Annotated in this window: 60 protein-coding genes (2 of these 60 cut by a window edge); 50 read left to right on the top strand and 10 right to left on the bottom strand. The window is 65.4% G+C overall.

What is annotated here, in order from left to right:
* The 4 genes from nadD to VMV82_09040 form a co-directional block, all read right to left on the bottom strand.
* Positions 1-413: the 5' portion of a nicotinate (nicotinamide) nucleotide adenylyltransferase gene (gene nadD / locus VMV82_09055; GenBank protein HUY41698.1), read on the bottom strand. Its footprint begins 205 nt before the window's first position; only the first 413 of its 618 coding nucleotides appear in the window; its start codon is at positions 411-413; its stop codon lies off the left edge, out of view.
* On the bottom strand, positions 410-1,672 hold the full coding sequence (obgE, locus tag VMV82_09050; protein HUY41697.1) for a GTPase ObgE: 1,263 nt from the start codon (positions 1,670-1,672) through the stop codon (positions 410-412). Before obgE ends, nadD begins: the two co-directional genes overlap by 4 nt.
* A gap of 105 nt (positions 1,673-1,777) precedes the next feature.
* Positions 1,778-2,053: a 50S ribosomal protein L27 gene (gene rpmA, locus VMV82_09045; protein HUY41696.1), complete on the bottom strand. Its 276-nt coding sequence runs from the start codon at positions 2,051-2,053 to the stop codon at positions 1,778-1,780.
* Between the two features lie 43 nt (positions 2,054-2,096).
* The gene (locus VMV82_09040) at positions 2,097-3,038 is read right to left on the bottom strand and encodes an LD-carboxypeptidase (protein HUY41695.1); all 942 of its coding nucleotides are present in this window, start codon (positions 3,036-3,038) and stop codon (positions 2,097-2,099) included.
* A gap of 51 nt (positions 3,039-3,089) precedes the next feature.
* Between VMV82_09040 and fabF the strand changes: the two genes are divergently transcribed.
* The 5 genes from fabF to VMV82_09015 are packed head-to-tail and all read left to right on the top strand — an operon-like array spanning position 3,090 to position 10,512.
* The gene (fabF, locus tag VMV82_09035) at positions 3,090-4,391 is read left to right on the top strand and encodes a beta-ketoacyl-ACP synthase II (protein HUY41694.1); all 1,302 of its coding nucleotides are present in this window, start codon (positions 3,090-3,092) and stop codon (positions 4,389-4,391) included.
* Complete coding sequence (rnc, locus tag VMV82_09030) at positions 4,381-5,079, top strand: ribonuclease III (protein HUY41693.1); 699 nt, start codon at positions 4,381-4,383, stop codon at positions 5,077-5,079. Before fabF ends, rnc begins: the two co-directional genes overlap by 11 nt.
* Positions 5,076-8,636 (top strand): chromosome segregation protein SMC, encoded by a 3,561-nt coding sequence (gene smc, locus VMV82_09025; protein HUY41692.1) that lies wholly within the window; start codon positions 5,076-5,078, stop codon positions 8,634-8,636. Before rnc ends, smc begins: the two co-directional genes overlap by 4 nt.
* Entirely contained in the window at positions 8,629-10,092 is a 1,464-nt protein-coding gene (purH, locus tag VMV82_09020; GenBank protein HUY41691.1) for a bifunctional phosphoribosylaminoimidazolecarboxamide formyltransferase/IMP cyclohydrolase, read from the top strand. The genes smc and purH overlap by 8 nt, the downstream gene beginning before the upstream one ends.
* An 18-nt stretch (positions 10,093-10,110) precedes the next feature.
* Complete coding sequence (locus VMV82_09015) at positions 10,111-10,512, top strand: VOC family protein (GenBank protein HUY41690.1); 402 nt, start codon at positions 10,111-10,113, stop codon at positions 10,510-10,512.
* Between the two features lie 13 nt (positions 10,513-10,525).
* On the opposite strand, the gene VMV82_09010 is transcribed toward VMV82_09015, so the two are convergent.
* On the bottom strand, positions 10,526-11,671 hold the full coding sequence (locus VMV82_09010; protein ID HUY41689.1) for a hypothetical protein: 1,146 nt from the start codon (positions 11,669-11,671) through the stop codon (positions 10,526-10,528).
* On the opposite strand from VMV82_09010, the gene hisS reads away from it, so the two are divergent.
* The 14 genes from hisS to aspS are packed head-to-tail and all read left to right on the top strand — an operon-like array spanning position 11,670 to position 25,354.
* Positions 11,670-12,941: a histidine--tRNA ligase gene (gene hisS, locus VMV82_09005; GenBank protein HUY41688.1), complete on the top strand. Its 1,272-nt coding sequence runs from the start codon at positions 11,670-11,672 to the stop codon at positions 12,939-12,941. The genes VMV82_09010 and hisS overlap by 2 nt on opposite strands.
* Position 12,942: 1 nt before the next feature.
* Positions 12,943-13,377 (top strand): biotin/lipoyl-containing protein, encoded by a 435-nt coding sequence (locus VMV82_09000; GenBank protein HUY41687.1) that lies wholly within the window; start codon positions 12,943-12,945, stop codon positions 13,375-13,377.
* Positions 13,374-13,961: an SIS domain-containing protein gene (locus tag VMV82_08995; GenBank protein ID HUY41686.1), complete on the top strand. Its 588-nt coding sequence runs from the start codon at positions 13,374-13,376 to the stop codon at positions 13,959-13,961. Before VMV82_09000 ends, VMV82_08995 begins: the two co-directional genes overlap by 4 nt.
* 27 nt (positions 13,962-13,988) lie before the next feature.
* Positions 13,989-14,981, top strand: a complete 993-nt coding sequence (locus tag VMV82_08990) for a PfkB family carbohydrate kinase (protein ID HUY41685.1) — start codon at positions 13,989-13,991, stop codon at positions 14,979-14,981.
* Positions 14,971-15,474, top strand: a complete 504-nt coding sequence (locus VMV82_08985) for an adenylyltransferase/cytidyltransferase family protein (GenBank protein HUY41684.1) — start codon at positions 14,971-14,973, stop codon at positions 15,472-15,474. The genes VMV82_08990 and VMV82_08985 overlap by 11 nt, the downstream gene beginning before the upstream one ends.
* A gap of 2 nt (positions 15,475-15,476) precedes the next feature.
* Positions 15,477-16,694, top strand: a complete 1,218-nt coding sequence (locus tag VMV82_08980) for a hypothetical protein (protein HUY41683.1) — start codon at positions 15,477-15,479, stop codon at positions 16,692-16,694.
* Positions 16,695-16,696: 2 nt separating this feature from the next.
* Entirely contained in the window at positions 16,697-17,569 is an 873-nt protein-coding gene (locus VMV82_08975; protein HUY41682.1) for a glycosyltransferase, read from the top strand.
* Positions 17,553-18,578 carry a glycosyltransferase family 9 protein gene (locus VMV82_08970; protein ID HUY41681.1) on the top strand — a complete coding sequence of 342 codons (1,026 nt, stop codon included), beginning with the start codon at positions 17,553-17,555 and terminating at the stop codon, positions 18,576-18,578. Before VMV82_08975 ends, VMV82_08970 begins: the two co-directional genes overlap by 17 nt.
* Positions 18,575-19,318, top strand: a complete 744-nt coding sequence (locus VMV82_08965) for an ATP-binding cassette domain-containing protein (GenBank protein ID HUY41680.1) — start codon at positions 18,575-18,577, stop codon at positions 19,316-19,318. Before VMV82_08970 ends, VMV82_08965 begins: the two co-directional genes overlap by 4 nt.
* A complete protein-coding gene (locus tag VMV82_08960) occupies positions 19,318-20,817 on the top strand; it encodes a glycine betaine ABC transporter substrate-binding protein (GenBank protein ID HUY41679.1) in 1,500 nt (499 codons plus the stop codon). Before VMV82_08965 ends, VMV82_08960 begins: the two co-directional genes overlap by 1 nt.
* 2 nt (positions 20,818-20,819) lie before the next feature.
* Entirely contained in the window at positions 20,820-21,728 is a 909-nt protein-coding gene (locus VMV82_08955; protein HUY41678.1) for a glycosyltransferase family A protein, read from the top strand.
* A 2-nt stretch (positions 21,729-21,730) separates the two neighbouring features.
* Positions 21,731-22,711, top strand: coding sequence for a glycosyltransferase family 9 protein (locus tag VMV82_08950; GenBank protein ID HUY41677.1), 981 nt, complete (start codon positions 21,731-21,733; stop codon positions 22,709-22,711).
* Entirely contained in the window at positions 22,704-23,606 is a 903-nt protein-coding gene (locus VMV82_08945) for a glycosyltransferase (GenBank protein HUY41676.1), read from the top strand. Before VMV82_08950 ends, VMV82_08945 begins: the two co-directional genes overlap by 8 nt.
* A complete protein-coding gene (gene aspS, locus VMV82_08940) occupies positions 23,603-25,354 on the top strand; it encodes an aspartate--tRNA ligase (protein ID HUY41675.1) in 1,752 nt (583 codons plus the stop codon). The genes VMV82_08945 and aspS overlap by 4 nt, the downstream gene beginning before the upstream one ends.
* On the opposite strand, the gene VMV82_08935 is transcribed toward aspS, so the two are convergent.
* The 5 genes from VMV82_08935 to VMV82_08915 form a co-directional block, all read right to left on the bottom strand.
* On the bottom strand, positions 25,278-26,030 hold the full coding sequence (locus tag VMV82_08935) for a uracil-DNA glycosylase (protein HUY41674.1): 753 nt from the start codon (positions 26,028-26,030) through the stop codon (positions 25,278-25,280). The two genes, aspS and VMV82_08935, sit on opposite strands and share 77 nt — an antisense overlap.
* Positions 26,012-27,625, bottom strand: coding sequence for a peptide ABC transporter substrate-binding protein (locus tag VMV82_08930; GenBank protein ID HUY41673.1), 1,614 nt, complete (start codon positions 27,623-27,625; stop codon positions 26,012-26,014). Before VMV82_08930 ends, VMV82_08935 begins: the two co-directional genes overlap by 19 nt.
* Positions 27,626-27,645: 20 nt before the next feature.
* Entirely contained in the window at positions 27,646-28,644 is a 999-nt protein-coding gene (locus VMV82_08925; protein HUY41672.1) for an SIS domain-containing protein, read from the bottom strand.
* 40 nt (positions 28,645-28,684) lie between these two features.
* Positions 28,685-29,164: a hypothetical protein gene (locus tag VMV82_08920; GenBank protein ID HUY41671.1), complete on the bottom strand. Its 480-nt coding sequence runs from the start codon at positions 29,162-29,164 to the stop codon at positions 28,685-28,687.
* Between the two features lie 291 nt (positions 29,165-29,455).
* Positions 29,456-30,163 (bottom strand): TIM barrel protein, encoded by a 708-nt coding sequence (locus VMV82_08915; protein HUY41670.1) that lies wholly within the window; start codon positions 30,161-30,163, stop codon positions 29,456-29,458.
* A 41-nt stretch (positions 30,164-30,204) separates the two neighbouring features.
* On the opposite strand from VMV82_08915, the gene rpiB reads away from it, so the two are divergent.
* From rpiB to alaS, 31 genes are all read left to right on the top strand, one after another.
* Entirely contained in the window at positions 30,205-30,717 is a 513-nt protein-coding gene (rpiB, locus tag VMV82_08910; GenBank protein HUY41669.1) for a ribose 5-phosphate isomerase B, read from the top strand.
* On the top strand, positions 30,717-31,964 hold the full coding sequence (gene glyA, locus VMV82_08905) for a serine hydroxymethyltransferase (protein ID HUY41668.1): 1,248 nt from the start codon (positions 30,717-30,719) through the stop codon (positions 31,962-31,964). Before rpiB ends, glyA begins: the two co-directional genes overlap by 1 nt.
* A gap of 95 nt (positions 31,965-32,059) precedes the next feature.
* Entirely contained in the window at positions 32,060-33,934 is a 1,875-nt protein-coding gene (locus tag VMV82_08900) for a Dam family site-specific DNA-(adenine-N6)-methyltransferase (protein ID HUY41667.1), read from the top strand.
* Between the two features lie 214 nt (positions 33,935-34,148).
* Complete coding sequence (locus VMV82_08895) at positions 34,149-35,678, top strand: AlwI family type II restriction endonuclease (protein ID HUY41666.1); 1,530 nt, start codon at positions 34,149-34,151, stop codon at positions 35,676-35,678.
* 296 nt (positions 35,679-35,974) lie between these two features.
* The gene (gene upp, locus VMV82_08890; GenBank protein HUY41665.1) at positions 35,975-36,643 is read left to right on the top strand and encodes a uracil phosphoribosyltransferase; all 669 of its coding nucleotides are present in this window, start codon (positions 35,975-35,977) and stop codon (positions 36,641-36,643) included.
* Between the two features lie 47 nt (positions 36,644-36,690).
* A complete protein-coding gene (locus tag VMV82_08885) occupies positions 36,691-37,137 on the top strand; it encodes a cytidine/deoxycytidylate deaminase family protein (GenBank protein ID HUY41664.1) in 447 nt (148 codons plus the stop codon).
* Positions 37,131-38,204 (top strand): MraY family glycosyltransferase, encoded by a 1,074-nt coding sequence (locus tag VMV82_08880; protein ID HUY41663.1) that lies wholly within the window; start codon positions 37,131-37,133, stop codon positions 38,202-38,204. Before VMV82_08885 ends, VMV82_08880 begins: the two co-directional genes overlap by 7 nt.
* 26 nt (positions 38,205-38,230) lie before the next feature.
* Positions 38,231-39,382, top strand: coding sequence for a UDP-N-acetylglucosamine 2-epimerase (non-hydrolyzing) (wecB, locus tag VMV82_08875; GenBank protein ID HUY41662.1), 1,152 nt, complete (start codon positions 38,231-38,233; stop codon positions 39,380-39,382).
* Complete coding sequence (locus tag VMV82_08870; protein HUY41661.1) at positions 39,379-39,564, top strand: hypothetical protein; 186 nt, start codon at positions 39,379-39,381, stop codon at positions 39,562-39,564. The genes wecB and VMV82_08870 overlap by 4 nt, the downstream gene beginning before the upstream one ends.
* Positions 39,565-39,605: 41 nt before the next feature.
* Positions 39,606-39,902 carry a hypothetical protein gene (locus VMV82_08865; protein HUY41660.1) on the top strand — a complete coding sequence of 99 codons (297 nt, stop codon included), beginning with the start codon at positions 39,606-39,608 and terminating at the stop codon, positions 39,900-39,902.
* Positions 39,903-39,947: 45 nt separating this feature from the next.
* Positions 39,948-40,679 (top strand): F0F1 ATP synthase subunit A, encoded by a 732-nt coding sequence (gene atpB / locus VMV82_08860; protein HUY41659.1) that lies wholly within the window; start codon positions 39,948-39,950, stop codon positions 40,677-40,679.
* 10 nt (positions 40,680-40,689) lie between these two features.
* Positions 40,690-40,965, top strand: a complete 276-nt coding sequence (atpE, locus tag VMV82_08855) for an ATP synthase F0 subunit C (GenBank protein HUY41658.1) — start codon at positions 40,690-40,692, stop codon at positions 40,963-40,965.
* A gap of 12 nt (positions 40,966-40,977) precedes the next feature.
* Positions 40,978-41,409: an ATP synthase F0 subunit B gene (locus tag VMV82_08850; GenBank protein ID HUY41657.1), complete on the top strand. Its 432-nt coding sequence runs from the start codon at positions 40,978-40,980 to the stop codon at positions 41,407-41,409.
* Positions 41,409-41,915: a hypothetical protein gene (locus tag VMV82_08845; GenBank protein ID HUY41656.1), complete on the top strand. Its 507-nt coding sequence runs from the start codon at positions 41,409-41,411 to the stop codon at positions 41,913-41,915. The genes VMV82_08850 and VMV82_08845 overlap by 1 nt, the downstream gene beginning before the upstream one ends.
* The gene (gene atpH, locus VMV82_08840; protein HUY41655.1) at positions 41,912-42,454 is read left to right on the top strand and encodes an ATP synthase F1 subunit delta; all 543 of its coding nucleotides are present in this window, start codon (positions 41,912-41,914) and stop codon (positions 42,452-42,454) included. Before VMV82_08845 ends, atpH begins: the two co-directional genes overlap by 4 nt.
* Before the next feature lie 28 nt (positions 42,455-42,482).
* Entirely contained in the window at positions 42,483-43,982 is a 1,500-nt protein-coding gene (gene atpA, locus VMV82_08835; GenBank protein ID HUY41654.1) for a F0F1 ATP synthase subunit alpha, read from the top strand.
* Between the two features lies 1 nt (position 43,983).
* Positions 43,984-44,847, top strand: a complete 864-nt coding sequence (atpG, locus tag VMV82_08830; protein HUY41653.1) for an ATP synthase F1 subunit gamma — start codon at positions 43,984-43,986, stop codon at positions 44,845-44,847.
* 94 nt (positions 44,848-44,941) lie between these two features.
* Positions 44,942-46,432, top strand: coding sequence for a F0F1 ATP synthase subunit beta (gene atpD, locus VMV82_08825; protein HUY41652.1), 1,491 nt, complete (start codon positions 44,942-44,944; stop codon positions 46,430-46,432).
* An 8-nt stretch (positions 46,433-46,440) separates the two neighbouring features.
* A complete protein-coding gene (gene atpC / locus VMV82_08820) occupies positions 46,441-46,824 on the top strand; it encodes an ATP synthase F1 subunit epsilon (GenBank protein HUY41651.1) in 384 nt (127 codons plus the stop codon).
* Positions 46,825-46,892: 68 nt separating this feature from the next.
* The gene (murA, locus tag VMV82_08815; GenBank protein HUY41650.1) at positions 46,893-48,257 is read left to right on the top strand and encodes a UDP-N-acetylglucosamine 1-carboxyvinyltransferase; all 1,365 of its coding nucleotides are present in this window, start codon (positions 46,893-46,895) and stop codon (positions 48,255-48,257) included.
* 18 nt (positions 48,258-48,275) lie between these two features.
* On the top strand, positions 48,276-49,256 hold the full coding sequence (locus tag VMV82_08810; GenBank protein HUY41649.1) for a rod shape-determining protein: 981 nt from the start codon (positions 48,276-48,278) through the stop codon (positions 49,254-49,256).
* Positions 49,257-49,275: 19 nt separating this feature from the next.
* Positions 49,276-49,824, top strand: a complete 549-nt coding sequence (locus VMV82_08805; protein ID HUY41648.1) for a Sua5/YciO/YrdC/YwlC family protein — start codon at positions 49,276-49,278, stop codon at positions 49,822-49,824.
* Positions 49,821-50,486, top strand: coding sequence for an LptA/OstA family protein (locus VMV82_08800; protein HUY41647.1), 666 nt, complete (start codon positions 49,821-49,823; stop codon positions 50,484-50,486). Before VMV82_08805 ends, VMV82_08800 begins: the two co-directional genes overlap by 4 nt.
* A 44-nt stretch (positions 50,487-50,530) precedes the next feature.
* A complete protein-coding gene (locus tag VMV82_08795) occupies positions 50,531-51,739 on the top strand; it encodes a replication-associated recombination protein A (GenBank protein ID HUY41646.1) in 1,209 nt (402 codons plus the stop codon).
* Between the two features lie 112 nt (positions 51,740-51,851).
* The gene (locus tag VMV82_08790; GenBank protein ID HUY41645.1) at positions 51,852-52,958 is read left to right on the top strand and encodes a cysteine desulfurase family protein; all 1,107 of its coding nucleotides are present in this window, start codon (positions 51,852-51,854) and stop codon (positions 52,956-52,958) included.
* 1 nt (position 52,959) lies between these two features.
* On the top strand, positions 52,960-53,379 hold the full coding sequence (locus VMV82_08785) for a DUF948 domain-containing protein (GenBank protein ID HUY41644.1): 420 nt from the start codon (positions 52,960-52,962) through the stop codon (positions 53,377-53,379).
* Positions 53,369-53,728 carry a YtxH domain-containing protein gene (locus tag VMV82_08780; protein HUY41643.1) on the top strand — a complete coding sequence of 120 codons (360 nt, stop codon included), beginning with the start codon at positions 53,369-53,371 and terminating at the stop codon, positions 53,726-53,728. Before VMV82_08785 ends, VMV82_08780 begins: the two co-directional genes overlap by 11 nt.
* 10 nt (positions 53,729-53,738) lie before the next feature.
* On the top strand, positions 53,739-54,083 hold the full coding sequence (locus VMV82_08775; GenBank protein HUY41642.1) for an STAS domain-containing protein: 345 nt from the start codon (positions 53,739-53,741) through the stop codon (positions 54,081-54,083).
* Positions 54,080-54,502: an ATP-binding protein gene (locus VMV82_08770; protein HUY41641.1), complete on the top strand. Its 423-nt coding sequence runs from the start codon at positions 54,080-54,082 to the stop codon at positions 54,500-54,502. Before VMV82_08775 ends, VMV82_08770 begins: the two co-directional genes overlap by 4 nt.
* Before the next feature lies 1 nt (position 54,503).
* Entirely contained in the window at positions 54,504-55,307 is an 804-nt protein-coding gene (locus tag VMV82_08765) for a SigB/SigF/SigG family RNA polymerase sigma factor (protein ID HUY41640.1), read from the top strand.
* Positions 55,308-55,361: 54 nt separating this feature from the next.
* Positions 55,362-57,671: the 5' portion of an alanine--tRNA ligase gene (gene alaS, locus VMV82_08760; GenBank protein ID HUY41639.1), read on the top strand. The gene runs 288 nt beyond the window's last position; the window shows 2,310 of its 2,598 coding nt (coding positions 1-2,310); it begins with the start codon at positions 55,362-55,364; the stop codon falls past the right edge of the window.

Raw genomic sequence — 57,671 nt, 5'->3', positions numbered from 1 at the left:
GCCTCCGGACGGACGCCCGCTCGTGGCGCGATGACGAACCGTTCCACCGACTCGAGCACTTCGTCGAAGCGCACCCATTGCGCGTTGACGAGCGAGTCCGCCCCGATGATGAACGTGAACGCATCCCGGGGATACTTCTCGCGCAACGCCGGAATCAGATCGGCGGTGTATCCGCTCGCATCGTCGCGCAGATCGGCGTCCTCGAAGACGAAGAGGGGATTCCCGGCGATTGCAGCGCGAACCATCGCACATCGATCCTCGATCGGCGCCTCCGGCTGCGCCCGATAGTGATGCCCATTCGTTGGAACGAAGAGCACGCGCTCGAGCCCTTCCATCAACCGGGCCGACTCGGCAAGAAAGAGATGCGCGTTGTGAACCGGGTCAAAGGTGCCGCCGAAGATGCCAGTTCTCACGAGTAAGTGAACTCATACGCGCCTATGCGTACCGTGTCCCCTTGTGCCGCGCCCATTGCACGCAGGCGGCGATCGACACCAATGCGCTCGAGAGCGCGCTCGAAGCGCGCGAGCGATTCATCGGAGTCGAAGTTCGTCATCGCCGCAATGCGCTCGACGCGCTCGCCGCTGACCACGAAGGCTCCGTCCCGCTCGCGTTCTATGGTGAAATCGTCCTTCGGCACGAGGTCGATGCGCACCATCGGCTCGACGCGCGGCGGAGCGGGCGCCTGCGCGAGCGCTCGAGCGATTGCGTAGACGAGCTCGGTCACGCCTTCGCCGGTCACGGCGCTGATACCGGCGGTGTCCGGGTGTCGCTCGCGCATCTCTTCGAGGCGCGCGCGCGCGTCGGGCAAGTCCAGCTTTGAGATGCACAGCAGCGTAGGTTTTTCGATCAGCGCGCTGCTCCAGGCGCGCAGCTCGTTCTCGATGGTCTCCTTGTCGCGCAGAATGTCGTCGAGCGGCTTCGCGCCGTCGAGAAGATGGAGCAGCACGCGCGTCCGTTCGACGTGTCGCAGGAAGCGGTCGCCGAGGCCCGCGCCTTCGTGCGCGCCTTCGATCAAGCCGGGGACGTCGACCATGACGAACGACGCTTCGTCGGATACGCGCACGACGCCGAGCTGAGGTTCGGTCGTCGTGAAGGGATAATCGGCAATCTTCGGTCGCGCCGCGGAGACCGCGGAGAGCAGCGTCGATTTACCCGCGTTCGGAACGCCGATGACGCCGCAATCGGCCAGAAGCTTCAACTCCAGACGCAGTGCGAACCGTTCGCCGGGCTCGCCCTTTTCGGCGAACCGCGGTGCTTGGCGAACGCTGGTAGCAAAATGCTGGTTGCCGAGTCCACCGCGGCCTCCGCGCGCGGCGAGGACGCGCTCCGCCGGTGCGGCGAGGTCCGCGACGAGGGCTTCGGGCTTGCCTTCCTGAGAGCGATACACGAGCGTTCCGACCGGGACGCGAATTGTCAGGTCCGTGCCGCTGCGCCCCGATTTGTTCGATGTTCCGCCGTGCTTGCCGGAATCGGCTTCAAAGCTGCGCCGGAACCGAAACTCGACCAGCGTCGATATCTCCGGGGTCGCTTCGAGGTAGACGCTCCCGCCGTGACCGCCGTCCCCGCCGGCCGGGCCGCCTTTGGGGATGAACTTCTCCCTGCGCCAGGCCACGATGCCGTCGCCGCCGTTACCCGCCGCGACGGAGATCGTCGCTTCATCGATGAATTGCACGAGAAAACCGCAGATGCAGTCGCCTCGGAGCGCGCGTACGGCTCGTACGCGTAACCGGCTTGGCGGCTTGGCCGGAGCTACGGGTGAGACTTCTCAGAAGTATGGTTAGGCTGCTCGGACGACCACGTGCTTGCGGTTGCGGCGATTGACGAACTCGACCGTGCCGCCGACGAGCGCAAAGAGCGTGTGGTCCTTCCCGATCCCGACGTTCTCGCCTGGATGGAACCGCGTTCCACGCTGGCGCACGATGATGTTTCCCGGGATCACGCGCTCGCCGCCGAACTTCTTGACGCCCAGGCGCTGCGCGTTCGAGTCCCGGCCGTTGCGGGTCGAGCCGGCGCCCTTTTTCGAGGCGAAGAGCTGGAGATCGAAGCGGAACATAGCCGCGTGAGTATAGCAAGGGCTTCGGAGCCTTGGCAAGCGCTCACGCGCGCACCGCCGGCTCCGAAAAGGTGAGCGTACGGGCGTCGGCGTCGAGGGTTGCCTCCAAGCCGATCGGCAGCACCCACTGATGTGGCACGTGGCCTGAGGGGATGCCGCAGAGCACGGGGCGATCCCAACCGGAGAGCCGCTCGGCGACCACGTCCTCGGCCGTGCCCTGCGAGTCAGCCTTCGGCTCGCAGCGCGTCAAGCCGCCGACGATCACCCCGCGCGCCGCCTCGATGGCTCCAGCGAGCCGCAGCTGGGTCAGCATGCGATCGATGCGGTACGGCTCCTCGTCAACGTCCTCGAGCAGGAGCAGCGCCTCGCGAAGTGCCGGCGCCCAGGGCGACCCGAGGAGGCTTGCGACGATGCTCAGGTTCCCCCCGGCGATGCGGCCCCGCGCACTTCCGCCGCGTACGGTCGTCGCGGCGAGCGCGGCGAGGGTACCGATCGGTTCGAGCGACATGCATGCGCGCTCGACGTACGACCGCGCGACCTCGTCGAAGTACTCTTCGCGCGCGACCGGCCCGTGAAACGTGATCACTGCGCTACGTTGCGCGACGGCGTCGAGCAGCGCGGTGACATCCGAGAACCCGAGCACGATCTTGGGGTCGGCCGCGATGGCGCCGTAATCGACGTGCTCGAGAATACGCATGGTCCCATAGCCGCCGCGCAAGGCGACGATCGCGCGGATGCTCGGGTCGCGCGCCATACAATTGAAATCGTCGGCACGTTCCTCGTCGCTGCCGGCGAGGTAGCCGCGGCGAGCGGCGGCGTGACGCCCCACCACCGGCTCGACGCCGAGCGAGCGCACACGCGCGGCGCTTTGCACGATCTCATCATCGGTCACGGGTGCGGCCGGCGCGATCAAGCCGACGCGCTCGCCTCGGCGCAACGCGAGCGGCTTGCGCATCCTCGCGGGAAACGCAGGCAGCGCAGACATCGCGTGCGTCGTTCACCGCAGCGGGAGGTGCCCCTTGGGGGGCTCCGTAAGTTGAATCTAGTTTTGGAGTCGATACATCGTCAGCCGGGCCAGGCCGGGAACGCGGTCCGGCGACGCGTCGTTGTCACGGGTCTCGGTGCCGTTACTCCGCTGGGGAATAATCGCGACGAGTTCTGGCGCCGCCTCTGCGCCGGCGAGTCCGGCGTCGGACCCATCACGAGTTTCGACGCGTCCGATTTCTCGACGCGCTTCGCCGCCGAGGTAAAGGACTTCAACGGCGAGCAGCTGATCGGGAAGAAGGAAGCGCGCCGTATGGACGCGTTCGCGCAGTACGCGTTCGTCGCGGCGCGCGAAGCCATCGGGGACGCGAAGCTTCCCGAGGATGCCGAGCTGCGCAAGCGCGTCGGGGTCGTCCTCGGAACGGGCATCGGCGGCATCCAGACATTCCGTACGATGTCCGACCGGGCGCACGAGCTGGGGACGTGGGCGAGGACATCGCCCTTCTTCATTCCGATGCTGATGAGCAATGCCGCGCCCGCGCATATCTCGATGGCGAATAACCTGCGCGGTCCGATCTTCGCGACCGCCAGCGCCTGTGCGAGCGCGAACGACGCCATCGCGACCGCCTACAATTTAGTCGCGAACGGCGATTGCATCGCGATGCTCACCGGCGGCGCCGAAGCGACGATCACGCCTCTGGCCATGGGCGGCTTCTGCTCGATGCGGGCGATGTCGACGCGCAACGACGATCCCGCACGCGCCTGCCGCCCCTTCGATCGCGAGCGCGACGGGTTCGTGCTCGCCGAGGGCTCCGGCATTCTGCTGATCGAGGAGGCCGAGCACGCGCTGGCACGCGGCGCGCGGGTCTATGCAGAGGTCCTCGGCTACGGGCAGTCCGCCGACGCGTATGATATCGTGGCGGTCGATCCGAACGGCGACGGCGTGGTTCTCGCTCTGGAACGCGCGTGCGCGAGTGCCCGTCTCGAGCCGACGGACGTGGACTACATCAACGCGCACGGCACGTCGACGCCCATTGGGGATCCGGCCGAATCGAAGGCGATCGAGCGCGCCTTCGGCGAGCACGCGTATCGCATCGGCGTCAGCTCGACGAAATCGATGACGGGGCACGCGCTCGGCGCAGCCGGCGGCATCGAAGGCGTCGCGACCGTGCTTGCCGTGGCCAACGACGTCATGCCGCCGACGATCAACTACGAATTCCCGGACCCGGAGTGCACGCTCGACTACGTTCCGAACGTCGCGCGGCGCGCGACGATCCGGACGGCCCTTTCGAACTCATTCGGGTTTGGCGGACATAACTGCGTCATCGTCTTTGGCAAGATGCGTGGCGGGTGAGAATCGGCGCAAGCGCATACGGGAGCTGCTCGCTCGCGCCGGCGTGCGATTTGCCCCCGACTTCGACGCGATCGACCATGCGTTCGCGCACGAGAGCTACGCGCGCGAGTTCGCGTGCGCCTCGAACGAACGCTTGGAGTTTCTCGGCGACTCCGTTCTGGGCGCCATCGCGGCCTCGTGGCTCTTCGAGACCTTTCCGGACGAACCGGAAGGCGAGCTGACGTTGCGCAAAGCGTGGATCGTCAACGACGCGCAGATCGCGCGCACCGCGGGCCGGCTCGGCTTCTCGCAGCTCGTATTTCTCGGCGCAGGCATGCGCAAAGCCGGCGGTGCGGAGAACACGTCGATTCTCGCCGATGCATTCGAGGCGTTCGTCGGTGCGCTCTACCTTCGGTATGGAATGGAGCGAGCGCGGCGCTTCGTACTGCTCGAGCACGTCGAGCGTCTCGATCACGAGAGCGGCGCTCCGTTGGACGCCAAGACGCGCTTGCAGCATCTGGCTCAGGCGCAGATGAGCGCGACGCCCGCGTACTACGATGAAAACCGTGGCACGCCCCAGCTGCCCGCTTTCTTCTCACGCGTCGAAGTGAACGGGAGGCGGCTCGGCAGCGGCACGGGCTCGTCGAAAAAGATCGCGCAGCAGGCGGCGGCGCAGGACGCCCTGCTCGCCCTCGAGCAGAGCGAATGAAGCTCAAACGCATCAAAGCCTTTGGATTCAAGACCTTCGCCGAGCCGACGACGATCGAGTTCACCGGTGGCATCACGGCGGTTGTAGGACCCAACGGCTCCGGCAAGTCCAATCTCGTCGACGCGTTTCGCTGGGTGCTCGGCGAAACGTCGACGCGGTCGCTGCGCTCGGGGAAACTGGAAGACGTCATCTTCGCGGGAAACGACAAACGCAAACCGCTCGGCCTGGCCGAAGTCTCGATTGCGTTCGACAACAGTGACCGCTCGCTCGCGCTCGAATACGGTGAAGTCGAGATTACGCGCCGCGCCTATCGCGCCGGGGAGAGCGAGTACTTCATCAATCGCAGCCAGGTGCGGTTACGCGACGTCCACGATCTGCTCATGGGTACGGGCCTCGGCCCGGGATCGTACGCAATAGTCTCGCAAGGTGAGATCGACTCCGTGCTCAAGAGCAAACCGACCGAACGGCGCGTGCTCTTCGAGGAGACGGCCGGCATCAGTAAGTTTCTCGCCCGCAAGCACGAATCGTTGCGTCGTCTCGAGCAGACCGAAACCAATGCAATTCGCATCAGCGATCTCATCGCCGAAAGCGAGCGACGCATTCCCGAGCTCGAGACGCAGGTGCGCCGCGCCAAGCGATACCGCCGCGTGAGCGCGCGCGTGCGCGACTTGGAGATTCTTTCGTATCTGCGCGCCAGCGCGTCGCGGCGGGAGGAGCGGGAGCGCGTACGCAACGAGTTGAAGGAGAACGACGAGCAGCGAACGGTGACGGCCGCTCACGTGGCGGCGGTGGGCGCCGATCTTGCCGAGACACGCACGCGGGTGTACAGGCAGGAGTTAGAGCTCGAAGAGTTTCGTGCGCAGGCGCAGACGCGCCGCGCGGAGCTCGCGCAAGTCGAGGCCGAATACGCGGCGGCGCTCGCGCGCCGGGAAGCGCTCGAGGCGCAATCCACCCAGACCTCGCACGATGCCGCGCGCGTCGCGCAGGAGCGAGAGGCGCTCGAGCGCTCGTGCCGGGAGCTCGACGAACAGATCGCACCCCTCGCGGCGCTCACGGCGCAAGGGCGCGAGCGCGAAGCGGCCGCGCAGGCCGCCGTCGCCCTGCAGCGCGAGCGCCTCGACGCGGTCTTCACGCAGCTGCGCGCGATCGAAGCCGATGCAGCGGATCGCGCTGCACGCCGTGCCGAGCGTCGCGTACAGAGCGAAAACCTCCGCGCCGAAGTTGAGCGGTACGAAGGCGAGCTGCGCGCCGAGCGCGACCGCCTTGCGTCGCTCGAGATGACCCTCGGGACGGCGACGCAACAGCTCGCGCAACGCAAGCATCAGCTCGAAGCGCTCGAAGCGCGAGCACTCCAGGCGCGCGAAGAGGTCGAGGCGGCGGAACGTCAGGCTGCCGACGCGCACGACGATCTCGTTCGTGCCGAGAGCGTGCACCGCGAGCACGCTGACGAAATCACGGCGGCGCAATCGCGGCTGCATACGATCGAAGAGCTGGAGAATGCGCTCGAGGGACACGTACCCGGGACGCGCGCGGTCGTCGAGGCCTGGCAACGCAAGGAGCTCGACGGCATCGAAGGCGTCGTCTCCAATCTCGTCACGATCGAAGAGCGGTACGCACGGGCGATGGACGTTGCGTTCGGCGCGCGCCTCTCCGACATCGTGACGCGCACGACCGTCGATGCCGAACGCGCGATCGAGCATCTGAATCGCACCGAATCCGGCCGCGCGACGTTCATGCCGCTCGATCGGCTCGCGAAGAGCGCGGCGTCACGCCCGCAACCGGCGCCGCACGAGCAGGGTGTCATCGGATACGCACCGAGCCTGATCCGTACGGCGGCCCAGTACGCCTGCGTCGTCGAAGAGCTCGTCGGCGACGTGCTCGTCGTGGATACCCTTCACACCGCGTTGCGCGTCGACGGGCGCATAGCGGCCGGTGCGATCGTCACGCTCGCCGGCGAGATGGTGACGAGGGGAACGATCGCAGGCGGCCGCTTCAAACGCGAGCGCTCCATATTCTCGCGTCGGGCCCAAGCAGTGCAGCTGCGCGAGCAGCTCACAGGCATGGAGCAGCGGCTCGCGCAGTACGAGACGCAGGTGCGGGGAGCGCGCGCGCAAGCGCACGGCGCGGGCGCTAAGCGGGACGGCGCGCGCGAGGCCGTCGCCAAGGACGAGTTGCGGCTAGCCGAGGTCCGTGCCGAGGTTGCAGCGCGCGGCGGCGAGCTGGCACGCATGCAGGCGGACGTGCTCTCGGCAAGCGCCGCGGTTGCCGAGCTCGTCGAGCGCGGACGCGTCGCGGAGGAGCGCGCGCGCGGCTACGAATCCGGCGAGCCGGGGGCCGAGCGCATCGATGAGGAGCGGCGTCGCCTGGAGAACGAGCTGGCTCGCGTGCGAGAAGAGATCGCACGGGCAGAGGCGGCGCAGACGCGCGAGAGTGCGGAGGCAAGCGCGGTCCGGGAGCGGGCAGCGGGGCTTTCGGCGCAGTCCGGTGCATCGGCGTCCCGCCTCGCCATGCTCGATCAGGACGACGAGCGCGCGCGGCTCGCGCGCGAGCGGATGCTGGCGGAGATCGCGTCGCTGATGGAGCAAACGCGCGCGGCGCACGCGCGCGTAGAAGGCTTGCGACGCGGCGTCGCGGAGGTGGACGCGCAGCTGGAGCGAGCGCGCGTCGAGCGCGAGCGACTCGTCGAGCGTCAAACCGCGCTCGAGTCGGATCTGCATCTGGCCGAGATCGCGGAACGCGATGCGCTAGGTGCGGGAGAGAGCAGGCGCACGCGCCTGACGCAAATCGAAGCGGAGCTCGGAATCATCGTTTCGCAGTTCGCGCAGAATCCTGCAGCCGACGACGAGTGTAGCGACGTCGAGGAACGGTATCGCGGCGAGCCGGACAGCGTCGTCGACGATCTGCCGCGTCTGCGTGACGAGCTCGCGCGGCTATCCGCAAACGTCAACCTGAACGCAGAGGCGGAGCGCGAAGACGTTGCGGAGCGCGAGCGCTTCCTGCGCACGCAGCTCGACGATCTCTCGAGAGCGCGCGAAACGCTGCTCGAGTCGATCCGTGAGATCGAACAGCAGACGCAGGTGCAGTTCAACCAAACCTTCGAGCGGGTGGCCCGTGAGTTTGCGAGCGTGTACGCGCGGCTCTTCGAGGGAGGAACGGCGCGTATGTGGCAGACGAATCCGGAGAACCTCTCCGAGACCGGAATCGAGATCGCCGTGCAGCCGCCGGGGAAGAAGCAGATGCCGCTGCCGGCGCTCTCGGGTGGAGAGCAGGCGATGACGGCGGCTGCGTTGATCTTTGCGCTCATTCGGGTGAAGCCGTCGCCGTTCTACCTCTTCGACGAGGTCGACGCCGCGCTCGACGACGCCAACGTCGCGCGCTTCTCGGAGATGGTGCGCGAGCTCTCGCACGGCGATGCGGACACGATCATCGTCACGCACAACAAGCGAACGATGGAGCTGGCGAACCGCATGTACGGCGTCACGATGGGCGAATCCGGCGTCACCTCCGTCATCTCGGCGGAGCTGAGCGCAAGACAGGCAGAGCCGGCGATTGCGTGAGCCGCACGGCTGCGCGCTCCTCTCGCTTTCAGACACAACCGGGGCTGCGAGCCTCGCTCGCGCACTTCTGGACGGCGGCGCGCACCTCTACGCGACCGGCGGCACGCGCGCCTTTCTCGAGCGAAACGGCATTCCATCGACCGACGTCCAGGAGTTGACCGGTTTCCCGCCGCTCTTCGGCGGGCGCGTCAAGACGCTGCACCCTCATCTCTTCGGCGCGATTCTGTACGACCGGGCGTCTGCGGCCGACCGTGACGAAGCGCATCGCCGCTCGATTCCCGCGATCGATACCGTCGTGGTTACCCTGTACCCGCCTCCCGAGATCGACGTCGGAGGCGTCGCGCTGCTGCGCGCGGCGGCAAAGAACTATGCGTCCGTTAGCGTGCTCTCGGATCCCGAGCAGTACGCTGCGTTCGTCGAGACGATGCGCTCGGGAGCTCCGCCGCTCGAGTACCGGCGCCGGCTGGCGGTCGCGGCGCTCGAGCGGACGGCCGCGTACGACGCGAGCCGTGCCGCCGATCTGGGCGGCAAACGCTTCGCGCTGCGCTACGGGGAGAATCCGCAGCAGATCGGCGCGTTCTACGCAACGGCGGAACATGCGATGCCGGAGCAGCTGCACGGCAAGGCGCTGTCGTACAATAATCTCCTGGATCTCGATGCGGCGCTTCGCCTTCTCACGCGCGTTGAAGGCACGCGCCGCAGCGGCGACGCCGTCGTGCGCGCCGCTGTCGTGAAGCACACGATTCCGTGCGGCGTCGCGCAGCACGCGAACGTCGAGGACGCCGTGCGCGAAGCGCTCGACGCCGACCGTATCTCCGCCTATGGCGGTATCGTCGCAATCGACGCGACGCTCACGCCCGTCGCCGCGGACGCACTTGCGACGGTCTTTCTCGAAATCGTCGCCGCTACCGGCTTCCATGAAGACGGGCTCGCGCGGTTGCGCGCGAAGCGCAACCTGCGCGTCATGCGCTTTGCTGACGATCTTCCCCAGCGTCTGGTTCGGGCACGGAGTATGCGCAGCGCGCTTGGCGGCCTGCTTGTGGAAGCGCCCGATCCGAACGCCGAACCCGAACGGCTTCGGGTCGCCTCCAAACGAGTGCCGAGCGATAGCGAGTGGCGCGACCTCCTCTTTGCCTGGGACGTCGTACGCCACGTCAAATCGAACGGAATCGTCGTTGCAAAAGGCGGCGTGACGCGCGGAATTTGCGCCGGCCAAACCAATCGCGTGAGCGCGGTCGAGATTGCCGTCATGCGTGCCGGGGATACGGCGCGTGGCGCCGCCTGTGCGAGCGACGGATTCTTCCCGTTCACCGACGGCCTGGAAGCAGCGATTGCCGCAGGGTGCAGCACCGTCGTCGCACCCGGCGGCTCGATTCGTGACGAGGAGATCGTCGCGGCCGCCGATCGCGGCGGCATCGCCCTCGTCTTCTCGTCGCACCGCCACTTTTTACACTAAGGAGAGGACGCTGTCATCATGCCGCGATTTCTGCATACGTCGATCTTCGTCAACGACATGGAAGAATCGATCGCATTCTATCGGGACAGGCTCGGCCTCGGGCTGCTCGACGGGCCCTTTCACTATCCGGGAAACGCGGACATGGCCTTCGTGGGCAAGGACTGGAACGCGTATATCGAGCTCGTCTACGATCTGGAGGCGCATCCGCCGTATCAGATCGGCAACCGCTACGAGCATTTGGCGATCGAAGTCGACGGCGATCTGCGCGGCTACGTCGATGGACTAAAGACCCATGGCGTGAAGGTTATCAAGGACGTGTACGCCTCGCCGAGCGGCACGCGTGCGATCGCCTTCGTCGAAGATCCAAACGGAATTCCGATCGAGCTGTTGGAGCCGCGCAAGGACAAGACGCTCTCGTGACGAGCAGATCCGTTCATCGATAAATGAACGGATCGCTCGGTGGAGCGATCGTCTCGACGCGCCGGGCCGTGAGGCGGAGCTCGTCTCCGGTCTGCGCGACGATGCCCTGCGCATGGATCCACGTACCCGAAGCGGCGTGGACGCGGCCGGCGAGACGCACGACGACGGGCGCTGCATCGGCGCGGCAACACGTGATGGCAAAGCGCACAAGGGCGTCGGCTCGCACGCCGTGCACGAGCGTACCGGTAAAAGTGAGGTGCTCTCCGGCAAAGAGGTCCGTCAGCGTCGTCTCGGTCGCGGTGTAGACGGGGGCGGGCGCGCCGAGTACCGCACCGGCGAGCATGAGCGCGGGGGCAAGACGAGCGCGCGGCGATTGCGTGCGGCGATGCGCGATCGCGAGCGCGGCGCAAGCCGCGGCGCACGATGCAAGCGGCAGGCAGAAGCGTGGATGCACGAGCGCGTCGCCGCCGTGCCATGCGACGAGTGAAAGCGCGAGCGCGAGGATCGTATATGCGACCGCATCGTGCGAGACCGGTGACACGCGCGCGCGCAAGAGGGCCCTGGCGTCGATGATGCCGCTCGTGCAGAGCATGCCGAGCGCCGCGAACGGCGCTCGCGCGTGAAGCGCCGCGGCGAGAGCGACTGCGCCGAGGGCGCACGGCGCGGTCGCGAAGCCGGCCAGCGCCCCGCCTAGCCACTGAAGAAGTGGGGAGGCTCGCGCGAGGTCGATTTCCCCAAAGGCGTGGGAGGCCAATCCCGCTAGCACGGCCGCGGGAAGCAGTGCGGCAAGCTGCGCCGGGAAGGCCTCTGCGTGCTCGCACGAACGCCGCGACGAAAAACGCGAAACGAGCAGCGCGGCTGCCACGCGTAGGAGCGCAGGCAGCGGTCCGAAGGTCATCGCGGTCGCGGCCGCCGCGGGCAACGAGCGCGCGGACGCCCTGGATCCGCAGCCGCATCCGAGGAACGGCAGAAGCGCCGCGAGCGAGGCTCGCGTCGCTGGAAAGCGCGATAGCAGCGCCTGTGCTGCGATCCCGGCAAGAATAAATGGAGTCCCTTCGAACAGGGACCCCGCGGCGGTAGCGAGCACGCCGCGCACCGCATGTGCCGGCAGCACCGCCAGCACGAAGAGCACACAACACGTCACGATCACGGAGTTCATGCCGGAGAAAATCACCGCACCACGCGGTACCGAAGATCTCATTCCCCCGCAGTCGGCTCGATGGCAAGCCCTCGAGTCGCGCGTGCACGGGCTCGCGCGATGCTTCGGCTATGGCGAGATCCGTACGCCGGTCTTCGAGGCGACGGAGCTCTTCGTGCGCGGCGTCGGCGAGACGACGGACATCGTCGAGAAAGAGATGTACACGTTTCTCGATAAGGCGCAGCGGAGCATGACCCTTCGCCCGGAATGGACGGCACCCGTCGTGCGTGCGATGCTCGAGCACCACCTGCTCGCGCAGGGACCGCAGCGCCTCTACTATATCGGCCCGATCTTTCGCTACGAACGCCCGCAGAAGGGGCGCTATCGCCAATCGCATCAGTTCGGCGTCGAGTGCACCGGCTATGCCGTGCCGGAAGCAGACGTGGAGGTGATATCGCTTGCGTGGGAGCTCGTTCGCTCCTATCGCATCGAGGATGCGGTGCTAAAGATCAACTCCATCGGTGACGAGGCGTGTAGGCCGCGGTACCGCGAAGCGCTGCTCGAACATTTTCGCCCGAATCTCGCACTGCTCTCTCCCGACGCGCAGCGGCGCGTCGAGCGCAACCCTCTGCGGCTGCTCGATAGCAAGGAAGAACGCGACGCCCCGTTCGTCGCGAGCGCGCCGCGATTCGAAACCTATCTCTGCGACGCATGCCGGGAGCACTTCGCAGCGGTTCGCGCAACCCTGGACCTACTCGACGTCCCCTACAGCGTCGATGCGCGCATCGTGCGGGGGCTCGACTATTACACGCGCACGGTGTTCGAAATCCAATCCGGCGCCTTGGGCGCGCAGAGCGCGGTCTGCGGCGGCGGGCGATACGACGGTCTCATTCGCTCGCTCGGCGGACCGGATACGCCCGCCGTGGGCTTTGCGCTCGGAATGGAACGTTTCTTGATGATCGTCGACGCGGCGCACGGCGTGCCCGCGCAGGCGCGTGCCGGAATACAGGCGATCGGGCTCGGCGTGCAGGCGCGAGCGGTGCTTCTCCCCGTGGTTGCAGAACTGCGGCGCCTCGGCGTTCCGGCGTTCATCGACTACGAGGACCGCAAGCTCCTCGCGCATCTGAAGACCGCCGATCGTAACGGGGCGCGTTTCGCACTGATCGTCGGCGAGGACGAGCTCGCGGCGGGCGAAGCGGTGCTGCGCGACCTCGATCGCCGTGCCGACCGGCGCCTGCCGCTCGGGGAGCCGAGAGTCCTTGCGGCCTGCCTTGTAGAAGCGACGGCATAGCATGGAAGAGCGGGAGACGCTCGAGGAGCTGCTCGGCATCATGCGCGAGCACGACCTCGACCGCATCAAGGTGAAGGCCGGCGACGCCGTCTACGAGCTCGTGCGCCGCCAGGCGCAGAGTCCCGCAACGTTCAACGGTTCCGCAGCCGCGCCGCAGGGTACCGAGACGCCCGCACGATCGAGCGCCGCGCCCGCGAACGTGAAACGCGTGCTTGCGCCGCTCACGGGCGTCTTCTACCGGCAACCCTCGCCCGACGTGGATCCGTTCGTGAGCGAGGGCGATCGCGTCGACATCGGCCAGGTCCTCTGCGTGCTCGAAGCGATGAAGCTGTTCAACGAGATTCAAAGCGATTATGCCGGAACCATCGTTCGCGTCATTCCCGGCAACGGTGAGCTCGTCTCGCAAGGAGAGGAGCTCTTTTGGATTCAGCCGTGACGAAAGACGTCCGGGGCAGACGCGGCTTCGACGAGCTCGTCGCCGATCGGCGCGGCATCTTCGATGCACCGCACTACCGCGCGCAGATCGAAGCGATCGCCGACGCGGTGGTGCGCGCGCTACGCGCCGGCAAAAAGGTGCTCTGGTGCGGAAACGGAGGAAGTGCGGCCGAGGCGCAGCATATGGCCGCCGAGCTCTCGGGCCGGTTCTTGCGGGAACGGCCGGGCCTGGCGAGTGAAGCGCTGTCGGTCAACACGTCGACGCTTACCGCGGTCGGCAACGACTACGGCTTCGATCGCGTCTTCGCGCGCCAGGTCGAGGCATTTGCGCAACCCGGCGACGTCGTCATCGCACTCACGACGAGCGGCAATTCGCGCAACGTCGTATTCGCGCTCGAAAGCGCTCGACGTTGCGGTGCGCTTGCGGTGGCGTTTACGGGCAACGGCGGCGGGCGCATCGCCGGCGCAGCGGATCTCGTGCTCGTCGGCCCGGACGGATACTCGGCCATCGTTCAAGAGGTGCATCAGGTCATGGCGCACATTCTGTGCGATCTGGTCGAGCAGCGCATCATCTTCGGCGATTAGTGGCCTGCAGCAGGTAGGAGCTTCATTGTGGATACCGCGCGCAACGACCGTTTGAGCGCAGACGACGCCCGGACGCTCGTGGAGCGTATGCGAGGACGCACGGTGCTCGTCGTGGGCGACCTGATGATCGATGAGTGGATATGGGGAACCGTCTCGCGCATCTCGCCCGAAGCGCCGGTTCCCGTCGTCGCGGTTTCGAGTCACTCGTTCACGCTCGGCGGGGCCGGCAACGTCGCGAATAACTTGCGTGCGCTCGGCGCGCGCGTGAGCTTCGCGGGGCTTGCCGGAGCGGATGCCTTCTCCGACCAAGCGCGACGGCTGTTGCGGGATGAAGAGATCGACGATGCCGGCGTCTTCAGCGTCGCCGACCGTCCGACGACGCGCAAGACGCGCATCGTCGCTCACAACCAGCAGGTCGTGCGCGCGGATTGGGAGTCCACGCTGCCCGCGTCGCCAAGCGATCGCGACCGCATCGCTGACTTCGTACGCGAACGTGCCGCGCGCAGCGATGCCGTGATCTTCAGCGATTATGCAAAGGGTCTGCTCAGCCGGGAGCTCGTGGAGGCCGCACTCGTCTGTCCGATCGTCGTTGCAGATCCGAAGCCGGCCAACCTCGACCTCTTTCGCGGCGTGACGTGTGTCGCGCCGAACGTGCACGAAGCGGCGCAAGCGACGGGCGCGAGCGTCGTGGACGAGGCCTCGCTCGACGAGGTGGGCCGTACGCTGCTCGCGCGCATGGATTGCCGCTACGTCGTCATCACGCGCGGCGAGCACGGCATGTCGCTGTTCGCGCGCGACGGCGTTCGGCTCGACGTACCATCCGTTGCACGCACGGTTTACGACGTGAGCGGAGCGGGCGACACGGCCGTTGCCGTCCTCGCGCTCGCGCTGGCCGCGCATGCGCGCGTCGAGGAGGCGGTGCAGCTCGCGAACTTCGCGGCCGGTGCGGTCGTGGAGAAGCTCGGTACGGCGACCGCTTCGGCCGACGATATCCTCGCGTTGGTCTCCCATGAGCGCTGAACGCTGGTTCGGCCAGCTGCTCGATCTCGCCGCGGCGGTGGCGTGGCGCGAGGAACAGCGCGCCGCCGAGCGTCGCGTCGTCTTCACCAATGGCTGCTTCGACGTGCTTCATAGCGGGCACGTCGAGTTTCTCGCGTGGGCGCGCTCGCAAGGCGACGCACTCGTGGTCGGCCTCAACGACGACGATTCCGTCACGCGACTGAAGGGCGCCAGCCGCCCGATCGAGCCGTTCGCGCACCGGGCTCGCATGCTGCAAGCGTTGCGCAGCGTCGACGTGGTCGTCGGCTTCTCGCAGCGGACGCCCGAGGTGATCCTCGAGCGCATTCGCCCGGACGTGCACACGAAGAGCGCGCAGTATCGTGAAGAGGAGTTGCCCGAGCGGGCGGTGGTGCTGCAGCACGGCGGCGTCATCTGCCTCGCTCCGCACATCGCCGGAAGCTCGACGACGCAGACGATCGCGCGGATCCTGGCGCGCTATGCGGATCGCGACTAACGGTGCGCGTGGTGTTGACCGCAAACGGCCCCGGCGAGGTGGCCGGCTGGGTCTGCCCGCTCTTGCACCACGTGTACGAGCAAGCCCCCGAGACCGACGTGCACGTGTTCATGGTGCCGGACGATTACGCCACCGGAAGAGAGGCCGAGGTCGTTCGCGATAGGTTTGCCCGCGCGCACGTCTACGACCCGAAGCGCTATCTCGCCGTCGCATTTGGCCGGCGCGTCGAAGGCGTTCCGAGCGGCGCCGACGTCGTGCAGTATCTCGGCGGCGATCTCATGCACGCCGTGCGTCTGCATCGCCGCTTCGGCGGTGCGGCATCGACGTACAAGTTCTCTCGTTCGCGGTACGGGCGGCTCTTCGATCGTGCGTTTGCGGTCGACGACCAGAACGCCGCACGCTTGCGGGCGTGGGGCACGCCGCCGGAGCGCATCGAGATCGTTGGAAACCTGGCGGTCGACGGCGCCATCATGCAGGCGTTCGAGGAACCCGAGCCGCAGGCACCGCGCGACGGGGTACTCGTCATGCCAGGATCCCGGCGGCACGAGATCGAGCACTTGGTCCCGTTCTTTTTCACGATGGCGCTACGCATGCTGCGCGAGCGCCCGGACCTGCCGATCGCGATGGGCGTCTCGCCGTTTACGACCGACGAGCAGCTGCGTCTGGCAGTCGAGCGCGGCGGCGATCCGCGCGTCTTCGCGACGCGCGGACGGCTGATCGTCGCGGACGACGGCCGCACCGCTCTCGCCCCGAGCGACGGCGACGCGCGCATACCAGTTCTCCGGCGGCCGCTTGCCGCGGCGCGTCACGCGCGTCTGGCCGTCACGCTTCCCGGAACCAAGTGCATCGAGCTGGCCGCCATCGGCGTGCCGACGATCGCCATCACGCCGCTCAATGCCGCCGAGCTTGCGACGTTCAACGGGCCGCTGACCTACTTGGATCGCATTCCCGGCATCGGTCGCCCGCTCAAGCGCGCCGCGGCCGTTGCCGTCTCGCGCAGACATCGCTTCCACACCCAACCGAACATCGATCTTGGGGAGATGGTGATGCGGGAGCTGCACGGAACGCTCACGCCCGGCCGGGTCGCGCGCGTCGCGCTCGACAGCCTCGAGGACCGCGCTTGGCTTGAAGAGAGCGCGGCTCGCCTACGAGCGCTCTATGCGGGGCACGCCGGTGCGGCGCGGCGGATGGCAGAATCTCTCCTGCGCTTGGGCTCGTAAGAATGAGGATTTCCGTCGTCATCGCCACCAAAGAACGCGCCGCGTATCTCGAACGCGCCTTGCGCTCGCTCGAGGCGCAGATCGGCGCACCGTCCTTCGAGGTCGTGGTCGTCGACAACGGCTCCGCCGATGGAACGCGCGAGCTCGTCGAACGCGTCGCCGCGATCTCTACGATTCCCGTGCGCTACGCGTACGAAGCGCGCTCCAATCGCGGTCGCGCGCGGAACGTCGGCGTGCGAGCGTCGCAGGGATACGTCTTGCTTTTCTGCGACGACGACGTCCAAGCGCCGCCGGGGTGGATCGCGGCGCACGAGGCGGCACACGCGCAAGGAGGACTCGTCGTCAGCGGCCCGATCCTCAACGTCGCGTCGTACGAGGAACGTCCCCGTCCCGGGCCCGCGAACTATTCACGCGCGTTCTTCTGCACGTGTAACGTCTCGCTTCCGCGCCATGCGTTCGAAGCGGCAGGCGGGTTCGACGAGGATTTCGATCTCTACGGTTGGGAGGATACCGAGCTCGGTATGCGCTTGTACGATCGAGGCTTTCGCCGGCGCTTCGCCTGGGACGCGTACATTTGGCACGTGAAACCTCCGGCGGAGAACACGCTCGAGATCGAAACGCGCAAGGCGGTCGAGAAGGCGCGCATGGCCGCGCGCTTCGTGCACAAGCAGCCGACGCGGCGTGCGCGTCTCGCTGCCGGCGTCTACGGGGCGAACGTGGTACGCGGCAAGTATCTCCTCCCCGATGCGCTTCTCGCCGTATACGCGGGCGTGGCATCGAGCTCGTGGATACCGGCCCCGTTGCGAGCGCTCGCAAAGACGCAGTTCCTCGATGGCATGTACACGCGCGAGCTCGTGCGTGCCCTCGGCGACTGACGGCGCGCGCACGGACGCGCTCGTCGTGTGCGCCGGCGGCGGAATCGGCGACTCGCTCCTTGCGTCCGTCGTTGGGCGGGCGCTGCACGAGCGCTTTGCGCGCGTCGACGCCTTGACGTTGCCGAGCCATCGCGCCGCGCTCGAACGCGTGCCGGACTTCGACGCGGTACTGGCCGACGACGCGGAAGAAGAAGGAAGACTGGCCGAGCGCATCGCCGAGCACGCGTACGCGGCGGCAATCGTGACGTGGGCGACGGCGCGCGCCGCCCGCGTCGTGCGGCGCGCTCGGATTCCGATCCGCGTTGGACAAGCGCGCCGGCTCTACTCCGGCCTCTTCACGCACCGCGTCGTGGTGCGCAGCGAGCGCGGCGACGTGAGCTCGCATTGGACGCAAGTGCTGCTCGACTACGCGCGCGCGATTGGATGCGATGCAGCGGATACGGTACCGCGCTTCGTGCCCACGGGGTCCGACGACGCCGAAGCCGATCGCGTTGCACGCGAGCGCGGACTCGAGACGCAGCGGTATCTGATCCTGCATCCGTCGAACGCCATCGCGACGAAACGGAGTTGGCCGGTGAGCGGTTGGGCGGCACTTGCGCGGGCTGCGTACGCGCGGTTCGGGCTGCCCGTCGCCGTTACCGGAAGCGCTGCGGAGGGGAGCATCGTCGATGGAATTTGCGCCGCAGCCGGCGATGGAAGCGTCGCGGTCGCGGGAGCAACGAGCATCGGCGCCTTCGGCTCGCTCGCGAGACGCGCCCGGGCCTACGTCGGAATCACGACCGGGGCGATGCACGTCGCGGCCGCCGTTGGCGCGCCGACCGTCGGTATCTTCCCCTTCCAGAGCGACTTTCCGGATCGATGGGCTCCGCTGGGAGCAAAGACGGCAATCGTTCGCGCTTCGTACCCATGCCATCTCGGCGATACGAAGGAGCGCTGCTCCGATTACGCGTGTATCGCGAACCTCGACGTCGCGCGCATCCTCGCCGCAACGCAGGAGGTACTGCGATGAGCGAAACGCTGATTCGTTTCGAGCACGTCACCAAACGCTACGGCGCACACGTTGCTCTCGAGGACGTCTCGATCGACGTCTCAGCGGGCGAGCTTCTCGTGGTCATTGGGCGTAGCGGAAGTGGAAAGACGACGATGCTGCGCTGCGTCAACGCACTCGTCGTTCCGGATGCGGGGCGCGTTCTCGTCGAAGGCCGGAGCGCCGAGAGCGGCGACGTCGTCGCCTCTCGCCGGCGCATCGGCTACGTCATTCAGTCGGGCGGTCTCTTTTCGCACATGACGGTTGGGCGGAACGTCGCGATTGTCGGGCGAGCGACGGGCGACACGGCCGAGCGGCGCGCGGCGCGCGTCGCGGAGCTGCTCGCTTCCGTCGGCCTCGAAGCGCTCGAATCGCGCTACCCGTCCGAGCTCTCCGGTGGCCAGCGGCAGCGCGTCGGGATCGCGCGCGCGCTCTACATGGATCCGCCGATCCTTCTGCTCGACGAGCCGTTCGCGGCCGTCGACCCGCTGACGCGCATGGAGCTGCAAGACGAGTTCTCTCGGCTGCACCGTCGTCTACGTAAGACGATGGTCTTCGTCACGCACGACGTGGACGAGGCGCTCTATCTCGGCGACCGGATCGCCGTTTTCGACGCTGGGCGGCTCGTGCAAATCGACGCGCCGGACGACCTTCGCCGCAATCCGGCAACCGAGTACATCGCGCGCTTTCTCCAGCGGCGCCGCGCGCGAGGTGACCTCTAATGCGGCGTGCCGGCGCGGCTGCGATGCTGCTGGTTGCGATCTCGTTGCTCTCGCTTGGCCGCGCTCGCCCCGCCGCGCCGACGATCGTGATTGCGTCGAAGCAGGACACCGAAGGACAGATTCTCGCAGAGATCCTCGCACAGTTCGTCGAGGCGCGTACGCCGTACCGCGTCGTTCGGCGCACGAACCTCGGCGGGACGCTACTCGTCTTCGCCGCTCTGCGCTCCGGCGCGGTGGACGCGTATCCTGAGTACACGGGAACGATCGATGCCACGATCTTGCACCGCAGCCTGGACCTCGATGCGATCCGCGCGGCAATGCAGCGTCAGTACGGGATCTACGTCGCAAGCGAGCTCGGCTTCAACAATACATACGTCCTCGCCATGAAGGCGCAGACTGCGCGACGGCTGCGGATCCATACGATCTCGGATCTCGCCGCGCACCCCGGATTGCACTGGGGCGTTACGCCGGAGTTCCTGCGGCGCAGCGACGGTCTGCCCGGGCTCGAGCGCGCGTACGGGTTCGGTGCCGTGGATGCCGTGGACATCGAGAAGAGCCTTGCGTATCAGGCTCTCGCCCGCGGCACGATACAGGTGACCGATGCGTATTCCACGGACGGCCAACTGCTGCGGTACGGCTTCGTGACGTTGAAGGACGATCGCCACTTCTTTCCGGAGTATCGCGCGCTCTATCTCGTGCGCGACGCAACGCTGCTGGCAGCGCCGCAGCTGCGCGTGCTGTTGCGCCAGTTGAAGGGGACGATCGACGATCGCACGATGAGCGCGATGAACGCGCAAGTCGACATCGCGCATTTCTCCCCGGATGGCGTCGCGGCCCAGTTCCTGGCGCACCGCTTCGGAATCAAGCGCGCGCGCGCGCCTGATTCCACCGCGCAGCGCGTGCTGCGCGCCCTCGGCCGGCACGTCGAGCTCACCCTGATCACCGTGTTCTTCACCGTGCTGTTGGGGGTACCGCTCGGGCTGTTGGCCGCACAGCGGCCGCGCGCGGGCCAGGCGATCATGAAGGTCGTCGGAACGCTGCAGACGGTGCCGAGCATCGCGCTGCTCGCGCTGATGATTCCGCTTTTCGGCATCGGCGTGATCCCAGCGATCGTCGCGCTCGTGCTCTATGGCCTGCTCCCGATCGTGGCGAACACGCGCGCCGGACTCCGTCAGACGCCAACCGAGGTGCTCGACGCCGCGGAAGGCATCGGGCTCTCCCGCGCACAGATTCTGGGCTGGGTACAGTTTCCCATAGCGCTGCCGTTCATACTCGCCGGCGTGCGCACGTCGGCGGTGATCGCCGTCGGCACGGCGACGATCGCCGCGCTCATCGGCGCGGGCGGCCTCGGCGACTTCATCCTCGCCGGCCTGACGCTCAACGATCCGCACACGCTGCTTCTCGGGGCGATTCCGGCCGCGCTCCTCGCCATCGTCGTCGACGAGGTGATCTATCGCATCGAGCTGATGCTGCGGCCCCGAGGACTTGCGGGCGATTAGCTGTGCGGGCGACCATCCAGCTCTGTACCTATAATCGCGCGGCGCTGCTCGAGCGTGTGCTCGACGCGTGCTTCGAGCAGACGGTTCCGGACGGTACCTACGACGTCGTGCTCGTCAACGACGGGTCCACCGATTCCACCGCCGCCGTCATCGCGCGCGCGCGCCGGCGTGCGACCTGCCCGTTCGAGGTGATCGACCAGCCGAACGCGGGGCTCGCCTCCGCGCGTAACGCGGGCGTTGCCAAGGCGCGCGGCGAGCGCCTCATCTTCATCGACGACGACGTGCTCGTGCTGCCGAACTTCGTCGAGGAACATCTGCGTTCGCACGCGCGTCATCCGTCGTTCATCGTGCGCGGCGGCGCGATCAACGTGGAGAGCTTCGACGATCTTCCCGTTGCGGCGTGGTCGATCAAGGATTACAGCAGCAACTACTTCTGGACGACGAACGTGTCGGTGCCGGCGGCAGCGCTGCGGGCCGTCGGCGGGTTCAACGAAGGGTTTTCCGAATACGGTTGGGAGGACATCGACGTCGGGCTTCGGCTGCGTTTCGCGGGCGTACGGGCGACGTTCAATCCACGCGCGCTCGTCTATCATTACAAGCCACGCCTGCGCGGCAGCGAGGTTGAGGGGATGGTGCGCCAAGCGCGCGCTCAAGCGCGAACCGCCGTACAGCTCGCCGGTTTGCATCCGCATTGGCGAACCGCGCTCGCGACCGGAGAGTACGCCGCGGCCCGAGCGTTGCACGCCGGCATTCGACGGGCCGGCGTGCCGGAGCGATGCCGCCGCATGGTGCGGGGGTTGGCGCCGGACGCTGCGCTCACCGATGCGCAGCTGCGCGCGGCGCGGCGCTTGGCGCGAGAGACCTACTTCGAGGAGCTGGAGCGCGCGCGCCGCAGCGCCGGCAGATCGTAGCGATGCGCATTCTGCTCGCGCGTACCGATCGCATCGGGGATCTCATCCTGTCCACGCCGGCTATCGCGACGGTGCGCGCATCGTTTCCGCAAGCGCACGTCACGATGGTAACGAGTGCGTACAATCGCATCACGGTGGAGCGCAACGACGATATCGACGAGCTCGTCACGCTGGTCGACGACGCAAATGCCGGGCGGCTCGGTGCGAGCCTACGTGGCTACGATCTCGCGATCGCCCTCGCCCCGCGCATCGTCGACTTGCGGCTCGTTGGCGCGACGCGAGCGGCCTACCGCGTCGGTTACACGTACCGCCAGCGCTGGCTCGCGCGACTCGCGGCACCGCTGTACGTGGATACCATGATGCTCTCCGAGGCGGATCCCGCGCTCTCGGAGCGCGATCCGCGGCGCCACGTGCGCCACGAAGTCGAGCAGTTGCTCGATCTGGTCGCGCTGGCGGGCGCGCGGGAGCGCGTCACGCAGCTGCGCCTCGACGTGCGCGACGAGGACCGGGCCGCCGTCGCCGCACTCCCGCCGGCACCGATCGTGCTGCATCTGGGCCTGCGCTGGTTCGGCGACGGGAGTTCGCCCGAGTCGACCCGGACGTTGCTGCGAGCGCTCGCAGCTCTCGGGCCGCCGATCGTCGTCACCTGCCCTCCCGAGAGCCGCGAGTACGTCGCCGCGCTGGACGCTCCAAAGGACTGCACCATCCTCCACGAGCTGCCGTTCTTCCACTGGGCGGCGGTCTTCGAGCGGGCGGCGTGCGTCGTCACCGTCGACACGGCCGCGACGCACGTCGCAAGCGCCGTGCGCAGGCCTACCGTCGTCGCTTTCGAACACCGGTATTTCGAGCTCAACAGCCAGGAATGGGCGCCGTACGGAGTGCCGAACGTGCTGGTGAGGAAACCCGCTTCAGAGGAACCCGCAGCTTTGGCGCGCTTTCACGACGAGGTCGTCGAGGGCGTCAGGCGACTCATTCATGCCTGAACTCTCCGTCATCATTCCGACCTACAATCGCGTCGAGACGCTACGCCACGTCGTTCCGTCGCTTCTTGCGCAGGACGTTGCGCCGGACACGTACGAGATTCTCGTCTGCGACTCGGACTCGAGCGACAGCACCGCGGAGTTTCTCGCAGCCCTGCGCGTGGAACACCCGAGCGTGCGCCATCTTCCGGGAGCCTACAGCGGAAGGGCCATGGCGCGCAACGCCGGCATCGCCGCCGCGAGCGGCGAGGTCGTTCTCTTCAACGACGCGGACATTCTGGCGTCGGAAGATCTCGTGCGCCGGCACCTGGAGCGCCATCGCGCGCGGAGGCGACTGGCCGTCGTCGGCTGGGAAGTGCAAGTTCGCAGCTACGACGAGTATCTCGAGAAGCGCGATCGTCCCGAACGCCGCGGCGCGCTCCATCCGCCGACGCGCAAGCATCTTTCTTGGCTCTATTTCCTCACCGGGAACGCATCGGTGCGGCGAGAGGACTTGCTACGCGTGGGATCGTTCGACGAAGGTTTCACCGGGTACGGGCACGAGGATCTCGAGCTCGGCTTCCGGCTGCAGCGCGCCGGCATCGACATCGTGTACGAGCCCGGTGCGGTGAACTACCATTGGCAGGACGTTCCGTACGAGGATCAACGCGAGAAGATGCGTCTCGCGGGGCATTCGGCCGTGCGGTTCTACCGCAAGCACAAGGACGTTTCGGTGCTTCTCAACCTCGGCATGACCCCGGTCTCGCGCGGCGCGCACACGCTCTTGAGCAGCCTTCCGACCGTGCTCGGTTATTTTGACACGCGAGCGCCGCGCAGCCCCTTCGCGCGGCGTTTGATCGAACAGTATTACTACGTCGGCGGCATCAAAGAGGCCATGGCGGCCGGAGGTCACGCATGACGCGACGATCGTGCGGCGCCCTGCGCGCGAGCGATGCGGGCGCCGCCGTAGAGCTCTGTGGCTGGGTGCATCGCCGCCGCGATCACGGCGGATTGATCTTCGTCGATCTGCGCGACCGCGACGGCCTGACGCAGGTCGTCTTCGACCCGCAGCACGCGGCCTTCCGGGATGCCGAGCATCTGCGCAGCGAAGACGTGCTGCGCGTCTGCGGTCTCGTCCGCGAGCGGCCGCAGGGCACCGAGAACGCCAAGCTCGCCACCGGCGAGGTGGAGGTCGCCGTCGAGCAGCTCGAGATTCTCAATCGGTCGCTCGTGCCGCCCTTCCAAGTGAACGTCGACGAGAACCCCGACGAGAACTTGCGGCTCGAGTACCGCTATCTCGATCTGCGTCGTCAGCGGATGCAGCGCAATCTCACGGTACGTCATCGCATCATCAAGGCAATGCGAGACTTTTTCGACGAGCGCGACTTCATCGAGATCGAGACGCCGCTGCTCATCAAGGGCACGCCGGAGGGTGCGCGCGATTACCTCGTGCCGAGCCGGCTCTATCCGGGAAGCTTCTATGCGTTGCCGCAGTCGCCGCAGCTTCTCAAGCAGATCTGCATGATCGCCGGATTCGGCCGCTACATGCAAATCGCGCGCTGTCTGCGCGACGAAGATCTGCGCGCCGATCGCCAGCCGGAGTTCACGCAGCTCGACGTCGAGATGAGCTTCTGCACGCAAGACGAGGTGCTGGAGACCATGGAGTCCTGCATGCGCAACGTCTGGAAGCGGGTCTTGGACGTCGAACTGCCTGCGTTCCCACGCATGCGATTCTCCGACGTCGTCGAGCGCTACGGCACCGACAAGCCGGATCTCCGCTTCGAGCTCGAGCTTTCGATCGTCGACGATATCTTCGCCCAGACCGAGTTCGTCGTGTTCGCGTCCGCGATCGCTGCCGGCGGCGCGATCGTCGCACTGCGCTACCCGGGGGGTGGGGCGCTCTCGCGCCGGGAGTTCGACGCGCTCGTCGAAGAAGCGAAGCTTCTCGGCGCCAAGGGAATGGTGTGGGTCGCGCTGGGCGCGGAGGGCGTGAAGTCGTCTGCCCAGCGCTTCATCGAAGAACGCCACGCCCAGGCGCTCGCACAGCGGCTGAGAGCCGAACGGGGCGACGCGATCCTGCTCTTTGCCGACGCGCGCGAGGCCGCGCTCGCCGTAGCGGGAAAGATGCGCAGCGAGATCGGTAGGCGCTGCGGCCTACGGCGCGAGGATGCGTTCGCGTTCTGCTGGATTACCGACTTTCCGTATCTGGAGATCGATGCCGAAACGGGGAAGCCCGTCCCCGCGCACCATCCGTTCACCGAGCCCGCGGAGGGCGAGTGGGAGCTAATCGAGCGCGATCCACTACGCATGCGCGCGCAGCACTACGACATGGTGCTCAACGGATACGAGCTCGGATCGGGATCGATTCGGATTCACAAGCCCGAACAACAGCGACGAATTTTCGAGATGCTCGGCATGACGGCGCAGCAGATCGACGAGCAGTTCGGATTCTTCGTGCGCGCGCTCGACTACGGCGCGCCGCCGCACGGCGGAATGGCACTCGGCATCGATCGGATCGCCATGCTCGCGTGCGGCGAGGACAATCTTCGCGAAGTGATCGCATTTCCGAAGACGCAGACCGGGCGCGATCTCATGATGGACGCACCGTCGCCCGCCTCCGAGAAGCAGCTCCGCGAGCTGCATCTACGACCGCAGCCGCGCGTCTGAAGATCGCGTCGAACATCGGCTGCGTGAGCTTGCCGGTGTTCGTGTTCTGGCGGCTCGGGTGATACGACGCGAGAAGCAGAATGGCACGCGTTCCACGACGGGCGACGGCCTCCGTCCCGTGTCCGAATCGCGGGCGCTGCGGATCGAGCGAGAACCCGCGTTCGCGCAGCATGCGCAGCGTCGCATCGAAGCCGATCGCGCCGAGAGCGACGACCACGCGCAGCCGGGGAAGCGCATCGAACTCGGCAAGCAGGTGCGGGAAGCAGTTTCGCAACTGCTGCGGCGTCGGTGTGTTGCGCGGCGGCGCGCAGCGCATCGCCGCCGTGATGAGGGCGTCGCTCAGCTCGACGCCGTCGTCGCGATGCGTCGCCGTGGGGAGCGAGGCGAAACCCGCTCGATGGAGCGCCGGGTAGAGAAAGTCACCGGACGCATCGCCCGTGAAGGGCCGGCCGGTACGGTTGCTGCCGTGCGCGCCCGGCGCGAGTCCGACGAGCATCACCCGAGCACGCTCGTCGCCGAAGGCGGGAACGGGTTTGCCCCAATACGTCTGATCGGCGAATGCGCGCCGCTTTTTGCGGGCGATCCCGGAACAGTAGGCGCGTAGCTCCGGACAGCGCCGGCACGCCACGACGCGGCGACGGATGGCAGCGAGGCTGGCTATATCTCCCACTGCCATGCGTTCCACTCATCGGCGATGAACGCTGCCGGTTTGTAGTTGCGCAGGTCGGTGTTCATCGCGACGTACGCCGTCTCCCAATAGACGAAGATCGCCGGGTTGAGCGCGCGCAGCCGCTCTTCTTCGCGTTGATAGAGCGCCTTGCGCGTGCGTTCGTCGAACGTGCTTGCCGCCGCTTGACTCGTCGCATCGACAATGGGGTCGCGCAGCCAAGACGTGTCCGCACCGTTGGGCGGGATGAACTGCGAGTTCCAAGAGCCCGAGTTGTCGGGATCGGCGCCGTTCGTCTCCACGGACCATTCCATGTCGTAGTGGCCGCCGTAGATCGGACCGTTCTGCGCGAAGAGCACGTTTGCCGGATAGTTGCGGATGATCACGTTGAAACCAAGCGGTTCGAGCATCGATTGGATGAGCAACTCCGCTCGCTCGTTCTCCGCGTTGTTGGTCGTCGTGGAGATCGAAAGACGCATCGCGAGCGTTCCCTTGTGCAGAACGCCGTCGCTTCCCAGGCGCCAGCCGGCGGCGGCGAGCAGGCGCCGCGCACCGGACGGATCGTACCGATACGGTGGCAGGGCCGGCGCAGCCCACGACTGCGGAAAGATATCCGAGACGGCCGGCAGGCCGTAGCCGCGATAGACCGTGTCGGTGATGCGCTTCCAGTCGATGCCTTGCGCGATCGCGGTGCGCACGCGAACGTCGGCCAGTTGCGGCTTGCGCATGTTCATCGCGAGATGTCGCCAGTTGGCGACGAGACGTTTGACGACGCGAACGCCAGGAATCTGCCGCAGATATTGTACCTCGTCGCTGTCGACGCTCGGGTAGACGTCGATCTCGTGCGTGCGCAGTTGGCTCAGCAGCGTATTGGGGTCGGGAATCACTTTCCAGACGATCTCTTTGAGATGCGGCGGCCCGCGAAAGTAGAGCGGATTCGCCGTGAAGATCAGCGACTGCCCGTGGTTCCATTCCTTGAGGAGGAACGGGCCGCTGGAGATCGGCGCGTTGTTGAAAGCCGCGTGATTGATGTTCGGCAACTTCGCCAAGAGGTGCGCCGGCAACGGGGGATAGGCAGCGCCGCCCATGGTGAGGATCTCGAGGCCCTCGACGGTCGCGCGCTTGAGATGAATGACAATCGTGTACGGGTTGGGAGCGCTCGCCGAGGCGATCGTGTCCCAGCCGTAATCCGTCTTCGTGTCGTTCGCGCGGTTGAGTACCGCGTGGTATGTGAAGAGCCAATCGGCGGCGGTCAATGGGACGCCGTCGGACCACTTTACGCCGTGGCGCAAATGTATCGTGATCGTCTTGCCGTCGCGGCTGATTCCGCCGTTACTCAGCGTCGGGACGACGGTCGCGAGATCGGGAATCAGGTTTCCGTTGTCGTCGGTTCGCAAGATGAAAGAGAAGAGGAGGCAATCGATCTGATCGGTCGCAAGCGTGTGTCCGAACATCAAGTTGAGGCTGTCCGGCTCCTCTTTCGCGCCGATGCGCAGCACGCCGGGAACGGTCCACGGATTGCGGCCGCCGGAGCCGGACGGCGTCGCCCTCGTGCACGCCGAGAGGAGGACGAGGCAGCAGATCGCGAGCGCAGCATAGCGCATGGACGCTGTCGTTCCTCTCCCTACGAATCCAATACCTTTGCTTGGCCGCGCGGTGCGTCGCTTTCCACGTTGCGGGCGCGCCCGGCCTCCAGCGCAATCATCTGGCCCGCGACGAGCCAGGCAAGAACGGCGAACGGCCCTCGCGCAACCGGTCCGACGAGGGGAATGTCGTCGAGCGCTCCGCCGACGACGTACCGCAGGCTCTGCGTCTGCGCCGCCGCGAGCAGCGGCTTTCGCACGACGTCGCGCGACGCATCGTCGACGACACCGACCACGGCGCGCGAGCCGTCGAGAATTGCGGCGCTGCCGTGACGGAACTCGCCCGCCGAAAATCCCTCAGCGTGAATGTAGCTCGCCTCTTTCATCTTGAGGGCGAACTCATGGGCGACGGCAAGGCCGTATCCGGTGCCGACGATAACGACGCTGCTGCGCCGCGCGATCTCACGCGCGGCAGCGCGAGCAACGCCGACGCCGGGCGAGTCGAGCCATGCGGCGACTTCCGAGGCAACGTCCTCGAGCGTCGACGCATTGCGCTCGCCTTCGTCGCTCAGCAACGTCGCGGCCCAGAGCAGGAGAGCGGCCGTGCACGTGACGCTCTTACTCGCCGGTACCGCGAGCTCGCGGCCGGCGCCGACGTCTACCACGACCGATGCGCGTTCGGCGAGCGGCGATGCCTGCGTATTCGTGAGGGCGACGAGCCGCTGCGGGCGAAGAACGTCGAGAGCGACGAGAAGGTCTTCGGAGCGACCACTTTGCGAGCACGCGACGACCGCCCATCCGCGGTACGCCGCATGATCGAATGGGGCTTCCGTCGACGCCAGCGCCAGTGCGCGAATGCCGCGCTTGCGCAGCGCGAGCGCGCCGAGCTGCGCCATGAAGAGCGAGCTGCCGCTTCCGAGGAGCAGCACGTCTCGTCCGCGGATCGCTTCTGCGAGAGCGCGCGCTTTGGACGATTCGGCGATCGTTCGCCACGCGACCGGTTGCTCGCGTATCTCGCGCTCGAAATGCTCTCCCAGCACGTGACGGACCATTCGGCGCGCAGCGAACGGGGCCCGCACGTCAGCGCGCCGTCGGAGAGGCGACGCGATAGCATCGGCCCGCGTGATCGGTGCGCGTGCTCTCACCCAGCGTCCGTGCTGCATGCCGCTCCGAGCCGGCGACTACGCGCCGCTCCTCGGCGGTATCGAAACAGCGATTGGCCCGCGCATTCAAGCGTGCTTCAACGCACGGCGCCTCGACTGCGTGGTCGATTTCATGGCCAAGCCCGAGCGCGGGCGACTGCGTGCCGCCGGACGTCGTGCGCAGCGCGCTGTGCGGATCCCAATCGATCGTGTCGGTTGCCGGATCGAACGAATCGTCGTTGCGCGCATTCACGCGCAGGTGGAACCGTCTTCCCCAGGCGTGCTCGAGACGGTCGAAGAGCGATCGCTCGATCGAGTCGCGGCTCAGATACGCCTTCGCAAGCCGATAGTCACGATCGGCGCGGTGCGGCACGTCGAGCGAACCGTGCCGCGCGAAGCGAACTGCGTGGACCATCATCGCGGCAGCTATCACGCGGCCATGACACCCTGCCTAGGGAAGCCGCTCACGCTTTCGTAGCGGTGTCAAGTCTTGACGGCGGTGGTACGCTCAAGGGGCTCGACTGCGCCTGGCGCGAAACGTGCTCGGTGGCCGAACCTACAGAATGACCCTAGGGAGCATCAGCTCCGGATACGACGGTGCGAGAGCGAAATGCTCAATCACGCCTGCGCCCGGGCCGCACCCACTTGCGAGACAGGTTCGCAAGACCAGCGCGGTAGACGCGGGTGCGGTCGAGCAGAGAGAACGGGATTACGCCGCGTCGCTGTATCGACGGCGGCGTTGTGCGATTGCCGCGCGCATGCTGCCGAAGGTCGAGGCGCCATCGCCGTGATCGAGCGCGAGGAATCCACGGAAGCCCGCGAATGCGTCGACGCGATCGTGGTCGGGAGCCTGCGCGGCGTCGCACCACAACAGCACGGTGCGGTCCGCGAGCGTAGCGGGATCCGTCGCGCCGTCGAGCAGCGCGGGCTCGAGGCCGAGGCGCAGCCATGCGGAGTCGCCCTCTTTGCAGATGCGCTTACAGTCGTAGCCGCTTGCGGCGAACGTTCCCGGGGCGTTGCGTACCGCGAGCGTCACGTTTGCAGACTTCGCGAGCGACGCGGCGCGCGCGATGCGAGCGAGCTGCGCGCTCCACGGGAACGCGTTCTCGGGTGCGAGGGGAGCGCAGAGGAGCGGCGTACCGAGGCGCGCGGCTCGCTCGACGGCGGCAGCCATGCCGTCGGCATTGGCGGCAAAGAACGTGTCGTCGGCGTACGCGGCGATCGACAGCCCGAGATCCGTCGCCATCTTCTTGAGCTGGGCGAGGTAGTCGTCGTCGACGCGCGGAAAGTGGCGCACGTCGAGCACGATGCCGTCGCAGGCGAGCTCTCGAGCGCACGCGTCGACGAACTCGAGTTGTGTCAGATCTCCGCGCGCGAAGGCGCGGTCGAACGCGCCGCTCGCGCACGCCAGCCTCATCGCCGCTCGACCTTCGACCGCACAACGGAGAGCCCTTGCTCATGAAGATTGCGCTCGGCGCCGATCACGCCGGATTCGCTGACAAAGACCGCATCGCGCGCGCGCTGCGTGCCGAGGGGCACGAGATTCTCGATTACGGGACGCACGGCGACACGCCGGTCGATTATCCGCAGTACGGGTACGCAGTCGGAGAGGCCGTCGCAAGCGGGCAGGCCGAGCGGGGGATCGTCGTGTGCGGCTCGAGCTTGGGCATCGCGATGGCCGCGAACAAAGTCCCCGGCGTTCGCTGCGCGCCCGTGAGCGAGCCGTATTCGGCGGAGCTCGCGCGGCGCCACAACGACGCGAACGTGCTTGCGCTCTCGGAGCGATTGAGCGGCTGGGAGATGATCGACCGTCTCGTGCGCGTCTTCCTGGAGACGCCGTTCGACGGCGGCCGGCACGCGCATCGCATCGAGCAGCTCTTCGAGTTCGGCGACGCGCAGCGCGAGCGGACGCTGCGGGCAATCGAAACGGGGGCGGTTACCGACGCCCAAACGCCGAAAGAGCTGCTCTGATGGAGATTCTCGCCGGCAGCCGTATTGAAGGCCAGGATCCCGACGTGTACGCCGCTATCGTGGGTGAGGAACGGCGACAGCGGGAGAACCTCGAGTTGATCGCGTCCGAGAACTACGCGAGCCGCGCGGTGCGCGAAGCGATGGCCTGCGTGATGACCAACAAGTACGCCGAGGGCTATCCTGGGAAGCGTTACTACGGCGGCTGCGAGTTCGTCGACATCGTCGAGACGCTCGCAATCGATCGTCTCAAGCGCCTCTTCGGTGCGCAGCATGCGAACGTTCAGCCGCATGCAGGCGCGCAGGCGAACATGGCGGTCTTCATGGCGCACCTGCAGCCGGGCGATGCCGTACTGGGAATGTCGCTCGCGCACGGCGGCCATCTCACGCATGGCACGAAGGTCAGCTTCTCGGGAAAGCTCTACAACGCGCTGGCGTACGGCGTGCGTAAGGATACCGAGCTCGTGGACTTCGCCGAAGTGCGTGCGGTCGCCCGAGAGCACAAGCCGAAGATGATCATCGCCGGTGCAAGCGCCTATCCGCGGACGCTCGATTTCGCGCCGTTCCGTGAGATCGCCGACGAGATCGGCGCGACGCTCCTGGTCGATATGGCGCACATCGCCGGCCTCGTCGCGGTCGGGCTGCATCCATCGCCGGTGCCGCTGGCCGACTTCGTGACCTCGACGACGCATAAGACGCTGCGCGGACCTCGCGGCGGCATCATTCTGTGCACGGAGAAGTGGGCGCAGCCGATCGACAAGAGCGTCTTTCCCGGGATCCAAGGTGGTCCCCTCATGCACGCGATCGCGGCAAAGGCGGTCGCCTTCGGCGAAGCGCTGGCGCCGGAGTTCAAACGCTATCAGCAGCAGGTCGTGGACAACGCGAAAGCGATGGCGCAGGAGTTCGTGCGCGCCGGACTTCGCCTCGTCGGCGGCGGCACCGATACGCACCTGATGCTCGTCGACGTCTCGGTCAAAGGCCTCACCGGAAAAGCCGTGGAGGCATATCTCGACGAGATCGGCGTCACCGTGAACAAGAACGCGATTCCGTTCGATCAGCAAAAACCGATGGTCGCGAGCGGCATCCGCCTCGGAACGCCTGCGATCACGACCCGCGGTTTCGACGTTGATGAATGCCGCGAGGTCGCGCGCATCATCAACGACGGCCTGGCCGACGTCGCGGATCGCGCAAAAGTCTCGCGCTTGCGCGACCGGGTCCTCGAGCTCACCTCAAAGCACGACGTCCCGTAAAATGCCATACAGGTGGCGTAGTCCTCTCTCATGCTTTGGCTCGAGAGGCTAGTCGATAGTTGCTTACGCAGAAACGCATTTCGCCATCAACGAGGCTGGTTGATTCCGGCACCGAACACGCGCGCGTCGCGCCGCCGCTGAAATGGGCCGGCGGCAAGACGCAGCTGCTCGGGCAAATTACCCGGCTGGTTCCACCACGATATGGCACATATATCGAGCCATTTTTCGGGGGCGGAGCGCTCTTCTTTGCTCTGTTGCCTGCGCGCGCTATAATTTCCGATTCGAACCCGGAGCTAGTCGCGTTCTACGCAGCCGTTCGTGACGACGTCGACGGGGTGATCAAGGAGGCGCGGCGATGGCAGGCCAACGAGGCGACATTCTATCAGGTGCGGCGGATGGATCCGGTATCTCTCGCGCCCGCGACGCGCGCCGCACGGCTCCTGTACCTAAATCGCACATGCTATAATGGTCTGTACCGCGTCAATCGCACCGGGATATTCAACGTCCCTTACGGTAAGTACAGATCGCCCAAGATTTGCGATGAAGCGGCGCTACGCGCCGCGAGCCTGGCGCTCAAAGGAGCCTCTATTGTCTGCGCGGACTTCCGTACGATCCTGCGCGAACACGTTCGATCCGGGGACTTCTTATTTCTAGATCCGCCGTACGTGCCAGCCGGACGCTTTGCTGACTTCAAGCGGTATACCAAGGAGCAGTTCGGAGTGCGCGACCATCTTGAGCTTGCGGGCGAAGTTGGCCGGCTCAGAGATTTGGGATGCCACGTAGTCCTCACTAACTCCAACACCGAACTTGCACGACACCTTTACCAAGGATTTGATTTTCATGTGGCTCGGACAAGGCGAAATATTAGCTGCCAAGGAGGGTCGCGCATCGGGGAAGACCTCGTGGTATCGGTACTGCCGCGACAAGGGGCGGCGATTACAGGGGCCTTGAGCGAGCAGACGCGAGCTTATCCGTCGACGCGATTCATGGGGAGCAAAGAGAAACTGCTTCCCGACATCTGGGGCGTGGCCAAGCAACTGGGGGGAACGCGAGTCCTCGACCTGTTTTCAGGTAGCGGGGTAGTCAGCTACATGTTCAAAGCTCAAGGGCTTGAGGTAACGTCGAATGACTACATGGTTTTTGCCGCTCTTTTCGCCCGAGCAATGATCGAGAACAGTCGCACTCGCCTCTCGGAGGCTGCGGTGGAGTTCCTGACCCAAGGCGCCATAACCACCAGCTTCGTCCAGGATCACTTTAGGGGCTTATACTTTTCCGATGAAGATACAAAACTAGTCGACACCATTCGGTCGCGCATTCAAGAACTGGACGGGCACATGGAAAAGACCCTTGCCAGGGCGGCGTTGATTCGCGCTTGCATGAAGAAACGCGCGCGCGGTATCTTTACGTACGTCGGTCTGCGGTACGACGACGGCCGCCGAGACATGCAGCTTCCATTGCGTGAGCATTTTAGGGACGCCGTCAGGGTGATCAACGGCGCCGTGTTTGACAACGCCAGACAGAACATCGCGCTTGATCGCGATGCGCTAACTGTAGAAGTTGAAGCTGACATCGTATACATCGACCCGCCGTACTACAGCAAGCTGTCAGACAATGACTACGTGCGCCGTTACCATTTCGTAGAAGGGTTGGCCCGAGAGTGGATCGGCGTCGAGCTTCAAGCGCACACGGCAACGAAGAAATTCAAAAGCTACGGATCGCCATTCAGCACTTATGGGGGTGCGGTTGCGGCTTTTGAACGAATTTTCCAGCGCTTTGCTAACAGCTCGCTGATTGTCTCGTACTCTTCGAACTCGCTGCCAGACAGCGAGACGATGTTGAAGCTATTGCGCCGCTATAAGCACGACGTTGAGATTCTTCCGGTAAGGCACCGGTACAGCTTTGGTAACCAAGGCCACAAACCGCAGAACAGCAACAATAAGGTGTCGGAATATCTCTTCGTTGCGCGCTAGCAACCGGCCCTGGCACCTTGGTAACACGACGGTGCGCTCTCCTTTTCGCCTAGCGTCGGCCCTTAAGGTGCTCTTGGACTCGCGCTATAACGGTCACCTTTCCTCGGCGAAAGCCGAAGCGGGCTTCGGGCAGCTCCTTTTTACCGAAGGACTCCTGAGAAGTGTGTCCGATGGAGAAATTGGGGCTTGGAATGGTCGGAAGTGGCGTTCAGCGATGTACCAATTGGGATTCATTACGCCCGCCCTTACCAGCGGACTGCCACAAGAAAGTATCGACCCGCGGATACTGAGTATTGGTGGCGGCCTGCCGGAGATCGACGGGCTTCAGTTCAAGGTTACGGCGAGCGGGAAGAGGCTAGCCCTTTCGACGTCGATCGCACAGATGGAGGAGTGTTTCCTGCGTGCGATTCTGGCGTACCGCGTTCCATCGGCAATCGAGCGAACACACGCCTCGGTGCCGTTTTCGCCGCTTCGTATTGTTTTGAAGACCATACTCGCGCTTGAGCAGACCGGTCTGCAGGCAGCGGTTTCGTTCGAAGAGATGGCCTCTCTGGTGCAATTCTGCAAGAGCGAAGCCGGCGTCTCTAGACTCGTGGGCGACATCGCGTCGTACAGAGCCGAAAGGGCGGCCGCAGCGAACAAGAGGGCGTTTGATAGATCATTTCGGGAACGATTGCTGGCGGAGCACGGCAACCCCGTAAAATCCACATCGCTTGACGACTACGCGGATGTGAACTTCCGGTACCTAAGAGCAACGGGCCTTGTGACCAGGGCCAGAGCCGCGCTTTGCGTTACGGAGGAGAAGCGGCGCGAGGTAGAGGTAATCGTCACGCCCGAGGATAGGCGGCTGGAGGACGACGCCTACCTTCGCCGCCTGTGGGTCGGCGAAGTTCTTCCAACCGACGATGCGGGAGAGGCGGCGTCGGCAATTCGCCGTCTTGCACGCAACTTGACCGAAGCAGGGCGTGCCGTGGACGTACCGGTCGTAGAGGGGATGCAGGTAGCGGAACTGGAGCAAATCAGGCTGAAGCTTGAAATGGAACACCGCATGGTACGCGAAGAACAATTCGCGGTCGCCCAGGGAGCGGAAACCGCTGCGATCAATGATCTGCTCTTGCTTATGGATCGCAAGGACGACAGGGCGGCGTTCTATCGCGGCGAGGCGCCCGCGTATCTTGAGTGGGCCGTATGGCGGGCCTTTCTAGCGATAGATACGCTCGCGAACGAGCCGTGGCAGGTTCGGCAGTTCCATATAGATGCCGACATGAGCCCGATTGCTCCGGCCTCCTCACGTCGACCGGATATGATCTGCGAATTTGCCGATTTTGTGCTTGTGGTCGAGGTGACGTTTACCGAGAACTCCCGGCAAGAGGCGGCTGAAGGCGAACCGGTGAGGCGGCACGTCGCAGAAGTGACGCGCAACAACCCCGTCAAGCCAGTCTACGGACTCTTTATCGCTCCTCGCATCGACACCAATACAGCCGAGACCTTCGGTCGCGGGGACTTTGTACTGTCGGAAGAGCGCATCTTGCTGAGTATAGTACCGCTCACGCTCGCCCAGTTTGCCGGCGTCTTCCAGGCTGGATTCGATGGGCCTCGTGCCGTCGGCCCCGCTGGTATCAGACAGCTTCTAGATGCTGCGCTGGCGGCGCGCGATCGAGACGGAGGAAGATGGAAGGCTGCAATAGCAAACGTCGTGAGTGAGTTCATAACTTCGTTGGCTATGTCGAGGGCTAGCGCGTGAGTAAATTCTCAGACGCTGCGTACGCGTGGATGAGAAATAGCAAGAAGAGCGAGGCGTCGTCCGAAGAGCTATGGGATGGCCTCAGGAGCGCGGAACCGGAGCTCACCGCGACGTCGGAACGACGAAAAACTCCGCGGACGACTTGCATGCGCGACCTGCGAAAGGATCCACGATTTACCGTGGGTAAGCGGCGCGTTCGGCTAGTCGATTAACGGCAGGAGCGCCTAAGGGATCGGGCTCGCGGTGGGGACAGTCCCCTATGCAGGCGAGCGGCGGGCTCCGCGAAAGATAAGAGCGTGTCCGCAAGCCGCGATCTTCTCGTTCTCGATCATCCCGCCGTTGCCGACCGCATCGCGAGAATTCGCGACAAGGAGACGCCGGTACCGGTCTTTCGCAAGCTGGTTGAAGAGATCGGGGTTTTTCTTGCCTACGAGGCGACGCGTGGATTGCCGCTGCGAAACGAGCGCGTAGAGACGCCGCTGACGGATACGACGATCCAGCGTATCGCAACGCGTCCCGTCGTTGCGCCGATTCTTCGCGCGGGTCTCGGATTGTTGCCTGGATTCTTGCAGGTCGTCGACGATGCGGTCGTTGCACATCTAGGCTTCTATCGCGATCCGCAATCGCTGGTTCCGGTACCCTATTACGCGAACGTTCCGCCGGAGCTGGGCGACCGCCACGTCTTCTTGCTCGATCCGATGCTCGCGACGGGCAACTCGGCAGTCGCGGCGCTCGACGCGCTCGTCGAGCGGGGTGCGCGGACGCTCACGTTCATCTGCTTGATTGCGGCGCCGGAAGGCGTGCGTCACGTGCAACGCGCGCATCCGAGCGCGTCCATCGTCACGTGCGCGGTCGACGCGGGTTTGAACGATCACGCCTACATCGTGCCGGGACTCGGCGATGCCGGGGATCGGATGTTCGGAAGCCTCACGTCGGTTCCAGCGGCAGTGCGTAGCACGAGCTGAACGGCATCCTTCGACAAGCTCAGGATGAAACGGGAGAAGCGGCCAGGATGACGTCGAGGCCCGGCTGGGACGAATACTTCGTGCAGATCGCGCGAACGGTCGCAACGCGGGCGACGTGCCCGCGCGCTCTGGTCGGCTGCGTGTTGGTGCGCGAGCATCGGATTCTCACGACCGGCTATAATGGTGCGCCGCGCGGCGTCGCGCACTGCACGCAGGCCGACTGCATATTGCGCGACGGGCACTGCGTGCGGGCGACGCACGCGGAGGCCAACGCCGTGGTTCAAGGCGCGCTGTACGGTGTGGGGCTGCAGGGCGCAACGGCGTACTGCACGCATCAACCCTGCGTGGGCTGCTCGAAGCTCCTCATCAGCGCGGGCGTCGTCAATATCGTCTTCGTCGAGCCGTATCCCGATCCGGTCGCAGCGGAGCTGCTCTCCGAAGCCGGTGTAGCGCTCGTCCCGTTTTCCTTGCAAGGAAGCGCGCAGCCATGCTGACGGCGGTGCTGATCTACGGCGCGACCTTCGCTCTCGCCATCGCGGTCGCCGCGATCGCGACCCCGCTCGTCATCCATCTGGCCAAGCGCCTGGGCGTACTCCACGGTCCCGAAGAACGCCACATGCACACGGTGCCGACGCCGCGCATCGGAGGCGTTGCGGTCTACTTCGGCTTCGCCGTCGCACTCTTCACGGTGCTCGGCATCGCACTCTCCTCACCGTACGCGCTCGTCCCCTCGGCGCTGCACGCGCCGCTCGCGCACCGGTACAACGTTCTGTCCGATCAGTTCGAATCGATTCACCAACTAGTGGGCCTACTCTTCGGAAGCCTCTTGATTCTCGGCGTCGGCATGTGGGACGACCTGATGCAGATGAAGCCGCGCAACAAGCTCGCCGCGCAGTCGCTCGTCGCGCTCGTCTCGATGCTGTACGGCTTCATCATCCCCGGCATGACCAATCCGTTCAACCATAATCCGAGCACGAACTGGATCGACTTTCCGGCGTGGGTCGGCGTCCCGCTCACCCTTCTGTGGTACGTCGGCATGATGAACGCGATCAACTTCATCGACGGCCTGGACGGGCTGTTGGCGGGTTTCACCGCGATCTCGAGCCTCTTCATGGCGCTGATCTTCCTCATGCATGGGGACATCGTCGTCGCAATCGTCGTCCTCGCCCTTGCCGGCGCGGCGATCGGCTTTCTTCCGTACAATTTCAATCCGGCACGGATCTTTCTCGGCGACGCGGGTTCGCTCTTCATCGGCTATGTCTTCGCGACGGTCTCGATCATCGGCACGAGCAAGACCGCGATTGCGATCAGCCTCATCGTGCCGCTCGTCATCCTCGCGCTGCCCGTCGTCGATACGGCTGCGGTGATTCTGCGTCGCTCGATCACCGGCAAAGCGGTTACCGAGGCAGATCGAGGGCACTTCCATCACCTGCTGATCTTTCGGTTCGGGCTGAACGTCCGTCAGGCGGTCCTGCTCATTTACGCGCTGAGTTTCGCGCTCGGCATGGTCGCGTTCTACGTCTCGGGCGGCCTCACGCACGTCTTCCCGCATGTCAACTAGGGGTCCCCTAAGTGGCCGATAACGCGCTGCGCGTCATGACCGTCTTCGGGACGCGTCCCGATACGATCAAGATGGCGCCCGTCGTCCACGCGCTCGCACGTCACGCGGGCATTGCGGGCCTCGTCTGTGTCACCGCGCAGCATCGCGAGATGCTCGACGATCTGCTGGAGCTCTTCGCGATCCGGCCCGATTACGATCTCGACATCATGACCGAGGACCAGACCCTCACGCAGGTGACGACGCGCGTTCTCGAAGGAATGGAGCCGGCGCTCGACGATGCGAAACCCGACGTCGTGCTCGTGCACGGCGACACGACGACGAGTACCGCGGCCGCGCTTGCAGCCTTCTATCGACACGTTCCCGTTGGGCACGTCGAAGCGGGCTTGCGCACGAGCGATCGCTGGATGCCGTTTCCCGAGGAGATGAACCGGCGTCTCACCGGAACGATCGCCTCCTACCACTTCGCGCCCACGCCGCTCGCCCGCGATCATCTCCTTCAAGAGCACGCCGATGCGCGCGACGTCGTCGTCACCGGGAACACGGTAATCGACGCGTTCCTGGAGACCGCCGCGCGAACGGATCTTCCGGCGCCGCCGCGATGGAGCGAGCTCGACGCGCGGCGCCCAATCGTTGCCGTCACCGCGCACCGCCGCGAGAACCATCCGTATATGCGCGAGATGTGCGAAGCGATGCGCGAAATCGCCGCGCTTCCCATGCACCCGCAGCTCTACTGGCCCGTGCACCCGTCGCCGCACGTTCGTCCGGTCGCTCGTGAGATTCTCGGCGACGTTCCCGGCGTCGTGCTCGTCGATCCGATCGATTACGCGCGGATGGTCGCGGCGATCAAAGCCTGCACTTTCGTGCTCACCGACTCCGGCGGTCTGCAAGAAGAGGCGCCATGCCTAGGCAAACCGGTGCTCGTGATGCGCGATGAAACCGAGCGCCCCGAAGGGCTCGACGCGGGGACGCTCGAGCTCGTCGGACACCGTCGCGAGCACATCGTGGCCGCGGCGCGGCGACTGCTTACCGACGCATCGGCCTTCGACGCAATGGCGCGCGCCGCGAACCCATACGGCGACGGGCACGCCGCGGATCGCATCGTCGCCTGGCTTCTCGCGCGCTTCCGCGGCGCGCACTATCCCAAGCCGTTCTCGGGCATAGACGGCTCGCCGGAATGAAGGGGGTGGTGCCGCTGATCGGCGCCGGAAGCACCTTCGCCGGCGCATCGTTGCTGGGATTCGGAGTCGGGATTCTCGCCGATGCGAGGACGGGAGGGAACCTTTACGCCTTCCTCGGGCTCTTTGCCGGCATGCTGCTGGGCGCGTATGGGGCGTTCAGGCTGCTCTCGAGGTCCCTCTGAACGGAGCGTTCCGGACGGCGCTGTGGCGGTCCGGGGCCGTCGTGGCCTTGGCTTCCCTGCTCGCTGCCCGCCCGCTGCCGCTTCCCGCGCTTGCCTTGGCAGTAGGCGGTCTCTGCGGTATCCTCAATGCCATGCTGACGGCTCACGGCGTCGAGCGGCTCGGACGAAGCCGCAACGCCGGAGCTTTCGTCATAAGTAGTTTTTTCCGGCTTGCTCTCTTCGGTATAGTGCCGGTGGCCTTCGCGGCCTCGGGACCGTGGTGGTCGATGGCCTGGTACTTCGCAGGGTTCTTTCTCCCGACGGCGCTCTATGCCGTGAGCGTCGGTCGGGCGCGGTAAAGAAGCAAGCGATTCTCGAGCGATTAGAATTCAAAGAAGAGGAACGTGCACGAACAGATCGGCGAACACTTTCTTTGGCACTTGCCAGTGCTCGGAGCCGTCCATGCAGACACGATCGTCACGACGTGGCTCGTCATGGCGCTTGCGCTCGGCCTCTTTGCCTGGATCGGCGCGAGTTATCGCTCTCCGTATCTCTCCAGACGCCATACCGTCTTCGAGGGCGTCTTCAATTACATTGCAGACCTGGCGACAGGCGTGCTCGGGCCGGCCGGCGAGCCATTCGTGCCGTTCTTCGTCGCGCTGTTCATCTTCATCTTTCTCTTGAACCAGTTCGGGATGGTGCCGTTCAAGGCGTTCGATCTGCCGTTCGGCGGCTCGCCGACGGCCGATCTCAACACCGTCGTGCCGCTCGTGCTCGTGGTCTTCTTCATGATTCAGATCGTGGCGTTCAAGAAGAAAGGCCCCGGATATCTGAAGCACTTGTTCGAGCCGTTTCCGGCGCTCTTTCCCGTGAACGTGCTCGACGAGATTCTTCGCCCGGTCACGCTCGCCGCACGATTGTTTTTCAATATCTTCGTGGGGGAGCTGCTCTTCATCATTATCTCGACGATCATTCTCGCCCGCATACGCATCGGCGCCTTCGATTTGTCGATGGGCGTGTCCGTCGTTCCCTTCCTGATCCAGTTCTTCAACTTTTTTGTCGGGACGATCCAGGCATTTGTTTTCACCCTCTTGGCGATCGTCTATCTGTCGCTCGCCATCTCCGAGGAACACTAGAAAGGCTCGTATGACTGAAGCCCTCATCGGTGCCGCCGCGTTGCTCGCCTTCGGCATCATCATCTCCGGCGTCGCGTTCGGCTCGGCCGTCGGCGACGGAAACGTCGCATCGAAAGCCGTCGAAGCCATCGCGCGGCAACCCGAAGCGCGCTCGAACATCTACACGTTCATGTTCCTGGGCGTCGGCGTGTTGGAAGCGGTGCCGTTCATCGCCATCGCCCTTGCCTTCTACATCCTGCTCGTCGTAGCCAGAGTGCCTGCGATCGTCAGCGCGCTGGTCAAGTAGCGCGCGCCGGGCATGTCGTTCCTTTCGGTCGACGGAACGCTGGTCGTCCAGCTCGTCAACTTCGCGATTTTCTTCGCGATCTTGAACGTCGTCTTCTTGCGTCCCGTCGCCGCAGCGATACGCAAGCGACGGGCGTACATCAACGGCCTCGTCGAGGACTACGACCGCTATCAAGCCGAGGCGACGCAGCTGCGGCAGAGCGCGGAGAGCGTACGTGCGGCGGCGCGACGCGAAGCCGCGCACCGGATCGCCGCGGCGCGTGCCCAAGGCACGAACGAGGCCGCGGAGATCGCCGCGCGGTGCACGCGCCAGGCCCAGGAGATCGTCGAGGAAGCGACGCGCGCCGTAGCAGCGGAGCTGGACGCCGCCCGCGCGGGTGAAGAGCGTGCCGTCAGCGGTCTAGCGCAGGCGATGGTCGAGCGCGTCATGGCGGAGAGCGCCTGATGGGGTCGAGCCAGCTCTACGTTCAGATCGCGATTTGGAGCCAGGTTGCCTCGGCGCTACTCTTCATCGCGGCGATGGCGTTCGTCTGGATGCGCTGGCTGCAACCGATGGTGCTCGCCGCGCAAGCGCGCAGCAACCGGCAGATCTCGGAGGCCGAGCGACATCGTGACGAGGCCAAGGCTGCGGTCGAGGCACTACGCGACGAGATCGAAGGTGCGACGCGCGACGCGGAGCTCATTCGGCGGCGAGCCGACGGGCAGGCCGTGCGCGAGCGCGAGGTCGTCGTCGCGGAGGCGACGGTTGCCTGCGAGCGCGTTCTGCACAACGCTGCGGGAGAGCTCGAGCGGGCTCGCGAGGCAGCGCGTTTACGATTGCGCGATGAGATTCTTGCGCGGGCGCTGGCGCAAGCCCGCGACCAGGCGCAGCGCAGTATCGACGGCGCAGCAAACGCTCGACTCGTCGAGCGCTTTTTGGTGACGCTGGAGAGCGCGCGAGGTGAGGCATGATAAACCGTACGCTTGCCAGACGCTATGCATCTGCGGTCTATGCGCTCGCCTCGGAGGCGGGTGCCGTCGACCGCATCGGTGCCGACCTCGATCGCATCGTCGCCGCCATCGAGGCGGGCGAGGAGTCCCGCCGATTCTTCCTCGCTCCCATCATCAGCCGCTATGAGAAGGAGCGCGTGCTGGCGAAGGTCTTTGAAGGCAGAGTGGACGACGTTGCGTTGCACACGCTGCTCTTGCTCGTGCGCAAGCATCGCGAGGCGCTGCTGCGGGCCGTGCTGGAAGAGTATCGTTTGCTTGAAATGCGTGCACGAGGCGTTGCGACCCTGAGGATCACCTCGGCGCGGCCGCTCCAGGCTGAGGCGGTCGCCGCCTTCGTTGGGCGTATCGAGCGCGTGTACGAGACGCGCTTCGAGCCGCAGCTCGTGGTCGACCCGCAGCTCATCGGGGGCGTCCGCGTGACGACGGGAGACCGCCGCATCGACGGCACCATCGCGCGCCGGCTCGACGAGCTGGCGCGAACGCTCGCGGCAACGACATGACGATACTCACCACGAAAGAAAGCCAAACATGATCAACGCAGACGAAATCGCCGGACTGCTCAAGTCGCAGATCGCCGGCTTCAAAGGCGAGCTCGAAGAGGACGAGGTCGGTACGGTGATCGAGGTCGGCGCCAACCTCGCGCGCGTCTACGGGCTGCGCGGCGTACGGTTTTCGGAGCTCGTCGAGTTTCCGAACGGTCTGCAAGGCGTTGCCCTGAACCTCGAGGAGGACAACGTCGGCGTCGTCATCATGGGGCCGGATGCCGAGGTTCAGGAGGGCGACAAGGTGCGCAGGACGGGGCGCATCGCCTCCGTGCCGGTCGGCGAGGCCCTCCTGGGGCGCGTCGTCGATCCGCTCGGCCGGCCCGTCGACGGCAAAGGTACGCTCGACGCGGCGCGCCTGCGGACGGTCGAGAACACTGCGCCCAGCGTCGTGCAGCGCCGCCCCGTCTTTCAACCGCTCCAGACCGGCATCCGCGCCATCGACGCGTTGGTTCCCATCGGAAAGGGACAGCGCGAGCTCATCATCGGCGATCGCTCGACCGGCAAAACCGCGATCGCGATCGACACGATCATCAACCAGCGAGGAGGCAACGTTTTCTGTATCTACGTTGCCATTGGCCAGAAGAACTCGACCGTTTCCGCCCTCTCGCAAATTCTCGAGCAGAAGGGCGCGATGGAGTACACGACCATCGTGACGGTCAGCCCGGCTGATGCTGCCGCACTGCGTTGGATCGCGCCGTTCGCGGGGTGTGCGATGGGCGAAGACCTGATGTATGCCGGCAAGGACGTGCTCGTTATCTACGACGATCTGACGAAGCACGCACAAGCTTATCGCGAGATGTCGCTCTTGCTGCGGCGGCCGCCGGGCCGGGAAGCCTACCCGGGAGACGTGTTCTATCTTCATTCGCGCCTGCTCGAGCGTGCGGCGAAGCTCAGCGACGAGATGGGCGGCGGCTCGATGACGGCCTTGCCGATCATCGAGACGCAAGCCGGCGATTTCTCGGCGTACATTCCCACCAACGTCATCTCGATTACGGACGGTCAGATCTATTTGACGCCGAGCCTATTCTTTCAAGGCATCCGGCCGGCGATCGACGTCGGGCTCTCGGTCTCGCGCGTCGGCGGCGCCGCACAGACGAAGGCAATGAAATCGGTGGCCGGGCAGTTGAAGCTGGAACTCGCGCAGTATCGTGATCTCGCGGCCTTCGCAAAGCTTGCGAGCGACCTCGACAAGTCGACGCAGATGCAGCTGCTCCGCGGCGAGAAGCTTACCGAGCTGCTCAAGCAGCCGCAATATCAACCGATGCCGATGGAGGATCAGGTGATTCTCCTCTACGCCGGCACGAAAGGGTTCGTCAACGACGTCGAAACGAGCCGTCTGCAGAACTGGGCGATCGGGGCGATCCAGTTCGTGCACGAGCGCTACGCTGCCATCCCGACCGACATCGCACAATCCGGCCAGCTCGCGGACGAGACGAAGAAGAGGCTCGACGCGGCACTCGCCGAGTTCAACAAGGCGTTCTGATTTGGCGACCGTACGCGAGCTGCGGGACCGGATTCGGTCGCTGCGGAACACGCAGCAGATCACCAAGGCGATGAAGCAGGTCGCTGCAGCGAAGATTCGCCGTGCAGAGATCGCGCAACGCCGCGCACGCCCGTATGCGCAGACGCTCGCGGAGATGCTGCGCGACCTCGTTGCGGCGGTGTCCGTCGTCGATCATCCGTTCATGCGTGAAGGCAAGGGCGGCGCAGCACCCGGGGTCATTTTGATGACGGCCGACAAAGGGCTTGCAGGCGCGTTCAACTCCAACGTGATCCGAATGGCCGAGCAGTACGCGCAAGGGCATCGGGGGGTTCGCTTCTACTCCGTCGGCCTCAAAGCGCGCAACGCCGTGCGACGCATGGGCCAGGGCCAGCACCCGACCTGGCCGCTCGGCGGCGGAAAGCTGGAAACGGCGCACGCCGTCGCGCAGAACGTGAGCGCTGACTTCGTCGCCGGAGAGATCGGCGAGATCGTCCTCGTCTCCTCGACCCTGGTCTCCATGATGTCGCAACGCCCGAAGACGCGGCGGCTCGTGCCGATTTTGAAGGAGGCGTTTTCGCCAACCGGCGCTGCGCGTGCGCAGAAGGGTGCGGTCGAGTTTCTGCCGTCGCCGGAGTTCGTGCTCTCGTTGCTTTTGCCAAAGTATCTCGAGTTCACGCTGTATTCGGCGATGCTCGAAACGGATGCCGCCTTCTTTGCGGCGCAGTTGATTGCCATGAGCAATGCAACCGACAACGCCGCTAAAGCGATCGACGAATCAACGATCGCGATGAACAACGCGCGTCAGGCGGCGATCACCAAAGAACTGCTCGAAATCGTTGCCGGCGCGGAAGCGCTTGCCGGATGAGAACATCCATGACGTTTTCGAAGAAGTCAGACGCTCTCCGAGGGCCTCATGGCATAGGCACTCACTCCTTCGTTCCTGTGGAGAAAAACTAGTTGTGGCTACCGACACCGGAAAAGTCGTGCAAGTGCTCGGCAACGTCGTCGACGTGGAGTTCACGCCGGAGACGCTTCCGAAAATTCAGGACGCGCTGCGCGTTCGCGTAAATCCTTCGATAGGCTCAGGAACGACAAGCTCAGGACGGCCGAATGGAGCCGCCGCGCCCCAGCAGAACCTCGGCGGAACGGCGATGCAGGAACGCGAGCTCGTGCTCGAGGTGCAAGACGAGCTCGGGAACAACCAGGTGCGCTGCCTAGCGATGGGGTCGACCGACGGCCTCGTACGCGGGGCTCCGGTCGCCAATACCGGCGGTCCGATCACGGTGCCGGTCGGGGAAGGCACGCTCGGACGCATCTTCAACGTCTTGGGGAAGACGATAGACTCCGACGAGCCCGTGCAAGCGGCCGCGCAATGGCCGATACACCGTGCCGCTCCCGAGTTCAAGTACCAGGAGCCGACGCAGCGTGTGTTCGAGACCGGGATCAAGGTCATCGACTTGATGGCTCCCTACACGCGCGGTGGGAAAGTCGGCCTGTTCGGCGGCGCCGGCGTCGGCAAGACGGTGTTGATCCAAGAGCTCATTCGCAACATCGCGTACGTGCACAAAGGCTTCTCCGTCTTCACCGGCGTCGGCGAACGGACGCGCGAGGGGAACGATCTCTGGCTCGAGATGAAAGAGTCCGGCGTTCTCGCGCAGACGACGCTCGTCTTCGGTCAAATGGACGAGCCGCCGGGCGTGCGCTTTCGCGTCGCGCAGACCGGCGTGACGATGGCCGAGTACTTCCGCGACGAGCTGGGCGCCGACGTGCTGCTTTTCATGGACAACATCTTCCGGTACATGCAGGCGGGCTCCGAAGTCTCCGCATTGATGGGACGCATGCCGTCGGCCGTAGGATATCAGCCGACGCTCGCAACCGACATGGGCGCCATCGAAGAGCGCATCACGTCGACCCGCAAGGGGTCGATCACCTCGGTGCAGGCGGTCTACGTTCCCGCGGACGATTATACGGATCCCGCGGTCGCCACGACGTTCGCGCATCTCGATGCGACGACGGCGCTCTCGCGTCCGATCTCGGAGCTGGGCATCTACCCTGCCGTCGATCCGCTCGCGTCGAGCTCGCGCATCCTCGATCCGCAGATCGTCGGGGAGGAGCACTACGCGGTCGCGCGCGGCGTTCAGGAGACGCTTCAACGCTATCGCGACCTGCAAGACATCATCGCGATCCTCGGCGTCGAAGAGCTCTCCGAAGAGGACAAAGTCGCCGTCGCGCGCGCGCGACGCATTCAGCGCTTCTTCTCGCAGCCGTTCTTCGTCGCCGAGCAGTTCACGGGGCGCTCGGGCAAGTACGTCAAGCTCGCGGATACGGTCGCTTCGTTCAAAGAAGTCTTGGAGGGCAAGGTCGACCATCTCCCGGAGGGCGCGTTCTTCTACGTCGGCGGCATCGACGAAGCCAAGGAGAACGCCGAGAAAATGGGCGCGGCGGTCTAGCGTCGATCGTGGCAACCGTCCCGTTCAAGCTGATCGCGCCCGGAGAGATCGTCTTCGAAGGCGATGCCGAGCTGGTCATCGTGGTCACGACCGAGGGTGAGGAGGGTATCCTGCCCCGTCACGCTCCGCTATTGGCCGCGCTGCGGCCGGGCTTGCTGCGAGCAAACGTCGTGCGCGAGGGTGCGAGCGAGCGCCTCGAGCGCGCGACCGGATCCGGCTTCATCCAGGCCTTGCCCGACCGCGTGACCGTGCTCGTCGACGAGGCGCTGCGATTCGAGGACGTCGACGTGGCAAGAACGCGCCAAGAGCTCGCTCAAGCCCAAGCCGCGCACGATCGCGCCGCAGAGGAGTTCGCGCGGGCAAAGCTCCGACTCACGGGGCACGAGACGTAACCCGGTCCGGCACCGGACGAGGCGGGGCGCAGCGCCTCGCGGCGCGAACCTTGCGCGGACACGCTTTCATGACAACAATGCTCGACCGTTTAGAGACGACGCTGCGCATTCGCGGCGGCGCACGCTTGGAAGGATCGGTTCCCACGCACGGCGCCAAAAACGCCGCCCTACCGATCATGGCCGCGTCGTTATTAGCCAAGAGTCCCGTAACGCTGCATCGCGTCCCCCGCATCACCGACGTTTCCGTGATGTGGTCGCTGCTCGAAGCACTCGGCGCGCGCATACGCCATGAAGGCGAGCATTCGCTCACGATCGACGCGAGCAACGTCACGACATTCCGCGCTCCCTACACGCTCGTGCGCAAGCTGGCGGCATCGTTCGACGTCGTCGGTCCCCTCCTGGGCCGCTTCCGCCGCGCCGAAGTGCCCTTGCCCGGTGGCTGCGTCCTCGGCACGCGCGCGACCGACATGCACGAGCAAGCGTTCGTCGCGCTCGGATGCGAGGTGCGCAACGCGCACGGCTACTTGATCGCGCACTGCAAGAAGAAACGCCTAAAGGGAGCGTCGGTCGAGTTTCGCATGCCGAGCGTCGGCGCGACGAAGAATGCGATGCTGAGCGCGGTTCTCGCCGACGGCACGACCATGCTGCATAACGTTGCGATGGAGCCGGAAGTCGTCGATCTGGCAAACTTCCTGGTCGCGATGGGCGCCAACGTCGCCGGTGCCGGGACGGACACGATCGTCATCGACGGCGTTCACGAGCTCAAGGGCGGCGAATACGAAATCATTCCGGATCGCATCGTTGCGGGAACGCTGCTCTTCGCCGGAGCCGTGACGAGAGGGGACGTCACGGTGACGCAGTGCCGGCCGCAGCATCTCGATGCCGTCGTGGAGAAGCTCGCCGAGTGCGGTGCGGAGATCACGACCGGAGACGATTGGGTGCGTCTGCGGGGCGATACGATCGATGCGGGGACGAGCATCGTCACGGCTCCATACCCCGGGTTCGCGACTGACTTGCAGCCGCAGGCGGTGGCCTTCCTCTGCACCGTTCCGGGAACCAGCGTTGTCGAGGAATCGATCTTCAACGCGCGCTTCTCCTACGTCAACGAGCTTGCGCGCATGGGTGCCGACGTGAAGGTTTCGATGGAGAGCAACGCTGCGGTCGTCAAGGGCGTCGCACAACTCTCCGGCGCGCCGGTCGAAGCACCAGACATTCGCGCCGGTGCGGGCCTCGTCATCGCGGGTCTCGGTGCTGCGGGGGAAACGGAGATCATCGGCCTCGAGTACATCGACCGCGGGTACGAGCGGTTGACGGAGACGCTCTCCGAGCTCGGTGCGCAAGTGCAGCGTTCGAGCGGCGTCACGCAGTTCGTCGAGCCATCGACGATTTTCGAAACGAGCGCGTATCCACGCGTCAACACAGCAACCGGCTAACAAGAATACGGAGCGGGATTGGACATCGGAATTGACCTCGGGACGGCCAATGTGCTCGTTCACGTTCGCGGCAAGGGAATCGTCTTGCGCGAGCCGTCGGTCGTCGCGAAAGACATGAACACGGGCAGAGTGCTCGCCATCGGGGAAGAGGCTCGCCAGATGCTCGGCAAGACGCCGGCGCACATTCAAGCGATACGACCGTTGCGCGACGGCGTCATCGCCGATTTCGAAGTGACCGAGGCGATGCTTGCCTATTTCATCAAAAAGGTGACGAAGGACCGCACCTGGTGGTCGTCGCTCGTGAAGCCGAAGCCGCACGTCACGATCTGCGTTCCCGCGGAGATCACGAGCGTCGAAGAGCGCGCGGTGAAAGACGCCGCGAAGCTTGCAGGCGCGCGCAGCGTGGAAATCGTTGAAGAGCCGATGGCCGCCGCGATCGGCGCCGGGTTGCCCATCGACGGGCCTTGCGGCAGCATGGTCGTCGACATCGGCGGAGGAACGACCGACGTCGCCGTGATCTCGCTCGGCGGGATCGTCGTCTCTCAATCGTTGCGCGTCGCTGGGAATAAGATGGACGATGCGATCGTTCGGTACATTCGGCGGGTGTACAATCTCATGATCGGGGATCGAACCGCCGAAGAGATCAAGATCAAGATCGGCTCCGCGTACAAGCTCGATCAGGAGCTCGCGATGGAGATCCGCGGGCGCGACCTCATCAACGGCTTGCCCAAAACGGTGAAGATCACGAGCGAAGAGGTCAGGGAAGCCCTCTCGGAGCCGGTCGGCGCCATCGTGGAAGCGGTCAAGTCGGTTCTCGAGAAGACGCCGCCCGAGCTGGCCTCCGACATCATCGATCGCGGCGTCATCCTAACGGGAGGCGGCGCGCTGCTGCGCGGTTTGGACAAGCTGCTCTCCGAGATCACCGGGGTTCCGGCGATCGTTGCCGACGACCCCCTCTCGTGCGTTGCACTCGGCACCGGAATGCGCATCCACGTCTGATGGCGTCCGTTTCGCGGCATTGAGGATTCTCGACGCGCGGCGCGAGCGGGCCGAAGACGTCGTCGAGGAGGGAGCGCGCGTCGTCTTCGCCGGGGGTACCGTTGTGTATTCGGATGAAACGGGCTATCGCTTCGGCTGCGATTTACAGCGCGAAGACGCCGTAAAGGCGGTGTGCGCGTATGCCTGCGAGCAGGAGGGTGGACGCATGGAACTCTGCGTCGGTAGCACTGCCGAGCTGCTCGAGTACGCTCCTAACGACGCGCTCGCCGCGCTCGCCGTGAAACACGCGCGAACGGGCCCGCTTTCCGTGCTGCTGAAACGCCCGTCCTTTTTCTCGGCATCCGGGCTAGCCGAGCGCGAGCGCGTTGCGTTTTTCGTGCCGCAGGAGCCACTCGCGCAGGCGCTCCTCGAACGTTGCGGCCCACTGCTTACGTGCGGCACTGCGTACGCTGGGGATGGATCCGCGGGGCTACCGTCAGGCGCCGATCTTCTCCTCGAGCGCGGAGAAGTCGCGCCGCGGCTCGAAGTCTGCGTCATCGACCCCACGAGGATTGTATCCGAACCATGATCCGTCCGCTCACCGCGGCCATCGCCGGAGCGATCGTTGCCGCTGCCGTTGCTGCCTCCCCGACGCCCGCGCCGAGCGCGTACAGCGACTCTTTCGCCGTGGGCATTTGGACGGTGCACACGTCGTCGCTCGATTTCAACCAGAAGAGCGGTGACTTCAGCGTTCCGACCAAGCTCCTGATGACCCGGCAAGGGGGCGACGTCGAAGCCGATCGCGCGAACGGAAACTACAAGACGCAGATCGTCACGCTGTACGGTGACGTCACGATGCACGACCAAAGCGGCAACTTCGCCGGAATGGCGAGCGGCAGCATCACGCATCCGAGCGGCCCGGCGACGCTCACCGCCGATCAGATTCGCATCGACGGAAAGACGCGCGTCTACGTCGCCACGGGTCACGTGCACTACGTGCAGGAGAACACGACGGTCGATGCCGAGCGCGGAATGCTCAACGATGCGAGCCACATGCTGTATCTCTCCGGCAACGCTCGCGTCGCCCAAGGGTTGCGAAACGTCGTCGCGGATCGCATCGCATACGATACCGTCACCGGCAACGCGCACGCCGAAGGGAACGTTACGATGCAGTTCCCGAGCGAGGTGCAACCACACATCGCGACTCCCAAGCCGATACGAATACCGGGGCTGCACACGCCGCACCCGTGAGCCTCTTCGACTTGGGGTTGCAGAGCGTGCCGCTCGCGGCGCGTATGCGCCCGCAGCAGCTCGAGGAGTTCGTCGGCCAGGAAGAGCTCGTCGGTCCGGGGCGGCCGCTACGGCGCGCGATCGAGCGCGATGCCGTCCCCTCCATGATTCTCTGGGGCCCGCCGGGAACCGGGAAGACCACGCTTGCCGAGATCGTCGCCCGTGCGACGGAAGCGGAGTTCACGCACCTCTCGGCAGTGAGCGCCGGCGTTGCCGACTTGCGTCGCGTCGTCGCGCAGGCGCAGGCGCGCAAGCGCCTGGGAAGGCGCAGCCTCCTGTTCGTCGACGAGATCCATCGTTTCAACAAGGCGCAGCAAGATGCGATTCTGCCGTACGTGGAGGACGGAACCGTGACGCTCGTCGGCGCCACGACCGAAAACCCGTCGTTCGAGGTGAACTCGGCGCTGCTCTCCCGCGCGCGGGTCTTCGTGCTGAAGCCGCTCTCGGACGACGACGTCGCAACGATCGTCGATCGCGCCCTGCACGATCGCGAGCGCGGGCTTGGTGGGTTGGAGGTGCGTCTCGACGATGAGGCCCGCGTGGCGCTCGTCGGGCTCGCGAACGGCGATGCCCGCGCGGCGCTCAACGCACTCGAGTTCGCAGCAGCAGCGGCACAACCGCAAGCCGGCGTGCGCGCCATCGACCGAGCGCAAGTCCTCGATGCGATGCAGCGGAGGGCGTCAGTCTACGACAAGGGCGGCGACGCGCATTACGACACGGTCTCCGCCTTCATCAAGTCTATTCGCGGCAGCGATCCGAACGCGGCGGTCTATTGGCTGGCGCGCATGATCGAAGGCGGCGAAGACCCCCTCTTCATCGCACGCAGGCTCGTGATCCTCGCGTCGGAAGATGTCGGACTCGCCGACTCAGCGGGTCTTCGTGTGGCTGTCGCCGCGCAACAAGCGGTGCACTTCGTCGGGTTGCCGGAGGGTTTCTACGCGTTGGCGCACGCGACGCTCTATCTGGCGATCGCACCGAAGAGCAATGCCGTTGGCAGAGCGTACTTCGCCGCAATGGAGGACGTGCAGGCAACGCGCAACGAACCGGTGCCGCTGCATCTACGCAACGCGCCGACGGGGCTCATGCGCGATCTCGGCTACGGACGCGACTACCATTACACCCACGACGATTACGACGTCGCCCAAGTCTTTCTCCCGGAGAACCTCATCGGCCGTACGTACTACGAGCCGGCAAAAAAGAGGCGGCCCGATTGATATCGGACCGCCGGTTCCCGTTGCTACTTCTCGGAGTGTGCAATGGAGCTTCGCACGACGCCATGCTAACGCTGCCTCCTTGGAAAGCCCTGTGACGCAATCCCGAATATACATGGACTACGCCGCGACGACGCCGTTGCGTGCCGAAGCCTTGGCAGCCATGCTCCCTTATCTGGAGGGCGGGACCTACAACCCGAGCTCGCTGCATCGCGAGGGACGGCGCGCTCGGACGGTGCTCGAGGAGGCGCGCGAACGCATCGCGCGCGTGCTGGGCGTGAGGCGCAAGGAGGTGCTCTTCGTCGGCGGCGGCTCGCAAGCCGATTCGTTGGCCATCATAGGAATGGCGAGAGCCGGCAACGGCCGGCACGTCCTCTCGAGCGCGATCGAGCATCACGCGATCTTGCACGCGCTCGACCGCTTGCGCGACGAGGGATACGACGTGACGTTGCTGCCGGTGGATCGGCACGGCTTCGTCGATCCGGAACGTTTCGCTGCAGAGTTGCGCCCCGATACCGTGCTCGCAAGCATCATGTATGCAAACAACGAGATCGGAACGATCCAACCGGTTGCTCGTTTCGCGGCGCTCGCGCGCGAGCGCGGAGTACTCTTCCATACGGATGCGATCGCAGCACCAGGCTGGTTACCGCTTGCGGATTTGGGCGCCGACGCGATCTCGCTCGCCGCGCACAAGTTTGGCGGACCCGCGGGCTTCGGCATCCTCTGCGTTCGGGAGAGCGTTGCGATCGAGCCGATCGTCTATGGTGGCGGCCAGGAGTTCGGGAAGCACTCCGGGACCGAAAGCGTTGCCGCAGCTGCCGGGGCCGCTACGGCGCTGGAACTGGCGGAATCGGAGCGCCGGCAGCGGGTTTCCCTCGTGGAGCCCCTGAGAGACCGGCTCGAGATCGGGCTGCTCGCGAGCGTGGCGCTGCTCCGCGTCAACGGCGCCAACCCGCGTCTCGCGGGCATCGCGAACCTCTCGGTCGCCGGCGTGAAGGCCGAGGCGCTCTGCGTACGTCTCGACCTCGACGGCATCGCAGTCTCGCCGGGAAGCGCCTGCACGTCGGGTATCGCGGAGCCGAGCCACGTGATAGCCGCGCTCCAGGATGGAAACGGCGAGGAGGCCGTCCGCTTCTCCATGGGTTCGTCCACGACGCAGGAGGAGGTCGATCGCGTCCTGCAGGTCATGCCCGTCGCGGTGTCAGAACTGCGCCGGACCTGATATGGATTGGCCAAGCGTTCTCGATGTCGGCGCCGGTGCCGGCATCTTTCTGGTCGGTGCCGGAATCTTCGTCGCGATGCTCGCGCTTGCGCGGCTCTTCGTGCGTCTCGGAAAGACGCTCGACGAAGTCGATCGCCAGATCGCGGGCATCGGAAAACCCGTCGGCGAGGCGTTGGAACACGTCGAAGGTATCTCCGCGACGGCCGACGAGACGCTGGCACGGCTCGGCGGTGCGGTCGGCGCGCTCGAGAGCGTAGCGGGGTCGGTCTCCGGGACGACGGCGCTCGTGCGTCAAGCGATATCGCCGGCCATCGTCAACATCGGGGCAGCGTTGACCGGCGTAAGCGCGGGTTTGCGGCGCTTGGTCACGGGAAAGAGTGTAAGGGAAGGTTCCGAGGAGTTGGTACATCATGGCAAATGATCGCCACGGCAGTGGCTTTTTCGGCGGTTTCGTTATCGGTGCTACGATCGGCGCGGCCGTCGCGCTTGCGTTGACGCGCGAGGACGCGCGCGACATGGTCGTGGGCAAGGCGAAGGAGGCCTCGAGCTTCGCGAAGGACGCGAGCGAGGATCTTCGGGACAAGGTCTCCGACGTCCGCGACAAGGTAGCCGACGCCGCCGCGCAGTGGCAGGCGAACGCAACCGATCTCTACGAACGGGGCAGACACGTCGTCGAAAACGCGCGCGGCAACTTCGGTGCCGCCGTTGAGGAAGGCACGGCAAATGCCGACCATCTTCGCGACGAGCTGCGCTACAAGACAGAAGAATAGGGAACACGAATTGGACATCAAGGTCAACGTCCGCGAAGCAAAGGGCGATTGTTCGGTGGTCGATCTCTCGGGAGAGATCGACGTCTATACCTCGCCCAAGCTCAAGGATGCCGTCAGCAATCTCATCGACCGTGGGGTCTACAATCTCGTCATCAATCTCGAGAAAGTTCGCTACATCGATTCCACCGGTCTGGGCGTGCTCATCGGCGGGCTCAAGCGCGTGCGCGAGCACGGCGGATCGGTGAACCTCGTGTGTACGAATCCACAGATCAAGAAGATATTCGACATCACCGGGCTCGTGATGATCTTCGGGATCTTCGATAGCGAAGACGCCGCGCTCAAGGCCCTGGTATGAACGCGCAGGCGCGGCACGAAGCGGCGACGGACGTCGTCGAGCTGCGCATTCCGGCGAAGGCCGAATGGGTATCGATCGCGCGACTTGCCGTCTCGGCGGTCGCCTCGCGCCTGCAGTTCTCAATCGAAGAAATCGAAGACGTCAAGCTCGCCGTCGCCGAGGCGCTGGTGCACGCAATCGCGCGTGGCGGCGACCGCGTCGATCTCTTGTGCGAGAGCGTCTCCGACGGATTGCGCATCCGCGTTCGAAACTTCGGCGGCCCGGTCCAGCCGGAGGCCGTGAACGTCGTGACCGCCGACGAAGGCTCCGCCGCAAGCCTCGGTATCTTCCTCATTCGGGCGCTCGTGGACAGCGTCGACTACGACACGCGTTCCGACGGCGGTACCGACCTCGTCATGTTCAAGCGCTTGCCGAGCTGACGTGCCGGAGCGGTCTCGCGAGGGGCGTTCCACTCGGGAACGTACGCGGCACCTGTTCGCTCGCTTTGAAAAAGCGCGCCGAAATCGTGGGCAGCCGGGTGGCGAGGACGGTGCGTACGACAGTCTTCGGAACGACCTCGTAGTCACGCATCTCAACCTCGTGCGGTTTCTCGCGCTGAAGTTCGCCAACCGCGGCGAGCCGATCGACGATCTCGTGCAGGTCGGGACGGTGGGACTGCTCAAAGCTATCGACCGCTTCGAGCTCGAGCGGGGAGTGGAGTTCACGACGTACGCGACGCCGACGATCGTCGGCGAGATCAAGCGCTACTTCCGCGACAAAGGCTGGGCGGTCAAGGTTCCACGCCGGCTTCAGGAGCTGAATCTTGCGGTCAACCGCGCGAGCGAAAAGCTTGCCGTTGAGCTGGGGCGCAGTCCGACGGTGGCCGAGCTCTCGAAGCATCTCGATGCCAGCGAAGAAGATATCCTCGAGGCGCAGGAGCTCGGGCAGGCGTACAACCTTCTCTCGCTCGATTCGGAGATTTCGAGCGACGGCGACCGGAGATCGCAGACGCTCGGCGACACCGTCGGGACGACGGATTCCGGACTCGAGCTGCTCGAGGATCGTACGAACTTGGAGCGCGCCTTCTCGGTGCTCTCCGGTCGCGAGCGCGTGATCATCCACCTGCGCTTCTTCGAATCGGTATCGCAGACGGAGATCGCCCAGCGCCTCAACGTCTCGCAGATGCATGTCTCACGACTCCAAGCGAAGGCGCTCGACAAGCTTCGGGCAGTCCTCAAGGAGTAAGGAGCCCCCGAAGGTTCGATCGGCGACGGGCTCTAAGCTTGCCTCTTGCGCCCCATGAAGAGTCAAGAGCTTCGGCAAGCGTTCGTCGAGTTTTTCGTATCGAAAGGGCACGTTCACGTGCCCTCGGCGAGCCTCATCCCCGACGCACTCTCCACGACGCTTTTCACGATCGCGGGGATGGAGCAGTTCGTGCCCGTCTTCCTCGGCGAGCGCCCGGCGCCCGCGCCGCGGGTCGTCACCGTGCAACGCTGTTTACGCGTTGCCGGCGCCAAGAGCGACATCGAGAACGTCGGGCGTACCGGACGACACGGAACGTTCCTCGAGATGCTCGGGAACTTTAGCTTCGGCGATTACTATAAACGCGAAGCAATCGCGTATGCGTGGGAGTTTTCCACGCGCGTGCTCGGCTTGGACCCGGCGAAGATCCACGTCACGGTGCATACCGGCGACGACGAAGCAGAGCACATCTGGCGCGATGAGATCGGGCTGGGCGCGTCGTGCGTGACGCGCTGCGACGAAGAGAACTTCTGGACGATGGGCCCCACCGGCCCGTGTGGTCCATCGACGGAGCTCTTCTACGACACGGGCGCAGAGCACGCGAGCGGGCCGCACGATGACGCACCGAACAAAGGCGACCGCTTCGTCGAGTTCTGGAACGTCGTCTTTCAGCAATTCAATCGAGGAGCGGACGGCAAGCTGGTGGAGCTGCCGCGCAAAGCGATCGACACCGGAGCCGGCCTAGAGCGCATGCTCGCGCTCTGTAACGGCAAGGTCTCCATGTACGACACGGATCTCTTCGCCGACCTGACTGCCGCTTTGCCGCCGAGCTCCGCACAGCTCGACGAACGGGAACGGCGCGTTCGCCGCAACATCATCGCCGATCACGCTCGCGCAGTGGTATTCCTCATCAACGACGGGATCTTTCCATCGAACACGGATCGCGGGTACGTACTGCGATTTCTCATTCGTCGCGCGGTTCGTAACGGGAGGCTCTTGGGCTATCCAAGCGGCTTCTTGACGGCGCTCGTTCCCGTCGTGGTCGCATCGCTGGCGGCCGGTTACCCGGAGCTACGGGAACACGTGTCGCGCATCTCGCGTACCCTCGCACAAGAGGAGGCCGGCTTCGAGCGCACGCTCGAGCGCGGGATGGCGTTGCTGGACGATCTTCTGCAGCGCGCGCACGATAAGCGACTCTCCGGCGGCGACGTCTTCGTGCTGCACGACACGTACGGTTTTCCGATGGAGCTGACGCGGGAGATCGCGGCCGAACGCAGCGTCAGGATCGACGAAGCCGGGTTCAACGCGGCCATGGAGGAACAGCGCGAGCGCGCTCGCCGCGACGCCGAAAGTAAGCGCGCGGTCGTGACGCTCGCCGAGCTGCCGGCAATCACCAGCGTCTTCACCGGATACGACGGATTGGAGAACGAGGGCGAGATCGTCGCATTGCTGCGCGACGAAAAGTCGGTGGGACGCCTCGTGGCGGGCGAGCGCGGAGCGATCGTGCTCGATAGGACGTCATTCTATGCGGAGCGCGGTGGCCAGATTGGCGACCGCGGCGTGATCTTCGGTGCGGACGCCGCCTTCGAGGTCGAGGACGCACAGTATCTTGGCGACGCAATCGCGCACTACGGCGTCGTGACCTCCGGCGAACTTGCGGTCGGACAGCGTGCGCGCACCTTGGTGCACGACTCGTGGCGACGTGAGATCCGGCGTCACCATACGTCGGCGCATCTCTTGCAGCGAGCGCTGAAGGACGTGCTCGGCGAGGACGTTGCGCAAGCGGGCTCGTGGGTCGGCATCGATCGCATGCGCTTCGATTTCCGCTGGGCCTCGGGAAGCTTGACGTCGCAGCAGCGACGCGACGTGTCGCACCGCGTCAACGAGATGATTCGCGACGATTCGCCCCTGGTCACGCGCGAGCTGCCGATCGAAGAGGCGAGATCGACCGGCGCGATCTGGATGCACGGTGAGAAGTACGGCGAGCGCGTGCGCGTCGTGCAGGCCGGACCGTCGGTGGAGTTCTGCGGAGGAACGCACTCCCACTCGACGGGCGAACTCGGACTGTTCGTTATCCTGAGCGAGTTTTCGATTGGGAGCGGCATACGCCGGATCGAATCGTGCGTCTCGAATGCCGCCGAAACGTTCGTCCAGCGGCAGCAGGAGCTCGTCGGCGAGCTTGCATCGTCGCTGGCGTCGTCGCCGGAAGAGTTGGGCGAGCGCGTCGGAAGGCTGCAACGCGACGTCAAGGAGCTGCAGAACGCGGTCGGCCAGCTGCGCGCGCGTCTTGCCGCGGCGGACGCACAGGAGTACGTGCGAGATGCCGAGCGCAGCGGCGATCGAACGTTCGTCGGCGCGGTCGTCCCG

It is taken from the genome of Candidatus Dormiibacterota bacterium (assembly GCA_035532035.1).
Classification (GTDB): Bacteria; Vulcanimicrobiota; Vulcanimicrobiia; order Vulcanimicrobiales; family Vulcanimicrobiaceae; genus Tyrphobacter.
This window is presented reverse-complemented; position numbering and strand designations above follow the sequence as displayed.

What these genes read in the sequence shown, in the direction of transcription:
- VMV82_08975 (HUY41682.1), top strand. Translation starts at nt 16,697, where the DNA reads ATGAGGATTTCCGTCGTCATCGCCACCAAAGAACGCGCCGCGTATCTC.
- VMV82_09000 (HUY41687.1), top strand. Translation starts at nt 12,943, where the DNA reads ATGGAAGAGCGGGAGACGCTCGAGGAGCTGCTCGGCATCATGCGCGAG.
- atpH (HUY41655.1), top strand. Translation starts at nt 41,912, where the DNA reads ATGATAAACCGTACGCTTGCCAGACGCTATGCATCTGCGGTCTATGCG.
- VMV82_08790 (HUY41645.1), top strand. Translation starts at nt 51,852, where the DNA reads ATGGACTACGCCGCGACGACGCCGTTGCGTGCCGAAGCCTTGGCAGCC.
- VMV82_08880 (HUY41663.1), top strand. Translation starts at nt 37,131, where the DNA reads ATGCTGACGGCGGTGCTGATCTACGGCGCGACCTTCGCTCTCGCCATC.
- rpmA (HUY41696.1), bottom strand. Translation starts at nt 2,053, where the DNA reads ATGTTCCGCTTCGATCTCCAGCTCTTCGCCTCGAAAAAGGGCGCCGGC.
- VMV82_08945 (HUY41676.1), top strand. Translation starts at nt 22,704, where the DNA reads ATGCCTGAACTCTCCGTCATCATTCCGACCTACAATCGCGTCGAGACG.
- VMV82_08965 (HUY41680.1), top strand. Translation starts at nt 18,575, where the DNA reads ATGAGCGAAACGCTGATTCGTTTCGAGCACGTCACCAAACGCTACGGC.
- VMV82_08895 (HUY41666.1), top strand. Translation starts at nt 34,149, where the DNA reads ATGTACCAATTGGGATTCATTACGCCCGCCCTTACCAGCGGACTGCCA.
- VMV82_08930 (HUY41673.1), bottom strand. Translation starts at nt 27,625, where the DNA reads ATGCGCTATGCTGCGCTCGCGATCTGCTGCCTCGTCCTCCTCTCGGCG.
- atpA (HUY41654.1), top strand. Translation starts at nt 42,483, where the DNA reads ATGATCAACGCAGACGAAATCGCCGGACTGCTCAAGTCGCAGATCGCC.
- VMV82_09015 (HUY41690.1), top strand. Translation starts at nt 10,111, where the DNA reads ATGCCGCGATTTCTGCATACGTCGATCTTCGTCAACGACATGGAAGAA.
- VMV82_08845 (HUY41656.1), top strand. Translation starts at nt 41,409, where the DNA reads ATGGGGTCGAGCCAGCTCTACGTTCAGATCGCGATTTGGAGCCAGGTT.
- VMV82_08795 (HUY41646.1), top strand. Translation starts at nt 50,531, where the DNA reads ATGCGCCCGCAGCAGCTCGAGGAGTTCGTCGGCCAGGAAGAGCTCGTC.
- VMV82_08985 (HUY41684.1), top strand. Translation starts at nt 14,971, where the DNA reads ATGAGCGCTGAACGCTGGTTCGGCCAGCTGCTCGATCTCGCCGCGGCG.
- VMV82_08870 (HUY41661.1), top strand. Translation starts at nt 39,379, where the DNA reads ATGAAGGGGGTGGTGCCGCTGATCGGCGCCGGAAGCACCTTCGCCGGC.
- VMV82_08850 (HUY41657.1), top strand. Translation starts at nt 40,978, where the DNA reads ATGTCGTTCCTTTCGGTCGACGGAACGCTGGTCGTCCAGCTCGTCAAC.
- rpiB (HUY41669.1), top strand. Translation starts at nt 30,205, where the DNA reads ATGAAGATTGCGCTCGGCGCCGATCACGCCGGATTCGCTGACAAAGAC.
- glyA (HUY41668.1), top strand. Translation starts at nt 30,717, where the DNA reads ATGGAGATTCTCGCCGGCAGCCGTATTGAAGGCCAGGATCCCGACGTG.
- VMV82_08950 (HUY41677.1), top strand. Translation starts at nt 21,731, where the DNA reads ATGCGCATTCTGCTCGCGCGTACCGATCGCATCGGGGATCTCATCCTG.
- VMV82_09010 (HUY41689.1), bottom strand. Translation starts at nt 11,671, where the DNA reads ATGAACTCCGTGATCGTGACGTGTTGTGTGCTCTTCGTGCTGGCGGTG.
- VMV82_08800 (HUY41647.1), top strand. Translation starts at nt 49,821, where the DNA reads ATGATCCGTCCGCTCACCGCGGCCATCGCCGGAGCGATCGTTGCCGCT.
- aspS (HUY41675.1), top strand. Translation starts at nt 23,603, where the DNA reads ATGACGCGACGATCGTGCGGCGCCCTGCGCGCGAGCGATGCGGGCGCC.
- VMV82_09040 (HUY41695.1), bottom strand. Translation starts at nt 3,038, where the DNA reads ATGTCTGCGCTGCCTGCGTTTCCCGCGAGGATGCGCAAGCCGCTCGCG.
- VMV82_08770 (HUY41641.1), top strand. Translation starts at nt 54,080, where the DNA reads ATGAACGCGCAGGCGCGGCACGAAGCGGCGACGGACGTCGTCGAGCTG.
- VMV82_08960 (HUY41679.1), top strand. Translation starts at nt 19,318, where the DNA reads ATGCGGCGTGCCGGCGCGGCTGCGATGCTGCTGGTTGCGATCTCGTTG.
- VMV82_08920 (HUY41671.1), bottom strand. Translation starts at nt 29,164, where the DNA reads ATGATGGTCCACGCAGTTCGCTTCGCGCGGCACGGTTCGCTCGACGTG.
- VMV82_08935 (HUY41674.1), bottom strand. Translation starts at nt 26,030, where the DNA reads ATGGCAGTGGGAGATATAGCCAGCCTCGCTGCCATCCGTCGCCGCGTC.
- VMV82_08785 (HUY41644.1), top strand. Translation starts at nt 52,960, where the DNA reads ATGGATTGGCCAAGCGTTCTCGATGTCGGCGCCGGTGCCGGCATCTTT.
- atpE (HUY41658.1), top strand. Translation starts at nt 40,690, where the DNA reads ATGACTGAAGCCCTCATCGGTGCCGCCGCGTTGCTCGCCTTCGGCATC.
- murA (HUY41650.1), top strand. Translation starts at nt 46,893, where the DNA reads ATGACAACAATGCTCGACCGTTTAGAGACGACGCTGCGCATTCGCGGC.
- VMV82_08915 (HUY41670.1), bottom strand. Translation starts at nt 30,163, where the DNA reads ATGAGGCTGGCGTGCGCGAGCGGCGCGTTCGACCGCGCCTTCGCGCGC.
- hisS (HUY41688.1), top strand. Translation starts at nt 11,670, where the DNA reads ATGCCGGAGAAAATCACCGCACCACGCGGTACCGAAGATCTCATTCCC.
- smc (HUY41692.1), top strand. Translation starts at nt 5,076, where the DNA reads ATGAAGCTCAAACGCATCAAAGCCTTTGGATTCAAGACCTTCGCCGAG.
- VMV82_08885 (HUY41664.1), top strand. Translation starts at nt 36,691, where the DNA reads ATGACGTCGAGGCCCGGCTGGGACGAATACTTCGTGCAGATCGCGCGA.
- VMV82_08780 (HUY41643.1), top strand. Translation starts at nt 53,369, where the DNA reads ATGGCAAATGATCGCCACGGCAGTGGCTTTTTCGGCGGTTTCGTTATC.